General features: G+C 44.8%; 27 protein-coding genes (1 of these 27 only partly in view). 6 read left to right on the top strand and 21 right to left on the bottom strand.

What is annotated here, in order from left to right; translation table 11 throughout:
• Positions 1 to 1,132, top strand: partial view of a type VI secretion system membrane subunit TssM gene (gene tssM / locus R7070_RS02035; RefSeq protein WP_167416124.1) — the end only. 2,258 nt of this gene lie to the left of the window's left edge; the window shows 1,132 of its 3,390 coding nt (coding positions 2,259-3,390); the start codon falls outside the window, past its left edge; the stop codon is at positions 1,130 to 1,132.
• Positions 1,133 to 1,163: 31 nt separating this feature from the next.
• Positions 1,164 to 1,616 carry an Lrp/AsnC family transcriptional regulator gene (locus R7070_RS02030; protein WP_005373369.1) on the top strand — a complete coding sequence of 151 codons (453 nt, stop codon included), beginning with the start codon at positions 1,164 to 1,166 and terminating at the stop codon, positions 1,614 to 1,616.
• Positions 1,617 to 1,670: 54 nt separating this feature from the next.
• Here the strand turns inward: R7070_RS02030 and tssG are convergent, their stop codons facing one another.
• From tssG to R7070_RS01965, 13 genes are all read right to left on the bottom strand, one after another.
• Entirely contained in the window at positions 1,671 to 2,669 is a 999-nt protein-coding gene (tssG, locus tag R7070_RS02025) for a type VI secretion system baseplate subunit TssG (protein ID WP_213897872.1), read from the bottom strand.
• Positions 2,666 to 4,414 (bottom strand): type VI secretion system baseplate subunit TssF, encoded by a 1,749-nt coding sequence (tssF, locus tag R7070_RS02020; RefSeq protein WP_042523535.1) that lies wholly within the window; start codon positions 4,412 to 4,414, stop codon positions 2,666 to 2,668. Before tssF ends, tssG begins: the two co-directional genes overlap by 4 nt.
• A gap of 10 nt (positions 4,415 to 4,424) precedes the next feature.
• Positions 4,425 to 4,835, bottom strand: coding sequence for a type VI secretion system baseplate subunit TssE (tssE, locus tag R7070_RS02015; protein WP_033906409.1), 411 nt, complete (start codon positions 4,833 to 4,835; stop codon positions 4,425 to 4,427).
• A 61-nt stretch (positions 4,836 to 4,896) separates the two neighbouring features.
• The gene (tssC, locus tag R7070_RS02010; RefSeq protein ID WP_005373378.1) at positions 4,897 to 6,372 is read right to left on the bottom strand and encodes a type VI secretion system contractile sheath large subunit; all 1,476 of its coding nucleotides are present in this window, start codon (positions 6,370 to 6,372) and stop codon (positions 4,897 to 4,899) included.
• Between the two features lie 8 nt (positions 6,373 to 6,380).
• Positions 6,381 to 6,887, bottom strand: coding sequence for a type VI secretion system contractile sheath small subunit (gene tssB, locus R7070_RS02005; protein WP_005373381.1), 507 nt, complete (start codon positions 6,885 to 6,887; stop codon positions 6,381 to 6,383).
• A 26-nt stretch (positions 6,888 to 6,913) separates the two neighbouring features.
• A complete protein-coding gene (tssA, locus tag R7070_RS02000; protein ID WP_182015866.1) occupies positions 6,914 to 8,488 on the bottom strand; it encodes a type VI secretion system protein TssA in 1,575 nt (524 codons plus the stop codon).
• Complete coding sequence (locus R7070_RS01995) at positions 8,475 to 10,475, bottom strand: serine/threonine protein kinase (protein ID WP_182015864.1); 2,001 nt, start codon at positions 10,473 to 10,475, stop codon at positions 8,475 to 8,477. Before R7070_RS01995 ends, tssA begins: the two co-directional genes overlap by 14 nt.
• Positions 10,476 to 10,712: 237 nt before the next feature.
• Positions 10,713 to 11,657 (bottom strand): hypothetical protein, encoded by a 945-nt coding sequence (locus tag R7070_RS01990; protein WP_170896926.1) that lies wholly within the window; start codon positions 11,655 to 11,657, stop codon positions 10,713 to 10,715.
• A complete protein-coding gene (locus R7070_RS01985) occupies positions 11,650 to 12,642 on the bottom strand; it encodes a DUF2169 domain-containing protein (RefSeq protein ID WP_256900096.1) in 993 nt (330 codons plus the stop codon). The genes R7070_RS01990 and R7070_RS01985 overlap by 8 nt, the downstream gene beginning before the upstream one ends.
• Entirely contained in the window at positions 12,623 to 13,948 is a 1,326-nt protein-coding gene (locus R7070_RS01980; RefSeq protein WP_256900097.1) for a hypothetical protein, read from the bottom strand. Before R7070_RS01980 ends, R7070_RS01985 begins: the two co-directional genes overlap by 20 nt.
• Before the next feature lie 94 nt (positions 13,949 to 14,042).
• Positions 14,043 to 14,525, bottom strand: coding sequence for a hypothetical protein (locus R7070_RS01975; protein WP_064376245.1), 483 nt, complete (start codon positions 14,523 to 14,525; stop codon positions 14,043 to 14,045).
• A 2-nt stretch (positions 14,526 to 14,527) separates the two neighbouring features.
• The gene (gene tssI / locus R7070_RS01970) at positions 14,528 to 16,606 is read right to left on the bottom strand and encodes a type VI secretion system tip protein VgrG (protein WP_256900098.1); all 2,079 of its coding nucleotides are present in this window, start codon (positions 16,604 to 16,606) and stop codon (positions 14,528 to 14,530) included.
• 72 nt (positions 16,607 to 16,678) lie between these two features.
• Positions 16,679 to 17,197 carry an Hcp family type VI secretion system effector gene (locus R7070_RS01965; protein WP_005373415.1) on the bottom strand — a complete coding sequence of 173 codons (519 nt, stop codon included), beginning with the start codon at positions 17,195 to 17,197 and terminating at the stop codon, positions 16,679 to 16,681.
• A 456-nt stretch (positions 17,198 to 17,653) separates the two neighbouring features.
• Here R7070_RS01965 and tssH point away from each other — a divergent pair, with 456 nt between their 5' ends.
• A complete protein-coding gene (tssH, locus tag R7070_RS01960) occupies positions 17,654 to 20,332 on the top strand; it encodes a type VI secretion system ATPase TssH (protein WP_213960691.1) in 2,679 nt (892 codons plus the stop codon).
• Positions 20,319 to 21,950, top strand: coding sequence for a sigma-54-dependent Fis family transcriptional regulator (locus R7070_RS01955; protein ID WP_137282741.1), 1,632 nt, complete (start codon positions 20,319 to 20,321; stop codon positions 21,948 to 21,950). Before tssH ends, R7070_RS01955 begins: the two co-directional genes overlap by 14 nt.
• A 119-nt stretch (positions 21,951 to 22,069) precedes the next feature.
• Here the strand turns inward: R7070_RS01955 and R7070_RS01950 are convergent, their stop codons facing one another.
• The 4 genes from R7070_RS01950 to R7070_RS01935 form a co-directional block, all read right to left on the bottom strand.
• A complete protein-coding gene (locus R7070_RS01950; RefSeq protein ID WP_132937166.1) occupies positions 22,070 to 26,812 on the bottom strand; it encodes an OmpA family protein in 4,743 nt (1,580 codons plus the stop codon).
• The gene (locus R7070_RS01945; protein ID WP_085569129.1) at positions 26,812 to 27,891 is read right to left on the bottom strand and encodes a hypothetical protein; all 1,080 of its coding nucleotides are present in this window, start codon (positions 27,889 to 27,891) and stop codon (positions 26,812 to 26,814) included. The genes R7070_RS01950 and R7070_RS01945 overlap by 1 nt, the downstream gene beginning before the upstream one ends.
• Positions 27,892 to 27,894: 3 nt before the next feature.
• Complete coding sequence (locus R7070_RS01940; RefSeq protein WP_256900099.1) at positions 27,895 to 29,607, bottom strand: hypothetical protein; 1,713 nt, start codon at positions 29,605 to 29,607, stop codon at positions 27,895 to 27,897.
• 767 nt (positions 29,608 to 30,374) lie between these two features.
• A complete protein-coding gene (locus R7070_RS01935) occupies positions 30,375 to 41,495 on the bottom strand; it encodes a tandem large repeat (protein ID WP_318141079.1) in 11,121 nt (3,706 codons plus the stop codon).
• 253 nt (positions 41,496 to 41,748) lie between these two features.
• On the opposite strand from R7070_RS01935, the gene R7070_RS01930 reads away from it, so the two are divergent.
• Complete coding sequence (locus R7070_RS01930; protein WP_256900101.1) at positions 41,749 to 42,723, top strand: peptidoglycan DD-metalloendopeptidase family protein; 975 nt, start codon at positions 41,749 to 41,751, stop codon at positions 42,721 to 42,723.
• Between the two features lie 335 nt (positions 42,724 to 43,058).
• Here the strand turns inward: R7070_RS01930 and R7070_RS01925 are convergent, their stop codons facing one another.
• Positions 43,059 to 43,703, bottom strand: coding sequence for a CatB-related O-acetyltransferase (locus R7070_RS01925; RefSeq protein WP_085569132.1), 645 nt, complete (start codon positions 43,701 to 43,703; stop codon positions 43,059 to 43,061).
• Between the two features lie 94 nt (positions 43,704 to 43,797).
• The gene (gene ampC, locus R7070_RS01920) at positions 43,798 to 44,949 is read right to left on the bottom strand and encodes a class C beta-lactamase (protein ID WP_005373435.1); all 1,152 of its coding nucleotides are present in this window, start codon (positions 44,947 to 44,949) and stop codon (positions 43,798 to 43,800) included.
• A gap of 360 nt (positions 44,950 to 45,309) precedes the next feature.
• Here ampC and R7070_RS01915 point away from each other — a divergent pair, with 360 nt between their 5' ends.
• Positions 45,310 to 46,713, top strand: coding sequence for a PLP-dependent aminotransferase family protein (locus tag R7070_RS01915; RefSeq protein WP_054574689.1), 1,404 nt, complete (start codon positions 45,310 to 45,312; stop codon positions 46,711 to 46,713).
• Positions 46,714 to 47,227: 514 nt separating this feature from the next.
• Here R7070_RS01915 and R7070_RS01910 read toward each other — a convergent pair.
• A complete protein-coding gene (locus R7070_RS01910) occupies positions 47,228 to 56,665 on the bottom strand; it encodes an Ig-like domain-containing protein (protein WP_411912985.1) in 9,438 nt (3,145 codons plus the stop codon).
• 315 nt (positions 56,666 to 56,980) lie between these two features.
• A complete protein-coding gene (locus R7070_RS01905; protein WP_005373442.1) occupies positions 56,981 to 57,595 on the bottom strand; it encodes a phage tail protein in 615 nt (204 codons plus the stop codon).
• Between the last annotated feature and the right edge of the window lie 76 nt (positions 57,596 to 57,671).

Below are 57,671 nucleotides of genomic sequence, written 5' to 3'. Positions count from 1 at the left end.
CACACAATTTTCACCCGTTGGTGAAAAAAATGCTCTGATTTCTAAGCTAGACCCGAAACTCGTGGCAGCGGCAGACTCCGCATCAGACGCAGTAGAGGAAGTAGTTAAGCCTGATTACTTGTTGATGAAACGTGTTGAACAAGCTTTTCACTTATTAAACCAACTTCAGGTCAGTGAAACACCAAACTCCCCTACTCCTTGGGATGAGACCGTAGCTGCGTTAAGCCGTGTTCGCACGTATATGAAAGACATCGCTGATGCACCTGACCCGCAAATGGCGGCGCTAGCGGCAGCTCAGCATCGAATGAACAGCAGTGAAGCTGACCCATTAATCAAACTTAAACAGATTGCCCAAAAATCACCGGAACCCGTTCGTAGCTGGTTGTTAGATGTGGTTCAACAAAGCTGGTCAGTCATGATTAAAGAGTCCGCTAAAGGCATTCAAACCCAATGGTACAGCGAGATTTACACCAAGTTTAAAGAGATAGGGCTGGGACGATACCCATTTGATCTAACAGCGACCGAGGAAATCTCAATTGAAGATTTTGAATTACTGTTTGCTTCAGGTGGCTTGTTAGACACATTTATTCAGAAAAATTTTGCACCGTTCTACGATACCAATTTGTGGACGCCAAAACAGGTGGATGGCGAGACGATGCCAATCTCTCCGGCTCTGTTAGTGCAACTGCGTAACTATAACGTTATTCGAGACACATTAATTAATAAAAGCACTAACCGCGTTCATATTCCGTTTAGTGCAAGAGTACTCGATCTTGATTCTAGTGCGATTAGAGCGAGCTTAAAAATTGCAGATACCAATATAAGTTACTACCACGGTCCAAGCCGCATTCGTGAAATGGCATGGCCACCGCAAAATGGTGACTTCAATATTAGTATCACACTCCAGGATGTAACCGATGAAGGCAGACAGCACGTTTTAAATAAGAGTGGTCAATGGGCGATATACAGATTGCTAGGTGACTCGACCTTGACAAACACTCATAACGGCAGCTTTGTCAGTGACATAAAAGTGTCAGGGAGGGACTTGAGCTTACGCATCACTCCGTTGACACAGAAAAACCCATTCACTCTTGCTGAGCTGTATAACTTTACGCTCCCTGAGTCGATTTAATAACAATATAAAAACAAAATAGGCAGAACACATGATTTCAAACATGACTTTACAAGGTTTAGATAAATTAGATCGAAAAATACTTTCAAGTCTATTGTCGAATGGGCGAGAGTCGATTGCAAATCTATCCCGAAACATTGGTTTGTCTCGAACAGCAGTAGCAGAAAGAATTAATCGTTTAGAAAAGACCGGTATTATCAAAGGCTATACCGCACAGATTCGTGTAGAAAATGAAGGGCGAAAAGCCGCTAGTTATCTACTGATCTCTTGTGAAAAGGGTAAGAAGAATGATGTAACGAATGCACTTAAAGAAATCCCTGAGGTTCGCTTAACGAGCGTTGTTGGTGGCAACTTTGATATTATTGCCCTAATTGAAGCGCCCGACCTGCAGTCTATTCATCATCTTTGTAATGAAATTGAATCATTTAACGGCATTCAAAGGCTTGACACTACCGTTGTACTGCATCAGCCGATCAGTCGTTAAGCTTTTCTGACCTCTTTGAGGAAAACATAAAGGGCCGCTCGTTGAGCGGCTTTCTTATATGCTTCCGATAAGTCGAATTTTGGCGTCTTTATCACCTGGGTTTCCTAGCCAGAACGTTTGACCTAGTTGGTTCCCTTCTCCATTACCCAGTTTGTTTTCTGGAATACTGTCTAGGTTAACTGTCAACTTTAGGTCCCACGACATTGGGTCACGCAGAATAAAGCGCATCAAGCCCACCAGCGTCTTATGTAACTCACCATCGTAGGAAAACTGCTTAAACGTTTCAAAATCAATGTTGTCGATACACAAGTTAAACTTGCCGTTCAAATCCGCAATGCTTTGTCCCAAGTGTAAGCTTTGCCCCAATACACAATTGGAGCGGTTGAGTTTGTTACGCTGGCTTTCAGCGATTTCTACGCGTCTATAAACCCATTCTTCGATTCGCACATTCGGCAGTGAAAAGTAGTGCGAAACAATACCGGAAATAAGCTTAGGTGAACGTGTACGCGTAGATAACTGGTTCACGTAAGACAGAACCTTCGCTCGATCTAACTCCGCGACTTCGCAATCTTGCATAACGCTAGAAAGACCAGCCAAATGCAGTATGCGCCCAGAAAACGCATCGCTTGCCCCGCTTTTGTACTGCACGTGATATCGGTATTTCTTCCAAACACGATACAGTAAGCTTGTATAGCGGTTGTGGAAAAAGTCGAAGAAGTCCTTCACTGGGTTATCATCGGGATCACGACCGACGAGTTTCTCAGTGTAAGACGCAGGTAGGGGCGAGCTTGAACCATGCAAGCCAAGAAAGTTCGTCTCAATACGTGAATATTGCTGTCCGTTTCTTTCCATATGAGTAATAAAGTCCATATCACTCTTTGGAAAGCACAGGTTTGGCGACACGCTGAACTCAATTCGCTCTTTGTGAAAGTATTTGTTCTCGCCCACGGCAACAAAATTTGAGTTTGGCTCCAGCTGGTAGTGTTTCTCTAACAGCAACACCGCTTGGTAGAAACTAAACTCATTCGACTTATCAGAAAGTGTGTTAATCATAGTATCGTCTGCTGCCCGATTAGGCTTGCCCAGTTGTAAACCTCGCCCGTCGCTTCATCGAACACCTCTAGTTCGGTAAAGGAGTTCACACTCGAATACAAACGGATAAATTCATTCAATACCGTGGCCATAAGGAACATATCGCCTTCATTTACGAAGAACTTAGAGTCCGTCACGAGCTTGAACTGGTTACCACGCACAGAAACGCCACGGAACACGCGGTCAATTGGTTTCATCTCTGAAGAAATAATGCCATCAAGTCGATGAATCGACGCGCGGTGGGCTTGTCTATCGACTCGAGAGTGGAAGTCGTAAGTCGAGAGCAACACTTTCAACACATCGATATTGGCCAAAGACAAGTAGTTGAGCGACATGTTGGCAATCAACTGCCATTGAAGTTCACCATTAACCTGAGGACTTACTGACTGTGTTGGCTTAGTAATGTTTTTAAACGTCGCATACGTTGGTGACTTGTGGGTCGCGTAAGTGATGTCACCCACTGAAAGACGTTCTGCCAAATCCGCGTTGCTGCATTGCAGTTTCATCAATACGGTTTCAGTCCCTAAATCCGCGATGTCGCCATTGTGAGTATGGAATGAGATATAGCGCTCTAACCCTCTTCCGCTTACTCGCTCGCCCACTTTGGATTTGTAGAATTCTCTCTTATCACGCTGGTTGATTTGGTGCTCAAACGATTCAAATTCAATCAGTGGTTTTCGGCGACGCTCGTCTTTACTCCAGCTCTCCACTTGCTCAATGGAATAAACCTCGTAATGCTCTTGAGTGTTACTTTGTGGACGCACCTTGTACTCGTTTCGTCGATGCTCTAAACGGATTGGATCGCCGTCTTTTTCAAACAAGTTAACGGCAGGTGTGCAGTGCAACCTTAAGTGTTTATCTTTAAGCACCACCTCTGAAGGCAAAGCACGCTTAAAGTGGAATTTGATTTTGACCGTACTGCGCTGTGGAATGCCTTTTAGCCACTCTAAGCCTTTAATGTCGAAGAACATGAACTTATCTGGCAAAGAGAAGAATTCTTGCAGCAAACGGTAGCCTGCAAAGGAATTTTTGCTGTAAGGCAACAGCGCCTCGTCCTCTTCATGCCCGACTGGCTTAACGTATTCTGGCCCTAAACGATGTTTGTAGCCGCCACCAACATCCAACTCGACGTAATCTAGATAACGGAACAGCCATAAGAAGACAGTGCGAGTAATATGAATCTCACCATGCAGGTGCAAACGCAACGTATCTAAACCGATACGAGACAGTTCCAGGCCATGCTCCGTCGATAACGTCACATCAATCATCGAACTGGTACGGCTGTTAGTTTGTTCGATGTTAGTAATCGTAACTGGGTATAGATTGACGTCATAACAAGTACGGAACAAACACTGCGTGCCTTCTACCTGTTCGCTGGCCATTTCCGCACCACGTTTCACCACGGTTTTCTCAGTAACACTTCCGGTATGCGGTTTTAGTTCGCTAATACACAAAGACGGAATCGAACGCATGTAATGTGGCCACAGCAAAGTCATCAGAGATTGCGTTAGCTCAGGAAGTTCATCGTCAATCTTTTCGCGGATGCGTCCGGTCAAAAAAGCAAAACCTTCCAGCAGTCGTTCGACATCTGGATCAAAAGTTCCTTCAGAGAGAAAGTGAGTTAACTTCGGATGATATTTGGCAAACTCACTACCCGACTCGCGTAAATACGTGAGTTCATCTTGAAAGTATTTACTGTTACTCAAGTGGCACCTACTAAACGTTAAATTGGCCGTCGGTTCCCATGTAGACATCGATCGACATTGGGACTTTACCGCCGTTATGGGAAACTTCGCCGCGAATACCAAAGCCGAGTTGTAATGGATTATGGTGGTCTTCACGGTAATGAACCTCGACATTAAACAGTCGGGGCTCAAAGCGTTCTATGGTTGACGTGATGTTTTTTTGAATATGGCGAACGAGGTTTGTGTTGTTAGAAAGTACGTCGTTAAAATCTGGCAGACCATACTCATTGTCGATCATTGCGTTGCCGGAGTGCGTATTCAACAAGTCAGCGAGATGCGAGTGAATGGATTCAATCAAATGCTTATGAGACACCACTTTCTCGTAGCAGTTTTTTGGTTCTCCTAGCTCGATCCGCTCTAAAAGACGGTAACCTTTTTCCATATGCGGTCCTACGAAAAAAGCAGCCAGTCTTCACTGGCTGCTTGATGGTTTCAGTAATGGGTTATTGGTCTAGCTTACCAACTAGAGACAAGTCGAAGCTTGCGCCCATGTACTTGAAGTGAGGACGTACAGACATCGATACTTTGTACCAGCCTGGATCGCCTTCTACGTCTGATACTTCAACCTTCGCAGCACGAAGCGGACGGCGACCACGAACTTCCGCTGGCGGGTTCTCTTGGTCAGAAACGTATTGACGAATCCACTTGTTCAATTCGATTTCTAGGTCAGAACGCTCTTTCCAAGAACCAATTTGCTCACGCTGTAGCACTTTGATGTAGTGCGCTAAACGGTTGATAATGAACATGTAAGGAAGCTGAGTACCTAGCTTGTAGTTCATCTCTGCTTGTTTGCCTTCCGGCGTATTCGCAAACACTTTCGGCTTTTGAACAGAGTTTGCAGAGAAGAACGCCGCGTTGTCAGAACCTTTACGCATGGTTAGCGCAATGAAGCCTTCTTCTGCTAGCTCATACTCACGACGGTCAGAAACCAGGATCTCGGTTGGGATCTTAGTCTCGATTTGACCCATAGCTTCAAAGTTGTAAACCGGTAGATCTTGTACAGTACCACCGCTTTGAGGACCAATAATGTTCGGACACCAACGGTACTTAGCAAATGATTCACTGATCTTAGACGCCATCGCGTACGCTGAGTTGCCCCATAGGTAGTTATCATGGCTGTCTGTCACTTGCTCATCGTAGTCAAACGCCTTAATTGGGTTATCTTCTACAGAGTAAGGCGTACGTAACATAAAGCGAGACGTACATAGACCTAAATAACGTGCATCTTCGTGCTCACGCAGACCACGCCATTTCGCGTACTGTGGACCTTCGAATACAGACTTCAGATCTTTTAGGTTTGGCAGCTCTTCATAGCTGTCTAGGCCAAAGAATTTAGCCGATGCCGACGTGATGAATGGTGCGTGAGACATTGCGCCTACGTTCGCCATGTATTCCATCAGTTTGATGTCAGGCGAAGAGGCAGACATAGCGTAATCACAAATGACGGCGCCAACAGGTTTACCACCGAACTGGCCGTATTCACGTGTGTAGATTTGCTTGTACAGGCCAGACTTCACCACCTCTGGAGCGTCTTCGAAGTCATCAAGAACTTCGTCTTTCTTCGCAGAGATCAGTTCAATTTGAATGTTCTCGCGGAAGTCAGTGTGATCAACCAGGTACTTAAGGCCACGCCACGTTGATTCAATCGCTTGAACTTCTTCGTTGTGAAGAATTGCATCAACTTGCTTAGACAATTTTTGGTCGATTTCAGAGATCATCAGATCAACCAGAGATTGGTCGACTTTCTCTGTGTTCGAACTGCTTAGTAGCTCACTGATGAATGCTTCTACGCCGCGTTTTGCAACGTCAAAACCTTCATCACTTGGCTTTAAACGTGTTTCGTTAAGAATGCTATCCAGAAGTGAGCCTGATTCAACTAAGGCTGCTTCTTGTTCTGGCGCTTGTGCTTCTGCAGACATGATATCCCTTACTCTTCTTTCGCGTCTTGGTCGTTGCCAATGCTTAGTTCATCCAACAGTTTCTTTCTCGCTTCTTCATCTTGAAGAACCGATGCGATCTTCTTACGGAACGCAGGCACGTTTCCTAGAGGACCTTTAAGTGCAACCAAGGCTTCGCGAAGCTCAAGTAGGCTGTTTAGTTCAGGTACACTTTTCGCGATCGCTTCAGGAGAGAAGTCCTTCATGTTTTGGAAGGTCAGATCAACACCAATCTGGCCGCCTTCTTCATCAGAAAGACGGTTTTCAACGTTGACTTTAACGTTTGGAGACATGCCCTCTAGCACTTCGTTAAAGTTGTCTTTGTCGATGTTAATTGGAGTACGTTCTTCAATTGGTGTCTCATCTGCACGCGCAGTAAAGTCGCCAACTACCATCATGCTTAGCGGCAGCTCTACGTCTTCTTGCGTATCGCCAGTTGCTGGAACATAACGGATATTAATTCGCTCTTTAGGAGCCACCGAGCCGTCACGTGACATAATTCGTTCCTTATCTAACTCTTTAATTAGTCGTAAATTGCTTTCCACTCTTCATACTTCTCAGGTAGAAGATCCTTGCTTCCAAATAACCGATGGAGTGTTTTTCGAATTAGGTCTTCTAACTGTGACGATAAGTGGGGTTCCCAGCTCGCGAGATTAAACGCTTTTTGTACTTCCCACCCCTTCTCAAGATACGGCAAACACAACGGGTATAATCCAACAGACTGGTAAGCTGCTATCAATTGTAAATACAGCATGAACTGCCCACGTCCCGAGCTATCCAGCTCAAGTTTGCGGGCAAGCTCTGCGGCACATTCCCCTAGATTTTCTAGAGTGATATCCTCCACTGGCAGCGAGTCTTCCTGCGAAATCACAACCGTTTGAACAACGGGTTGAGAAGTCGAAGAAGTAGTATCTTGAGTCGATAACCAGCTCAAGGTCGCTTCATCTGCAAATGGTATAGAATTCTTAAATGAGAGGTGCTCGATGCCCTCTAGTGATTCAACAAAACGCGTCACTTCTTGTTTCACAGCAAGCGCTGCATCATCAAAGCCCAAGTTATTAAGCATCGAATACACGAAGTAATGGCCCGTCAGCCAAAACGGCGCATCCGTTAATGTGCGCTCCAAACGCTTAATGGTGTCGATGTCGCTTTCTTGTTCAGCTTTATCTCGGTATTCCGCTTGTTGATCGGACGACACTGCCAAGCTCAAAGGCGTTTGATTATTTTGGTGGTCGGGTAGACCATCAATGTCATCCCAAGTCAGATGACGATAAATCCGGTAAGCCAGCGGATCACTTGGGTTCGCATGAAGCATGACTTCCGCAACCTTCTTCAAGGTGCGCTTAGAAGCCGTCGGCGAAGAGAAGTCCGTATCGACATCGACTTCTTTTGCTACCGCTTTCTTAACTGGCGCAGGTTTAGGGGCCGGCGGAACCGCCTTCACCGGTGCGGTTTGCACTTCACTCTGCGCTGGCGTTTCTGCGGCGGCAGGCTGCGTAGCTGGTGCAGGCGCCGCTTGTTCGACGTTAACGACTGCTTCATCGCTCTGCTCATCAGCCGCCGCTTGTTGAGATAAAACATTGAGTTGAGTGCGAATCTCAAAGAAATCCGCTTCTGAGTCTTGGTAAACCTCGTCGTACTGGCGCTGCACTTCTTCAATAATCGAAATGCAGTTTGATACCAAATCCCATGACTGAGCACTTTCCGCTAACTTGCTGCTGACCAGTTTAAACTGATGGTTCAACCATTCGACCGCGCCATCTCGCCCCCGCTTTCGGGAAGGATACAATTCAACGCCAAAGCGACTTAACGCCTCACTAAGCAGCTTTAGACCTTGTTCAAAGCCTTGCAGACCAAACTCTTCTGTTAGCGCGCGAACGAGGTAACAAATGGCTTTTAAGTCTTTGCTGTGGTGTTCTAGAACTTCGGTCGCGTGCGTTTTTACCACGCTCCAATCTACTGTTTCGCCAAACAAGGAACCGAATTTCTTCACTTCGGACTCCATCATTTCATAGCAAAACTCGTAACGGGCATCGTTTCCCACTGGAGATTCATCAGAAATAGGATTAAGCAGACGATCGATATCAATGTTGGACAAAATTCACGTCTCCTTCAGTCAAGTAATCTCTCAACGCACGCGCTACCGCAATTGCGCCATTTGCTGGCTTAGATAATCGATGGCTCTGCTCTATCGCATCCGACGCCATGCTATCTAGAATTTTCGTGATTTCTGTAAATTTACTTGGTGCATTCCGTTCTAAATCGGCAAGGGATTCATGTAGCTTTTGTTTGTCGTAAACGGATTGCTCCATCACGGTGCTAAACAAAATAAATTCGCTTCTTGCGACGATTAAATCCTTTATTTTTTTGTCTAGTTCTGGCGTATTACCGAAGTAGGCTTTGGCTAATTCAGCTTCTTCAATTGCTTTGGTGTAAAAGTGCGCCTCTGCATGTTTATCGATGGAGTCATTAATATTTTCCATCACAGCCTTTGGTAAGACTTGGTTGTAGAAATAGGCTTGTGACTGGTTTAATAACCATGCCTCTTTCATTTCATTTTCTGCGAGCTTAGCTTCACCATCTAAAATTAAGCGAGCAATCTGCTTATCTCGACTGCCAGCTATGGCAGATACTTTCATGGAATCGATAGACGCGACATTTAACCCAGACATCACTTTAGTCAACGCCTCATCCGCATATGGAAACAGAGCACCGTCACGAACAAGGGTTTCTCGCAAGGTGACAAGCTCCTTACGTAATTCGACTAATGCCATTGGTAAGCCATCCGCTAACGATTGATACGACGTTAACTGAGCCTGTTTTTCTTCATATAAATTCGAGAGGCTTAACTGCTGAGCTTGATATGCTGTTCGATAAGCTTCTGTCATATCAATACTCTGAGTAGCTTGAGACAATTCTTCTTTGATTTTCCATGGAGGCTGAGCCAAAAAAGAAGCCGTTTCAGAGGGCGTAATAACGTGAGTTACAGTAGTGACACCTCGGGAAAAAATGGCATCCAATTGATCTTTATTCTGTTGATACAAATAACTTCCTGCTGTTGCCAGCACACTCAACACTAAGCTCGCCTCTAATATTTTAAAGCGACCATACGCCGTTTTATCATTTGGCTTACAGTGTGTAAGCAGCAAGTCCGCGTTACGCAAGCTACTGAAAATTGGTGCGTTAGAATTTGAGCTAATTGATTGCGTATCGATTCGCGCTAACTGTTGAGCAAAAGAAATAGCGGTATAGCCATGCCCTCTTGGTTTGTTGATGACTTCTTTCAGCAATTTCCAAATATGAGCCGGGATCAAAGCCGGACGCTTTCGGTCTTTTAACTGCTTATTCCAAGCATCACCAAATATTGAGCCTAAAAATAGATGTCCAGCGAGCAAAGCGAGAGAGTAAACATCATCTTGCGGTTCCGCGATGCCAGTTTCTATATAAAGAGGGGAAGCGTAGCTCAAGCTTGCTTCTGCGTAAGGTTCTGTCTCTCCAATGTAACGAGCAGCGCCGAAATCAATGAGCTTAACGTAATCGCCTTCACTCACTAATACGTTAGATGGTTTAATATCAAGATGGCAGATACCTCTTGTATGCATAAACTCTAGAGCGCCAGCGAGTTGATACACCAACCAAGCGATGTGGTCGTGGCGGAAGCCTTTAGAAGAATGACGCTCCATTTTTTCTGCCAGTGATTCACCTTGGATCCACTCGTACATCAAATATGGGCGTTCGAATTCGTTGCCGATTTTTACAAAGTTAGCCACGCTAGGGTGTTGAGAAAGCTCCAGCCTGCTCGCTTCGTTAATCAACATTTTGCTCGCAAATTCTGGCGAGTCATCATTGATAACTTTGCAACAGATTTGCTTCTCTGGCTGCCCTTTTTTTGCAAGATGGTAAACCGTTGTCTTACCATTTTTAGAAGGAAGCTTGTCTAATACATCAAACTGTGAAAAAAGCACGTACTCAAGCTTCGGCTTATTTTTTTCTGCTAGCCTTTGCTCATTCAGTTTCTTTTTCTCAATAGCTTTAACAACCAACTGATCGATATATCCTTTGGCTGTACTCTGATTATTAGACACTTAGTACTCTTTCATAGAATAAATATTATTAGAGTTGAATAATATTTTCTTGAACGTACTTGTATCAAGGTTGGTATTTAAAACAAACAGTAAGCCTATTATTTTAGTTATTATTACTAACTTATTAGACCTTTTTACTTACGCTTTCACTGCATGAGTTATACGCTTTTTCGTGTTACAAACTTCAACCTAATAATATGAGTATATTTTCATTGCCATTTGATCGATGAGTGCCCACTAACATTGCAGTAATTGGAGAACTCCTTTGTCACCATGAAAGTCGAACATTAACAATGTAGTTGGTTGCTTAAAGTGGTGCTCTCTGACCGCAAAGGCAATTAAAGCGAGAGAAGAACAACTACCCATTGTGCCCCACAACTCATTGATAAGCTGCGGTTGTTCTGGGTTCGTGAATCGTTCTGCTTTCGCCCCCAGAGCAAAGCCGTAATCTTCCGAATGCATGCGCAGGTTCGTCATATCGGAATACACTTCACCAAATGAATCGAGCTTTTTACTCGCACGTTGAACAAGTCGAAACATGCCTCTTCGGTCTGAAGTGTTTAATTCCGTATCAATGTAGCCAAGCTGCGCTTGAGGCTTAAGTTTCAATGTTTCTACGGTATTTCTTCGACAAAGAATTAAACCCGCCCCACCCTCACTCGGAATAACGCCCCATGGATTATTGGTACTCATTACCATCGCATCGTCGATGAGTGCTTGCATCGAACTCACCAAGGAATCGACACTGATACACATCATAGCATCATATTTATCCAATGATTTCATGGCCTGGAGAACGAAACTAGGCCCACTGGCATGAACAGCATTCACCACAGAGAGAAATTCAGCATAGTTACTTTCACCAAGCCATTCTTGCACCTTTACTCGTGAAACAGACGCAGGCACCGCTATAAGCAAAGGTATTGGTCTCAATGAACGTGGTAACTGTGCTAACAATGAATCAAGCAAGTGGGTGATTAACTCACACGTTTTCTCAAACTGCTCACTTTCTTTGGTGTATTCGATTTTGGCGTAAGTAAAACGCTCGATATCATCATCCCCTACACATTGGTCGAATCTTCCTAAGTCAGCATACGAAACTGCACTAGCAATATCTAAATTCATACCGGTTGGCGTCATCACTTCCATCCCTAGCACGTAACGGCCTGTTGAATTATGCATGCTCGCTTACCTCTTCCAACTTAGTGATGGATGTCGACACCAACAAATGTTCCTTGCCCTGACAAGGAAACGCAGCGGTGTAACTGATTGATATAGTTTTCTTTTCCGTATCAACGAATAAGGTGTACATCGCCATATCAGCTTGATAACTTTGATCTTTGAACGTCGCGATCGCACGGTATTTTTCTTTAGGAATTCGAAATGAAAGCGTGTCATCATGACAAAAGCCACTCATCATCAAACGCTCCTCCCCACGAAGGAAGCCTTTGCACTGTTGATCAATAGGTGCGCTTTGGAAGAACCGCTTATCAAAATCGAGTGGCAACATTGGCTTGCGATTCTCAATCCAATCGTCATCGAACGTGCCGGCCAGCTTCTGGCGCGACTCAAAGAACGGAGGCACTGGCCCGAACCCCGCAACGCGTAGTTTTTTCGCGGCGGCACTCCAGTCCTCTCGGGGATAAAAAATCGAGGGCACTTTCTGTTCAAGCAATTCTTTGTTGGAGTCGGCAACCCCACCACCTATTCGGTTACGTAAATCACCGCCTACCGCGCAAGTGTAATCAATGTCTTTTTCAATAAATGGGACTGGATTGCTCAGCGTGATACTGCCAGCATGCTCAACCCATACGCGATCCCCGTGAATAGCGAGAGTCTTATCGATATGACCATCAATCAACACACGACACTCTTGGTATGTCACTGGCTTTTTCGCGTAGCTGCGCGCTTTGCCGTAAACAAGCACATCTGTGTTGTCTTTGGTATACGCAAACTCGTGGTCAACTTTCATCGCAGAGAAACCTTCTTCGCCCAAATATTGGGGATCATCAAAGATTTCACTTTCACCTAATTCGTGCCAAACCACACCATCGAATTGCCAAGTACGTTTAGCGACCACAACCCACACTTCATCGCCGTTTTCGTCACGTTGAAAACGACCTTTAAGTGATAGCTCAGGGTGCGCCTCAATATCCCATAACTGCATTGCTATTCCTTAAGTTGAATCGTTCGCTCGCAGAAGGTGCGGCCTTTAAATTGTTAAAGTTCCAGTCTTGTTGATGAATCGGCATTGCCATATCCCAAGGCACGTAGGCTCTGGATTGAATACAGATTTGGCGCCATAGCCAGTCGCGGAACAGCACATCAACGTTAGAATCTTGCATCGCAGCTAACGTAGACTCGAAGCTCAATGCGTAACCCAAGCGGCTTGGTAGATTTTGGATATATTTTTCATCTTCCACCCACTCATTGAGCAGATCGACGATCTCTTCCCATTCATACTCGACACCAACATCTTGCGGAGTCAGAGGAAGAAGCTTTCCGTAGACGACATACAAGGCTTGAAGCCAAATTTCACCCTCAGCTTCAGCTTCCTCCAGGCTTTCCAAGTGCTCGATGATTTGGGGCACCAGTTTCCAATCACCACTCAGCGCAAAATCAACAGGTGCTAATGAAGAAGAGATATCAAACGCCTCAAACTCTTTTAACTCAAGCAACTTGGCGTAAGTGAGCACTTGCGCTGATGGTAATCTATTTGGTTCGATGCCAAAGCACTGACGGAACCAAGTGCCTCTGTCACGTTTGGTAATCAAACGTTCAAATAGATATTGTTCGCTGCCTGCATTGTCATTGAGCCAATCAATCCCCTCTTTCACGTCTTGTAAAGCGAGCAGTGGCAAAGCAACATGAGAGCTAATGATACTGGCTTTGTTCCAACGCTTGATGAGAGAAACACTTAATGTTTGACGTACACGTAAGCATTCAAAGTAAAACGCACCGGATGTCGCATTACCCTCAATAAGCTCCGAAAGCGTGCTATCCATAGATTCAACCGGAGATTGTACGGCGATGACCATTGCGGTTTTAACGTCAATATCTTCGAGTAAACTCAAGCCGCACAAAAGGTTATCCAACTCTAAGCCCAACTCGCCTTGTAGCATCAGCCAGCTGTAGATTTCTGGCTCTTTGCTTCTTAATTGATGAATCAACCCCGGTGCTAAGCGATAAAACGACAAGTACACCTGCTTCAGTTCTTCAATTTGGCGTTCAATCAGCTTGAGATACGCCAACTCACGACTTGGATACCCCCTTTTGTGAATTTGAACTCGCTGCCTGATTAAAAAACCGATACTTTCAGAAGCAATGGACAGCTTTGCATTACAGAAATCCAGCCATGTTACTGGCAATTGGGAAAGGTCGTTCACAGCACGCTCAGCTTTTGCTAACGCGCCTTCGACTTCTTGGTTGGTTATGGGTGCCTTTAGGTGCTCGACACCGATTCTTTGTCGCATCTAGTTATCCGTTATTAGCGTGCCATAACGCGATTGCAATTAGTTAATACAAAGTAATTAGCTAACTCGACGTAAATTAGCTAACGCGAGGTAATTAGTTAATTGCGATCGTTCCGCCTTGAATTTTTTGTGCTTTTTCTGCTTGAGAAGTGACGTACTTTGCTTTAGTGGTAATTCGTCCATCGCGCCCGCTATAGCGAGTTTCTGTCTCACCACTTTTGACTACCAACTCTTGTTCTGTCTCGATAACCATCTTCTTCGCTCGCAATACAAACTCGTCAGAGTCATCCAGAATGGAGAAGAAAATGTCCGTCACAAGAGGCAAGCTTAAGTCGTCGTTCAAAAACTCAACTCGACAACTTAATCGATTATCGATAGCCATTTGCAGTTCAGAACGACGAAAGCCACGTCCCAGTCTCGCAGTGAGTGGCTGCTTAAATGGGTTACCATCAAAATCAACTCGCACACTGCCCGTAGACTCATTGATAGCCACTATTATTCCAAAACGCGAAAAGCAAGCCGTTGATTCGGCTTGCTGCTCTGATATTACTTCTGTTGTAAGAGGTTGTTTTTCCATTGTTAGTTAACCACTACGTTGCCACCTTTCACGACGACTTTGTCACTGCCTTCGATCGTAATAGCCGAGCCTGATAACTTTATTGAACCATCACTGTTCATCACTAAAGAGGAACCACCCGTTTTCAATACAATCTTGTCGCCACTGATAATTTGCGTTGCACCATCGGCTTTATAAGCGGTGTTCCCTTTCACTGATACCGTTAAGTTGCCACCAATCGTCTGGTTATCATCCGCACCAATATCTGAACTCTTAGACGCACCGATAGTAAGGTTACTGTTTTCGCCAATATCTAAGTCATCATTTTTACCGATCTTAGTCGTACGGTTATCACCAATTTCTAAGTCAGAATTGTTTTTCACATACTGGGCTTCGCTCGCGTTGTATGTGACGGTAACGTCTTGCTCGACTGTCTCGGTAAACGTACTGTTTACTTGTGTCGTTTTATGTCCATGAATGGTTTCTTTATGGTCACCATGAACTTCATTCGTTTGGTGACGTGCAACCTTCAAGAATTCATCTTGACCGATATCACGGTAACGGTTGTTGAGCACCTTGGTCGACATGTCTTTTTGAGCGTGAATATAGACTTCTTCTTGGTTCGCTTCGTCTTCAAAACTCAACTCGTTGTAACCTGTTCCTTTGTGCGTTTGCGTACGGAACGTGGTACGAGTTTTGTTTTCTGGCAAAGAGTACGGTGGGAAATGCAAACCGTTGTAAACTGCGCCCGTAACTAACGGACGATCTGGATCCCCCTCAAGGAAAGTCACTACGACTTCATGGCCAATACGCGGCAAATAAACTGCGCCCCATGTTGGCGCCGCCATGGATTGGCTTACACGAATCCAACAGCTTGAATGTTCGTTGTTATCACCGTAGCGATCCCAATGGAACTGTACTTTCACTCGACCAAGCTTGTCGGTGTAAATCTCTTCACCTTCTGGTCCTACAACAACCGCCGTTTGAGGGCCATCAACCACTGGTGCTGCTAGTTTAGGCGCTTTAAACACCACATCACGTGGAATACATGAGAACTGGTTGTAGTAAGTGGTTGGCATACCACTCGCTTCATCTTCATGCACTTGCGGATCTTGACCTGAGTGCATTACAGACAACATAAGGTAATCGCGGTTAATCTCAGAACGCGGGTGGTCACTGACGTTAAAGCTGTAACCAGATGCTAAGCGCATTACGTCACTCGTTGCTTCCACTTGTTGATTATCGACTATGTGTTCCGACATCCACTCCGTGGTTCTCACCTGACCCATCAGCGGGTCAACGTATCGTCCAGGATAATCAAACTGCTTGAGATCTTGGTCTAGCTCGCCAGCCTGTGTCATCTCTTGTGGAATTTTAGGGTGTTCGTAGTTGTAATCTGTGTACGTAACCTGTCCCGTTCTAACGCGGTTAACTAACTCGAGATCAGAGATATGTTCGCGATCGGCAACACCGCCACCATCGGCATGATAAACAATCGGCCCAATGTATGAAGCATTTAGTGGCGAGCTTATCAAAGGTGCAATCGCGTCATTACTGTCGACAATGACCATCGTATGATTTGAATCGCTATGGTCAAAGTAATACCACATACCGTGTTCAGCCATCATACGCTGCACGAAGTGCAAGTCAGACTCACGGTATTGCAGAACGTATTCTTTTGGAGGATAAGTACCCGACACTTCAAATCGGTAATCGGTGACTGCCCCATCATCGAGTACTTCTGTGATGATGTCTTGCGCTGACTTTTGCTGGAAAATACGACAATCTTGGCGCTGAGATAAGAACCAAGCTTGAGGAACCAAGACTAATTGATAACGAGAAAAACGACGCCCAGTCCCTAAGTAACGAACTTCATTCACCACTCCGTTGAACACACGCGCAGCCCCAACACCTTGTCCGTAAAGTGTCAATGTTCCTGCTTTACGTATTAACTCATCGAACGAGATATCTGGATCAAGTGAAAGTAATGAGAGATTGATGTGGAAAGGCTTAGATAACTCTTCATGAACATGAAAGCTCTCAACCCGAAATTCATGCCCACATCCAGGCACTTCAAATTTAAATTCTACGTCATTCACCATATCTTTTACCTGATACAAATAATCGAATTAGGGCCAACAATCGTTGGCCCTGAATCTTTACGCGACGAGCAATTAAGCTTCGCGTGGAGCACGCCAGTCGTCGTTACCCGCAGTACCACAGTTTTCGTGAGTTACTTCGATCGCACGGTAAGTGAACTTAAGCACTTCTTCTGTCACGCGGTCAGCTGTTGCTGCGTCTTGACAGTGGTTCATACGAGTTTGGATATCGACAAGTAGCGCATCAATCAATTTGATTGAGTAGTAGTGCTCTTGTTTACCTTGAACTGAAGTGCGGTAGAAGCGGATCACACACTCAGGAAGTTTTTCGCCAGATACTAGTGCGTTGAATAGTAGTGGAGATGAGCGATCTTGAACTTTAGTTACAACAAGTGGACGGTGTACACGTTGACCAGTTGGCTGACCACTTTGTGGATCACGTGGAACAGTTAGCACGTGATCAAGTTCTTGTACTAGGAACTCATCAACGTGAGCTTCTTGCCATGTGTTACCTACTGAATCTGCAGAGTAAGTATCTTTAGTAATATGGCCTTGAGTCTCACCTTGGATAGACATATATGCTGGAGTTGGCATCGCTATTTCCTTTTCTAAAATCTGTTTTGTTTAAATCACCAAATCGCTTATCACCGCGACTAGTTGGTATAATCAAAGTCCGTGCCAACTTTAAAAATACAATAAAAACAACAACTTAAATAAATTAAGACATTATTCACTAATATCTTGAGTACAATTTATTGGATAAAAAACCAAAAAGTTGGATTAAGATAATAATAAATTGTTCTAACTTTAAAAAGTGAAAATAACCATATAAAACCGTGTAAATAAAGTCATTAAAACTAATAAATCCGTCACTTTTACTATCAATTAATTTAGAATAACAACGCCATTAAAATAACCACAAACATTAATGTCACAATAATCATTAAAAATAACCAACAAACGATAGTCAAAATATCTTGATAAAAAAAGAACGCAATCACTTTTAGTATAATAGCCGCTACCTCTTTTCCTCTAAAGAATAAAATGGCTATGATAAATATAAACCTTTCTTCATTAATTCAGCGTCTACACCCGATTGCAAAAGTAGCATTAGAAGACGCCGCTGCACTTGCAGTCTCTGAAAAAGCAAACGAAGTTCAAATTGAGCATTATTTACTGAGTCTATTAGAAAGGCCAAATAGTGATTTTGACGTCTTATTAAGTCATTTTGATTGTTCTGAGAACTTATTAAGACAATCGGTTCGATCCACACTCGACACCAACGCCAAAGGAAATGGCAGCAAACCTGTTTTTTCTGCTTTATTAATCGAATGGTTGCAAGAAAGTTGGCTGGTTTCTTCTTTAGATCTATCCGAAACACAAATCCGCTCTGGTGCCCTACTCCTTACTCTTGTTAGCAACCCTCTCCGTTACGGCCAACATGGTTACGCCTCTATCCTTGAAGCGGTAAACCCTGACAGCCTTAAGCGTAACTTTGCAGAGCTAACAAGCCAATCTATTGAGGCGCAAGTTGCTACTTCAGAGAAAACACAAGCTCGTGAGGATGGCTCAGCACTGAGCAAGTTCACAACAGACTTCACTGGTAAAGCACGCAAAGGCGAAATCGATCCTGTTTTCTGCCGCGACCAAGAAATCCGCCAAATCGTGGACATTCTTGCTCGTCGCCGTAAAAACAACCCTATTGCTGTTGGTGAACCGGGCGTTGGTAAAACCGCAGTAGTAGAAGGTTTGGCACTTAAGATTGTACAAGGTGACGTACCAGACAACCTCAAAGGTGTTGAGCTTTACGGGCTAGATATGGGTCTTCTGCAAGCTGGTGCAAGCGTAAAAGGTGAATTCGAAAAACGCCTAAACGCGGTATTGGATGAAGTGAAAAACTCGCCAACCCCTATCATTCTTTTCATCGATGAAGCACACACCCTTGTTGGCGGTGGTAACCAAGCGGGCGGCAGCGACGCGGCAAACTTGCTAAAACCAGCCCTAGCGCGTGGTGAAGTGAAAACCATCGCTGCGACAACATGGTCGGAATACAAGAAGTACTTCGAGAAAGATCCTGCTCTTGCGCGTCGTTTCCAATTGGTGAAACTCGACGAACCGTCTCCTGAGCAAGCAGCATTGATCATTCGTGGTCTGCGCCCAGCATACGAGAAGTCACATAACGTTTACGTGCGTGACGATGCTATCACTGCTGCGGCAGCACTTTCTGCTCGTTACATCTCTGGTCGTCAACTGCCAGACAAAGCGATCGATGTACTAGATACGGCGTGTGCACGAGTGAACATCAGCCTTAATGCCATTCCTGCTTCTGTTGAGACTCTGCAACAAGAACTTGCAGCTCAACAGCGCGAGCTTGAAGCACTTGAGCGTGATGCTCTGCAGCAAACTGGCGACAAGCACAGCCTTGCTAACATTCCAGACCTAAAACTGGCAATGGAAACAACGAAAGAAGAGCTAGCAGAACAAGAAGCGCAATGGCACAAAGAAAAAGAGCAGATCCAAGAGATGATTGCTCTACGCTCTCGCTTACATGAACTGGTCTTTGGAGAAACAAATGAAGAAGAGCTTGTTGCAGACGAAGATTCAGAACAAGAGCAAGACGTTTCTCCATATGCAGAAATGGATGAAGAAGCCGTTCGCATTGCCATTTCGGCCTGCCAAGAACAGCTAGATGTAATCCGCAATGGCAACCCACTGGTTCACTTTGAAGTGGGCCCAGATGAAGTTAGCCACGTCATCTCGGACTGGACTGGTATTCCAATGGGTAAGATGCTTCAAGACGAAGCAGAAACCACGCTAAAACTGAAAGAAAGCCTAACACAAAGCATCAAAGGCCAAGAATACGCTATCGATGCACTGTCTGAAGGCATTCAAACTGCGAAAGCTGGTCTAGGTAACCCAGACGCACCAACAGGCGTATTCCTGCTGGTTGGCCCAAGTGGCGTGGGTAAAACCGAAACGGCTCGTGCGATCGCTGATCAAATGTTTGGTGGTGAGCGCTTTATGACGACCATTAACATGTCTGAGTTCCAAGAGAAGCACACGGTATCTCGCCTAATCGGTTCACCTCCGGGTTACGTAGGTTACGGTGAAGGCGGCATGCTGACAGAAGCGGTTCGTCAACGTCCATATTCTGTTGTTCTTCTTGATGAAGTGGAAAAAGCCGACCCTGAAGTGTTGAACCTGTTCTACCAAGTGTTCGACAAAGGCACGCTGAACGACGGCGAAGGCCGCACAATCGACTTCAAGAACACGCTGATCATCATGACCAGTAACCTTGCGACGCATGAGATCGAATCTTTGGTTCATCAATCCAAAGACATCGATGCGAACATCATCGCAGAAGCTATTCGCCCTACTTTGAACCAACACTTCAAACCGGCGCTGTTGGCACGTATGTCGGTACTGCCATTTGTTCCACTGTCTGATGAAGCAATGACTGAAATAATTCACCACAAGCTAAACAAAGTTTCTCAGCGTCTACAGAGCCATCACAAATTGTCTCTGAGCTACGAAGAAAGTTTGGTTGAGTTCGTACTAGGTAACTGTCGCCTTGCTGAAACAGGCGCGCGTAATATCGACGCGGTCATCAACCGTCAGTTGCTGCCGCAACTATCGACTCAGCTATTGGTGCATGACAAGGATGATTCACATACGCAAATCGAAGTGTCTGTCGATGAGCAAGGAACACTAACCTATGCGTTCAGCTAACCATAGCGAACTTAGTAACGCCCTACTTGCGATCAGTCAGTCTTTGGCTGATCGCAGCCAGCTTACCCAAACGTTGGATGCTGTGTTGACCGCTGCGAGACAAATGACCCTCGCAAAGCACGGCATCATTTACGTTTTGGACCAGACTGGGCAGGCGTTGATTCCAAGTACCGCTCACCATAACGATAAAACTATCGTTTCCCACCCTTGGGAAGCATTACAGTTAGACTCAGCCAGTGAGAACGATCCATTCAACTTTGCCATTCGTAATGGTGAAGTGGTGTTGATTAACGAGTTGTATAAGTACAACGGCTATGACTGCGAAAGCATCTATCAAACTGAGCAGACACTGGGATTAAAAAGCGAGAACTTATTGGCTTGGCCTTTGATTGATAGCGAAAGCAAAACCATTGGACTGTTAGTCTTACTCGATTTAAGTGTTATCGACAATGAAGCTGCATTGACTGAGTTTTGTCGTATGGCCGCGAGTAATATTCGCCAAGCTGTGTGGTTAGAGCAATACGGGCAAGTGATTAAAAATCTCAATGCCGACAATCACGCCCTAATGCGTGAGAACACTCAACTCAAAAAGCGTACCCAAAAAACCTATCAAGGTCCTATTGCAGAGAGCGAAGAAATGCTCAATGTCTTGAATCGTCTTGATAAGGTGTTATCTCTCCCTGTCGACGTTCTATTGCGTGGTGAAACGGGCGCTGGTAAAGAGGTGATCGCGAAATACATTCACGAAAACTCTAACCGTTCAGAACAGCCTTTGATCGTACAGAACTGTGCCGCAATCCCAGAGCAGTTATTAGAGTCGGAACTCTTTGGCCATAAGAAAGGCTCATTCACTGGCGCGGACAAAGACAAAGTCGGTTTGTTTGAAGCAGCCAACGGCGGCACGCTTTTCCTAGATGAAATTGGCGATATGCCAATGCTACTGCAGGCAAAGTTACTGCGTGTACTACAAGAACGCAAAGTTCGCCCTATCGGTACCAGCAAAGAGATTGAGGTGGACGTTCGCGTTATCGCCGCAACCCACTGTAATCTTATGCAGCAAATCAAAGATGGCGGATTCCGTGCCGATTTGTTCTATCGTTTGAATGTGTTCCCTATTACATTACCACCATTGAGAGCTCGCAAGTCAGACATTATTCCCCTTGCTGAACATTTCGTGCAACACACAACCAACACGCTAGGTTTGCCGCAAGCGCCAGGGTTAAGTGCCAACGTACGTAAACAGCTCCTTGCCTACCAATACCCAGGGAACGTGCGTGAGCTTAAGAACATCATCGAGCGCTCGGTGCTACTGTCCGATTTTGAAACCATTACTCACATTGAGTTTGGCGAACAAATCCCAGAAGATGTACCAAGTATCGACATGAAAGCAGCTTCACCTACCCCAGAGCAACCTGCTTACGAGCAGCAAGCACAAGCGGATTTAGAAGACGTTTCAAAGAGCCTTAAGGACGTTGTCAGCCAATACGAGCGCACAGTGATCATCGATTGCTTAAATGCTTGCAATTGGCACACAAAGAAAGCAGCTGAGCAATTGGCACTTCCAATGAGCACACTCAACCATAAAATGAAGAAATACGATATTTCTGCAGCTGGTTAAGCGAGAAGCGAGAAGCGAGAAGCGAGAAGCGAGAAGCGAGAAGCGAGAAGCGAGAAAATCTTACTTCGGTTTGCATTGATAAGAAAAGAAAAACCGCCCGAAGGCGGTTTTTTTATTTGTTATTTTGCCTGTAAAAGAGCGATTTCCGGAGCATTAAGAGAAGACGCTTGTTTCTTTATCCAGTTCTCAACATATCGTTTCTGCTCGTTCTGTACCTCTAGGTTTTTCCAGTGCAAATGATTCGCCTCACTTGTCGGCTTTTCCTTTTCAACCGTTTCTATCCATGGCTTACCCGTCATGAAGTCTTTCACCGCAGGAACTCGAAGCTCAAACTTCGGTAGTTCATAACCTTCACTCGTATCCATTTGTTCAAATGAAGCCAACTCGAGTCTGATAGGTTTTAGATCATTACCATCTAAAACATCACCAAAAGGTCTTAAACCATTAACTAATTTGCCTGTAGGCGACACATAAGAGTAATCAAAACGAACGATATAAAGGTGTTTTTTCTCGCTTGAAGTTAATAAACCGGAGAAATTAGCGTCATTCTGATCAATAAATTGAACGGCGCTTTGCTCCAGACCTGTAAGCTTAGTAGCGTCGCTATCGTCAAGGTCTAGATCAAAAACGGTTCTTGTTTCTATTCCGTGATACCCAGTATTTGACTTCTCGGTAACAAGACGAGAACGAATGTTGACCACTCCAGCATAATGCATCACGTCATGTTTAACTGGACCATCTTTGATCTGCAGTTTCACCCCACATTCAATGGCATTGAGTAACATTGTATCGTAATCGTCACTCGCACGATCATCCCCTAACACCGCAAAACAAAGTGAGAACCGTTGCTCTTTCGACCAATCAAACTTGTTGCTTATCAGTTTATTCGCATTGCTTTCACCCCAAGCAAGGTCACCGTCAATTTCAACACCAGGCAAAATAATAAGGTTGCCATCGATCACCTTCGGTGTAGTGTCTCGGGATGATGCAGACTCACTCATGACAAACTCTTCGATTAAAAAGTCAGTGTCTGTGAGTTTCGTCTTTTCCAATGTTCGACCGTTAAAGTTTTTCGCTTCTTGTGCAGGGCTTTGACCATCGATACCAAAGTTAACTTCAGTAATATCTAGAGTGTAATTTTTATATGTACCCAAGCCCTCTAACTTACCCGCTAGCAAATCATGTCCTCCTAGTGAGAAGACATATTTCATCTGTTCAAAAGCACCAGAGTCTCGAACATATTCAAATACGCTTTGACCTGTAAAGAAGGCTTTCACCTCATCTATGACTTTAACATTTGGACATAACGGCTTGATGCCATGGATTAAAAACTCACCAAATTCATATGTTGGTTCAAATTCAAGACCATGCAATTCCTCAACACGCTTACTCTTAAAGTGTTCTTTAATCGCTTCATCAGGGTCTTCGAATTGAGAAGCATCCATTTTTGTAAACAACACATCAAAGGTTGGCCCATGAGAGTCCAAACCAACAACAGCGGCGCGATAAGCGACCTCCTGTAAAAACAGTGTCTTAGACGAGAAACCATCTTTTAAAACCACCTGTAGTTTCACACGCGTTTGTGGGCGTAGCTTTCGTCCATTCTTCTCAAATATCCATTTGATGTATGGTTCCCATATCCCATCCTCTTGGACCAGCAAGCGACTGAACTCTATATCATCACGCCCAAGTTCTTCTTTGGCTAAATTGAAGTCGTGACAAAATGCCTTTAGACCTTCTCGGATAGAAGCACTTTCTTGCAAGGACTCATCTGATTTTCGGTCCAAAAATAGACGTGTTTGTACAGGGAATCCCGTATTAAATGCACCACCTATCTTTTCACCGTAATTCCATTGTAGCGAGCTATTGATGCCAGAGTTAGAGAACAAACCAGATTTGTTAAAACGGTTTACCCAGTTCAGGGCAAGCGTATTGCCATCATTGACTGGAATTTCCCAGTTATCACTCATGACATACAGCTGAATAAACTCGTCAACTCGATAATCCTCAATGAAATCATCAAAGTCACCCGTAAGGCTCCACTTAGCGCGGAGAAGCGTTAGTAACTCAATCAAAGAATTCAAAGCATAGGAGCGCAACAAAAAGCGCTTCAACAACTCATCATGATTCGCCTGTTTTTTAAGAAAGTCGGCTAAGCCAACGGCATCAATGATCTGAGGTTGAAGATCTTGACTGATCCCCTTATACAATGAGACAAGTTCTTTATTGATACTGCTGAGCGTTTTTAGCATGCTTTTGTTATTGTACTGAGCTTTGATCTCCTTAAACGTCGCATCACCAAAAAGATCACCATAGAAATCAGTTGCAGCGCCCAAAAGATCTGCCCCCACTTTACCGGCAAAATAATAGGCAGCCACTGGTGCGGCAGGCGTCCAGATTGCGACGCTTGCCATTGCGTCAACGGCGGCAAGAATCATCTTATCTTCAGCTTCCTTTGCCGCAAGCTGATGCCCTTCCCAAATTTGATGCGCGCGATTTAATGCCATCGTTCCAGATCGGCTCGGTGGTAGAGAAACCGCGAAGTCAGGGATGATCAACCTTACCTCTACACGTCGGTTCACAGCGATATCCGCATTATCTGATCGGTCGTTAACGTCGGCATAACCGTCGATATCATCGATCAGTTGTGACTTACCCTTAAATTCAATCCACAACCTTGATTCTAGGTTCGCTCGTTCTTCTCCGCTTGTTTTGGCGAGGATGGCCTCTTTAACTACATCCGCACGCATTTTTGATATCTTTAAGTTATTTTCATGCGTTCCTATTGGCCCTGCATGGCCAATAATGGCAACTTGGTAATCAGGGTTTTGGGATAAAAGCTGGCATAATTTTTCACATACTTCTATATAGTCGATATGCAGTACTTGAACTTCGTTCTCAAACTCAGCAGAGTTAAACTTGAAGTTCATTCGAACAACGACCCCTTGACCATCAGCAAAGATCTGAGCATTCCCTTCTTTACCAAGTGCTTCCTGCACCGTTTCTGCTTTTTTTTGCCAATGTTCTGGATTATCAAAGCGACGAACAAACGTTAAAGAAGAAAGATAGTTTTCAGCGTATTTACTTAAAGTTTCTTGCGCTTCTTTCGCATTTTTAATTTGTTCAGAGAACGCCGAATATTGATCGAACGCTTCCTTGCCACTTGCGATAACTCCAATTGCTGGTAGTGCGCGATTTGTTCCGCTCAAAAAATCACTGCTTAATCGTCCAACGCCACGCATGATTTTTGACTCTGGGCCTGCCGTTTTAAAAGCACGCTTGATATAAGGAATATCAATGACATGCTTTCTAAACACTAACGCTTGTGCTTGTTTCAGCGTTAGCTCTTTACGCGCAAAAACTTTTGCAAGGCTGACACTCTTTTTAATACCACTAGTGGCGGCAAGTGCCGAATGTAACGCGATACCACTCATCAGAAATGGAGGTAAGGCCCCCGACTCACTGTTTTCCCATAGCGCCTGCCCGATGGTTTTCGCCATTTCTGCAGGTGGGCCATATAGCTTTGCGCCCTCAATAGAGAGAAAGTCACTGCTCAACGATTCGTAGGTTTTGTTGATCGCTGCATGCAAAGATAACGGTGCAACGCCCGGTTTTTGCTTAGTTTGATAGGTTAACCCCTTCGTCGCGTAGTCTGAATAAGATGGCAACTGATTAGGGAATTGTTGGATGAGCGCTTCCTCTAAGGTGATCATGTCACCACACACGCACGCCATTTTGCCAATGCCCGCTGTATCGATAAACGTCAGTTTTTCATGCAGTTCATAAGTATATACATTCTGCTCCACATCAGTTTGAGGGTGTTTCATGAACTGCTTTGTGACATTGGCCTTCAGTACACTTTCGGGTAACACCTTACGTGTTTCATCGAATGCTAACCATTCATCTTCCCAAAATTGGATGCGCAACAAATAAAAACCATCTTCAACTTGGCTTGGATCGAGGTTAAACAATGCACTTGGTAAAACGTTTCGATCACCAATTTCATTCGCCCATTCTGCAACATGCGTATCGACAACCTTTACATCAATCACTTCTTCTGCGGCGCTCTCTAAATCACCCGCTTTGAGGTGTTTCACTGGTCTAACAAGCGAGACCTCAGCGCCGCTATAAAGCATGTCTGTAAAAAGTACCGCGCAACTGTGCATTCTTGGCACAACGAAACCTTTCAGGGGCTTGTTTCTTTTTTTCTGACGCTCCAACCAATCATTGTAACTTTGTTGCTCTGGCGTAAGATCGCCCCCAACATACTCAGGGGCAAGTTGACCAAGGGCAATTTCTGTAAGTTGGAACTTCACCCCAGTTTGCTTTGTTTTGTTAGTCCCATCATCAATATACTGGGCGAAATGCTTAATGTTTTCTGCAAGACTTGCCAGATCTTTTGCGCCTCCAGTACTTTCTGGTTCATTCTGCGGCGCAATCATCTGCGCTAACAAACGCAATGGTGGAAAGCTTAATTCATAGCTTTTCCCTTTGCTGATCCCTTCCGGTCGGTTGCCCAACTTGAGTAATTCATAATTGTCGACATCGCTTGGTGCAGAAGTTTCAGAATCGACTTTTTCTCCCGATAAAGGTTGTTTACCCGTTGCTTGTGATGGCTCGCCTAAACCTAACTCGACCAATTTTCCCTCTTTGGTGGTTCCCCACAGTGCGGGTTCGCCTCCTGACAAGGCATTGACCATCACGGGAGTCAAAGGAATGGGACGAATCTTACCCGCTAGCTCATTTACTTGGGTGAGATCTGGCTGGGTATGCCAGTCAGGGAATATATATTCACGGCCTAAGAACTTGCCCTCAAACAAAGCACCGAACAGATAGACTTCATTATCAAATGTGAAGGCCATTAGTTCACCTCCTTAAACCAGTTACCTTGATTTGCGGAGAGGTTATACACAATGGCGGGGTCTAACGTTCGGCTGTAACCCAACGGAGACCAACTCCACGCTTGTTTTGTCTGGTTGTTCTGTACTGACATCAGCATCGCATTATAATTCGTCAAAGAAAAACGATTATTTAGACCGATGGCATATTGCATTGCGCCATCACGGTCAATTTGTTTACCTTTTGCTAGGTCGACGACAAATACATTGTGATAGTTGCGATTAGCCGCCCAAACAATGTCCCCTTCTGGACTGATCGCCGTAAAATGCGCTTTTGCTTTCTTAACAGGTAACTTTTTCCCCCATTGAACGACCTTTGTCGTTTCATAAGTTTTTTCATCTTCTATAAGCGCAGCACCATTAGTCACACTGTAAATTAATCCATCGCGAATAAAGCCTGTCCCGGATATATGCAGATCCGTCTTTTCCGCTTCACCTTTAGCAATATCCCACTTATAAACCACACGACCAACCATACCAGTGCGGTAATAAACGTAGCTACTGTCTTCCGCCCACAAAAAGCCTTTCGGCCCTTCAATGTCATGTGGCAGCTCAATCATCTTCTGGGTTTTGATATCAAAAAGGTAGTTAGTCAAACCAAAACCGACTGCCACATAGCGATTATTTGGCGAGCGACTGGTTTTATCAACACCAGATCCATTCATACCTAACCAAGCCAAATCGGTCACCAAGCGTAGATCCGTGCCATCGGTCTTCATACTCCAGATTTTGGTTCGTCCTTCGTACTCGTTGTACATTGGATCCGGCTCATAGCCTGGAACACTTGATAAGTTTGCCCAGGTAAATTGAACGCGTGGCAAATCGTAAGAGCTCGCGTCATTTAAATCTTCCCTTGGCCATTCCTTAGCGCGGTGAATAAAGTAACGAGGAAAGTCACGTTGTTGATAAGTCGCAGAGTCAGATTTACGGACCTTGCTCTGCTCCATGGTGTAGTAGTTATGTTCACCCACGTAAGTGCGGCCGTCATCTTTACAACCCGCTATCGATAAAGCAGTAAGTAACAGTAATATTATTTTTTTCATGGTTTAACCTACCAATTCTGAAATGGGTACATTTTCTTCTACAACGACAAGACGTTGGCTACCGGTGGAGAGGCTCGAATGAACACCTCGAACAATATCGACGTTCTTGACCTCTGCCGGCGGGAATGCAAAACGCAGCGTCATATAACCATCGTCGTCTTTCATCGCTGAACGAAAGTACGATTTGTGAATCCAATCGTGTTCTATGTTACGAAGCCCAAAGAAATCGTCCGGCTGATCTGTCAAAGGCTCGTGAAGGTAACGTATAGAAGGCAAAGCGACTCTTGGAGCCAATTTAAGCCCCGCAACATTGCTCTCTTTGTGTTCGTTGATGACTCCACTGCCGATGCCTGTCGATGCGGTACCGGAAACTGGAATAATATTCTCGCCCGCATTATTAAAGCTTTGGGATGAGGAGTATATTTGCAACTCTGAAAGAGACTTAGCAATTGAAGCAGGATCACTCTCTAGCTCAGACAGTTCCGTGTTTGTCAAAGCCAACTCGGAGTAATGGATATAACATTCTTGTGCTTTTCCCGCGACTTTATATGGCACCCAAATATGCGGTAGAGGAACGCCTTGCGCAATACGCAAACCATCTTTGCCAGCTTTATAAGGGCTTAGCACCGTTTTAACAGTGATAGGATCAATATCTAATTCTGGAAAAACAACATCTACTTCCTCATCTACAAAGCGGAATACCCTAGCACCTTGATCAAGGCTTAGATGTCCCGAATACACTTTCTGACCGGATTGATAAATCTCAAATGCTTCTTCGCCAATATAGTAGTCTGGTACAAGGTTGGCCCCATCAATGTTGACATGTCGTGTTTTCATCGAGGATTCAGGATCATTATTTCTGTAGTACTCTAAATCGACATCAGCAAAGTAGCCTTTTGGTGTAACTTCAACCTCTCGCCAAACTTTGTTATTCCAGATTACATAGAAATAACCTTCTGCAACCAACTCATGTCCATTTGGGCCCTCTAGCATAGGTAGTACAGGCACCAACACGTTGTCCCACTCATCCATCTGAGTTTCTTTATCAACGGGTTGCAGGTCTTCGGCGAGTTTAAGCAAGATTGGCTGAGGCTGGTCGGAGCAAGGAATTTTGATATAAAGCGTTTTACCTTCAGCATCGAGATCTTTAAACGTCGCGAGGCTGCGGTGTTTGTTTTCTGTATCAGCCTTGCCTACAGTCACTTTTTCTTTTTGAGCTTCGGTTTTTCCCAACATCAAACATGCCGCGTTGCTAGACCACTGCCCTGCAAACTCGACAACGATTTTTTGATCTGGGCTTGGCTCAGAGGGGACATGCGTGTAACTACGAACTAAAGCAACATCGTCGGTAACCTGCTTGTATCCTGCTTTAAAAGCTTTGCTTTCATTCGAAGCTGATACAAAGTCAACGAGTGATTTAAGTCTAGGGAAGCTTTGCAGCTGAGAGTCCGTCAATGGCGACCGACGAGCAACGGTAGATAATGACACCCAATTGCCTTTTCCCAATTCGATTCTTATAGCAGCTAGCAATGCGCTGGTCGTTTTTTTGGCAGAGATGGAAATCTTTTGCGCCAATTCTTTAGGGAGGTTTCTGAGGATGTCATCTGAATTTCGCAAACGCGAAAGCTGTCCTATACACTCGTCCGGTGTAAGAACATAAGATAGCTCGTTGGAGGATAGCTTCGAGCTAGGTATAAATTTGCAAACTAAATGCATTTGAATTCTCCACAACCAACATCGTAAATATGGCTGCGGTGACAATTAAGCTGATAAGGCTTACAAGTACGATTTGGTCTGCGTATCCTACTTACTTAGCCATTTATTTTCAACGAGATAGAAAAATCGCCCGAAATCAAAAACACCAAAAAAATGGTGATTTTTACTATTAAAACATGCGATTCGACCACAATAAAAGCCAGTAACATCACCCACTCTGTCAAAATGGTAAAATCTTACTATCTAAAAAAATTTAATTTATGGACTGAAGTTAACAAAAATCGTAGTAACGTGTGCTTCAGGTAAGCACGAGGAAATTCAGAAGTTTATGAGGTGCCCTCCTCAGCAACAAACAACAAATTGACTGTTACTGAGGAAGTTTAAATAAAAAGGTGAGCGCATTACGCACTCACAAAAGTAACTGCTCTGAAGCTTGCTAGGATTAAATTTGCTTCATCGCGAGTTAAAGAGGTGAGGTATTACCCATCGACCTCATGCAGAACACTATACTCAGAGTATAGAAACGAGCGTAAATATATAATATTTAAAAAGATTTTCAACGCGACACATTCACCACAGCTCCTGCCGAGCGACCATCACAATCACGTCATACACACCTAAAAGCAACATTGGCCTAGTTATTATAGTTATTCAGCCTTGTATTAAGACGATTCATTAATTCGAGTAACTTATCAATAAAGGCAATTATTTTGATAAATATCACAAAAAGTCCCAAAGAAATAAAGCGAGCTAAACGCTCGCTTTATTTATGCCGCATTTTTTAAAGTTTTGTCATCACTAAAATATCGGTTGTAAACAGCACCTAAGGAGGCTGTACTTGCGAAACGATCATAGTTAAATGTTGCTTGAGCCTCTTCGGCAGAGGCGGAAAGCTTGTTGGTACCATTTACATAAATCGTCACTACCCCCTCCTTCAGTCCTGAAAGATCTAAATCAGTTGTCCATGAGTCTGAAAGCACGGTTGCCATGCCTGTGGCTTCTGTACCATCAGCGTCGACTGCTTTGATATCTATGAACTCACCATCTTCAAATCGTTCACTGCTACCACTTACTGTCACGCTTTCCACTCCAGTAACATCGTTGATAACGTCTAGGTGTATTGTCGGTGTAATTGGCATGGAGTAAGCCGTGTTCTGACTACCGGTATTTCCTGATAAGTCTTGGTAGTCACGAACAAGCAACGCCACATTGAGCTCTGACGTGCTTGGTACCACCACATCACCAGTCCAAACACTTGGGTCCGCGGTTGCCACTAATGAAGTGATCGTCGTGCCACCTAACTCCGCCGCAGCACCTTGCAATGCTTTATCGAATTCCAGCGTTACCGTCACGCTTTGGCCGATGGCTTGGTGCTCAGGCGTAAACGTCACGTTAGTCAGCGTTGGCAGAGACTGCGCCAGTGTAAAGCTCTGGCTTTCACTCACTTCAATGCCGGCTGAGTTCGTCCCTGTCACAATCACGGTATAAGTGCCGTTGGTTTGGTGACTCATATCAATCGCGTCACTGGTCCAAGTGCCACCGGCTTGTACCGTTGCGCTGCTGCTTTTTAGTACCGTCGCGCTGCCTTGGGCTTTCACTTCAAGACGCAGGGACTGACCGTCAAAGCGTGTCGACGTACCTTCAAATTGTAGCGTGGCGGCATGCGCTTCATCCACATTACCCACTGGCGTAATAGCTAAGGTTGGTGTGATCGGCATGGAGTAAGCCGTGTTCTGACTACCGGTATTCCCTGATAAGTCTTGGTAGTCACGAACAAGCAACCCCACATTGAGCTCCGACGTGCTTGGTACCACCACATCACCAGTCCAAACACTTGGGTCCGCGGTTGCCACTAATGAAGTGATCGTCGTGCCACCTAACTCCGCCGCAGCACCTTGCAATGCTTTATCGAATTCCAGCGTTACCGTCACGCTTTGGCCGATGGCTTGGTGCTCAGGCGTAAACGTCACGTTAGTCAGCGTTGGCAGAGACTGCGCCAGTGTAAAGCTCTGGCTTTCACTCACTTCAATGCCCGCTGAGTTCGTCCCCGTCACCATCACAGTATAAGTGCCATTGGTTTGGTGACTCATATCCATTGCGTCACTGACCCAAGTGCCACCAGCTTGTACCGTTGCACTGCTGCTTTTTAGTACCGTCGCGCTGCCTTGGGCTTTCACTTCAAGACGCAGGGACTGACCGTCAAAACGTGTCGACGTGCCTTCGAATTGTAGTGTGGCGGCATGCGTTTCATCCACATTGCCCACTGGCGTAATAGCTAAGGTCGGCGTGATCGGCATGGAGTAAGCCGTGCTCTGACTTCCGGTATTCCCTGAGAAGTCTTGGTAGTCACGAACAAGCAACCCCAATTTGAGCTCCGACGTGCTTGGTACCATCACATCACCAGTCCAAACGCTTGGGTCCGCGGTTGCCACTAATGAAGTGATCGTGGTACCACCTAACTCCGCTGCGGCGGATTGCAGATCTTTATCGAATTCCAGCGTCACCGTCACGCTTTGGCCGATGGCTTGGTGCTCAGGCGTAAACGTCACGTTAGTCAGCGTTGGCAGAGACTGCGCCAGTGTAAAGCTCTGGCTTTCACTCACTTCAATGCCAGCTGAGTTCGTCCCTGTCACAATCACGGTATAAGTGCCATTGGTTTGGTGACTCATATCCATTGCGTCACTGATCCAAGTGCCACCGGCTTGTACCGTTGCACTGCTGCTTTTTAGTACCGTCTCGCTGCCTTGGGCTTTCACTTCAAGACGCAGGGACTGACCGTCAAAACGTGTCGACGTACCTTCGAATTGTAGCGTGGTGGCATGCGTTTCATCCACACTGCCCACTGGCGTAATAGCTAAGGTTGGTGTGATCGGCATGGAGTAAGCCGTGTTCTGGCTACCGGTATTCCCTGAGAAGTCTTGGTAGTCACGAACAAGCAACGCCACACTCAGCTCTGACGTGCTTGGTACCACCACATCACCAGTCCAAACACTTGGGTCCGCGGTTGCCACTAATGAAGTGATCGTCGTGCCACCTAACTCCGCCGCAGCACCTTGCAATGCTTTATCGAATTCCAGCGTTACCGTCACGCTTTGGCCGATGGCTTGGTGCTCAGGCGTAAACGTCACGTTAGTCAGCGTTGGCAAAGACTGCGCCAGTGTAAAGCTCTGACTTTCACTCACTTCAATGCCCGCTGAGTTCGTCCCCGTCACCATCACGATGTAAGTGCCATTGGTTTGATGACTCATATCAATCGCGTCACTGGTCCAAGTGCCACCGGCTTGTACCGTTGCGCTGCTGCTTTTCAATACCGTCGCGCCGCCTTGGGCTTTCACTTCAAGACGCAGGGACTGACCATCAAAACGTGTCGACGTACCTTCAAATTGTAGCGTGGCGGCATGCGCTTCATCCACATTACCCACTGGCGTGATGGCTAAGGTCGGCGTGATCGGCATGGAGTAAGCCGTGTTCTGGCTACCGGTATTCCCTGAGAAGTCTTGGTAGTCACGAACAAGCAACGCCACACTCAGCTCTGACGTGCTTGGTACCACCACATCACCAGTCCAAACACTTGGGTCCGCGGTTGCCACTAATGAAGTGATCGTCGCACCACCTAACTCCGCTGCGGCGGATTGCAGATCTTTATCGAATTCCAGCGTCACCGTCACGCGTTGGCCGATGGCTTGGTGCTCAGGCTTAAACGTCGCGTTAGTCAGCGTTGGCAGAGACTGCGCGAGTGTAAAGCTCTGGCTTTCACTCACTTCAATCCCCGCCGAGTTCATCCCCGTCACCATCACAGTATAAGTGCCATTGGTTTGATGACTCATATCAATCGCGTCACTGGTCCAAGTGCCACCGGCTTGTACTGTCGCGCTGCTGCTTTTTAGTACCGTCGCGCTGCCTTGGGCTTCCACTTCAAGACGCAGGGACTGGCCGTCAAAACGTGTCGACGTACCTTCGAATTGTAGCGTGGCGGCATGCGTTTCATCCACACTGCCCACTGGCGTAATAGCTAAGGTTGGCGTGATTGGCAATTCGTGAGCGGTGTTATCCTCACCTATGTTGCCAGTCAAATCTTTAAACTGACTAACAACCAAGTCGACACTTAACAGCGCGGTGCTCGGAACTTGTACATCACCAACCCAGACCTTTTTATCTGCCGTTGCTGACAGAGAACTAATGCGATTGCCGCCAAGCGTAGCGGTCGCCTCTTGGATCTCTTTGTCAAACTCAAGCGATACATTCACGCTTTGACCCGCACTCTGATGCTCGGGGTTAAATGTCACATTGGTTAGTTTTGGTAAGGTTCCTTCAACCGCGATACTTAAGCTGCTTCCTTTTCCAGGAATGGTGTTGGTACTTTGGTAGCTATCGTCCTCTACCTGTATTGTTATGTTTTTATCTTGCTTTTCTGGACTGATGTAATTAACCGTCCACGTAACGTTGTCTGAAGTGGACCACGTATCTTGCTTTAACGTTCCTGTTGCGCCGTTATCACTAGCGACAAGATGGACATCTGAGATATCAAAGTTCGTAACTTCTTCTGTAAAGTTAAACGCAAGCGTAATCTCTTCGCCTCCAAAAAGAGGGGCGCTTGAGGCGGTAGAGATACTTAGCCCGGGAACGGTTGCCGCTTCCACATGCGCGTCAATAGAACTTTCACTCTTGTTATCCACCTTGTCTGTTGCTGCCACCGTGATCGTATGATCGCCTTTCGGTAACAAATAGCTTATGACATAAGGCCCCGCTTCGGTTGTCGGCTCAGTAATCGCTTGAGGAGCCACTGTGCTACCACCACTCACCGCTTTTGACGTGACGAGATTTAAATTTTTATCTGTAATGTATGCACTAATTTCTAGTTGATACTTATCGTTTGTCGGCACCTTAGAGGTTTGATTAGCACTTAAGCCCGAAATACTTGGAGCGTCATAATCAACAATAGACTCGATCACTTGTCCATCATAACTTTTGCCTAGTAATTCAAAGCTTGTATTCTCTCTTCCAACTGAGTCCGTCACCGTCACCTTAAGGGTATATGCCCCTTGGTTATCGACGGCAAAGTTCATCATTCCATTACCACTAGATGAGATAACATCACCTGAGTAACGCAAGGAATCACCGAGGCTTGGAATAAGCTCCACAGAATATTGTGAAGCTTTCACTCTTTCTCCTTCCACCGTAGATACCGTAAACGGCTGGCTCGCCTTGGTTAAAAACAGTTTCCCACCCTGCAAACTCGTAATTCCATCGAAATCAACTGTGACTTTAGGAACACTAATATCAATGACTTTTCTGATATCAGAATACAGTCCGACGCTATCTGTCGCTTTGATATCAACCGTGATTGAACCACGCCCCTCTAGCTGAGATTTTGATAGTTCAAAGTACGTAGATGAACCGTTCCCATCCTCTACTCTTTCTTCTTGATAGCTTGGGTTTAAAACCGAATAGTTTACTTTTGCCAGGCTGCTACCAGTGTCCGTTATGTCGAAACGAAAACGAACGTTATCTGGATTTGTTGGCGATTCAGTTACGATAATCTCATCGCCAACACTTGGAGGTGTGTTGTCAACTTTAATATCAACGGTCGCTTCACCGACTCTCGACCACACATCCGTTGCGATAATCGTTGTCCTGATCGTTTTTCCATCCGCATCGCTAGGAAGTTCACTCGTAAATGTTGAACACTTGTAGGTTGGGTCATCTGCACACACCTCTAATTGTGCAAACTTCTCCGGGTTATCTTTATAGTTGTAGGATTCCGTTCCAAATCTGGCCATCACATTGTCTAGTCTAGAGTTTTCATACAGCTTAATTCTGAATTTGGCGACAAGCTGCTGACCATTAATGGTTGTGTTTCCAACCGGATCAGTAATTTCGACGACTACCGAACCTTTAGGTAATTCAAGCAGTAGATCGTGCTCTGGCGTCAAGTTTCCTGCTAAATCAGATAAGTTCTTGATTTTGTATTCTTGAGTTGTACTCAGGCCATCAATAATATCGGCATAGGGTTCAGAATACGTACACTTGATATTTCCAACACCTTTGGCACAAGTCGTTGGTGTATAAGCTTTGTTGCCAAGATTACGAACCAACTTTGGATATTCATCTGAACTTTCGGTATTCACGCCTGATAAAGCATCATTAAAAGAGAGCTCAAATGTGAGCATCTTCTTCTTCAAAGCTTCATCAAACCAAACATCACTTCCTTTAAAACTGTATGAGTTACCATCCACGACTGTCGGTGCATCAATATCCACCATCGAGAAATTGAACTTGTTGATCGTTTCACGCCCATTTGTACCCAAGGTTTTAGTGATCAAAGTAACAGGTGCTTTGGTCATGTTTTGCCCAACATTGACACTACAACTGTAAGGTTCTTGCGATACGTTGATAACGCCAGAAGTTGGTTGCTCATTAGTTGGTGGCGCATCTAGAGAGTTGTATTCTTCACGAACCCAACACTCTAACGTTTTGGCTTTGACCGCACTCAATGTAGTAAAGGTGACATCAAGAACACCATCAGATAAGTAATTTTGGAAGTCCAGCGGGCTTTCAACTGTTAGAACCACGCCTTCACGCTGTACGCTAAAGGTTTGGTTTACTTTTCCAACCTTTCGGTCTTTTTCATCAAGGTAACGAACTTTGTTATGAACCTTGATATCAAGTTCATAATTACCATCTTTGGCAATTTGTGTAGAAAGCAACGTTGCGGTCCAAGTGCCATCTGCGGTTTCTGAGAACGTAAAGTTAGTCCCGTTTTGCTCACCAGAAAATCTATACGTTGAGTCAATTCGATCAACGCCACTATCATCAACAATATCAAGCGTAAGTACGATATTCCCATCTTGATAGATGGTGTTGTTTGTAATTGGCGTTCCATCCGTGTAACTCATCGCCAGCGTCACCTGCGGGATTGAGTTGTACACTTTGACGGTAAAATCTTGCTCATCACTGGTTAAGGTTGTGTTGCCACGAACATCAGACCCTTTTAAACGAATCTTGTGGGTACCCGAACCTAAATCACCAAGGCTCACTTTGAGATCCTCATTGATTTTTGTACCGGGAGAGCCAGGTAATGGCTCCAGATCGCTAAACGTCCAATACTCTAGGCTTTCTCGATTGACACCATTAATTGAAACATCACCGTTTGCATTTAGGTCTAGAGCCGTTAGGTCAAAGACATAGTTACCTAAGTAGTAGTCATTCGCATTGAAACCACTTAATCCTAATGTTGGTCCATCACGATCAAGAATAACCTTGTGCGCGTTAGAACTAGACTCAAAACCATAAATATCGGTTGCTTTTACATACAATGACGTTGTTTTTTCATCTTCAGAAATGTCTATTTTATCTGTGTCACTCTTGATCAGAGACATGACAAACTCTTTAGATGAATCCGTTGGCACAATTGTCTTAATTGGCGAATCTTTACCACTTTGATACAGCGAGACTTGCTCAAGGTCTGAATCATCTATTACGGATTTAAACCGCACGTTGAACTCACGCCCTATGACATAGTTCTCTTTGGACAATGTGTCTTCAACCCAAGGTGTATTTAGGATGATTTCAGGGCCTTTGTTATCGACTTGGAATGTGAATTTCCCTGTTGTACTGACATTGGCAGGGTAAGCGTTGTCCGTCGCAGTGACGTAAAACTCATTCCATTCATCGTAATCAAATGCTTTTGAAACCAGTTGGACTTTGACGTCAGGCTGTTCACCAACTAGGTATGGTACGTCACACGCCTCTGTTAGAGGGTCACAGCTTTCTAATGTCAGAGCCTGACCAGATCCGCGGCGCAAATCTATTTTTACGTTATTGCCAGAGCTTAACGTCCCCCAATCAATGACAGGTGCCCATTGGTTATTACCACCTAAACGGCTTTGAACCTGCTCACTTTTTACAATAGGGGCTTCAGAGTCGATACGAATATTGAATCTCGGAGCGGTGCTAGTTAACTCTGAAACGGAGTTACCTAAGTTGTCCTCTGCTGCTGCAACAACTAACCAATCTCCATCACCAGGATAAATCGTAGAGCCTTGATTTGAACAAATCTCGCCCGTACATAGTTTGACTTTAAACGCGTCTTTCGAGTTACTTGCAAAGTTTTCTGGTGTGTATGTTACTTTTTCACCGGTTTGCTGGTAGAAAACAAGGCCCCTCGAGGCAAGCTTATCACCAACAATATCCTCAACCTTGAAGGTTAATTCATGAGTATTGTTCGCATTTAAATAAATACCGTTTTCTACAGGTTTACCATCGACATCATTCGGTGGAAGGTAACTGGCCTTAGGGAAGTCGTTATCAATAAACACCGATTCTATAAACGGAGATTTACCATTGTAACCATACGCATTGCCATGTGGGTCCATAGCACTGGTCTCCACGGCAAACTCTATAATATCTTTTAGTTCACTAGACTGGGAGTTAAGGGTGAAGAAGTACTCTTTTCGATAAGCATTGCTGCTGTCTGAGTTTTCTACGATGTTGATGTCCAGTGGTATTTCAATATTTGGCTCATTGGCTTGATACCACATCGTGCTAAACTTCGGGCCGTGAGCGTCGGTTCCTACAATACCAGAAGGATCGTCTAGGACAATTTTAGAAACAACCTCGCCAGCGATATAAAGCCTATTACCAACCATCGTCTCTCTACCGCTTTCAATGGTTAATTTTGGCTGCGGCGGCAAGGTATCGATACTGCTACCCTCTGTATCAAAAATGTTCTTACCATTTAAGTCAGGATTAGCCATCGAAACATCATCAGCATAGAGCTGCGCGATATTGGTCTCAATACCGTATTTGCTCGCCATGATTTCATAATAGGATTGCGCCAGATCTTTTCGGTAAGTTTCAGCGCCAAACGTGTAAGAATCGAGCGTAACTTGACTTCCTCCTGCCCCTACACCATTTGCTTTTCCATCGTAGCTAAAATCATCGTAAATAGCAGATGCAAAATCTAATGAGTTATTTCTTGGCATTCTCTCGGCAATACTATCAATTGCTTCAACAAGGAATCGGTGTAGATAGTCATTTGATGGCTTGTCTGGAATCGCTTTAGTTGTAAGCATTTCATTGGTTGCATAAGACACAACCGTTGGGTCAAACCCAAAGAATGAGTTGTTATTCGTACCTGATAACGCGTAGCGCACATCATCAAGAATTTGACTCGCACGTTCTGAAGTTTTCTCTCCCGCTGTCACTTGATCCCACTGGAAATCAAACAAACCAGTCTGATATGTCGATAGTTCAGTAATATAGTAAGTTTGAGAACCTTTGAGCTTAAAATACACACCAATATTGGCCTTGTTTAAGTCAACCGTTACTTTCTTGGTCCCTGGATCTCTTTTCCATTGGTAATAATATGGCTCACTGCCTTCGATACCAATTAAACGAACACGCATGAAATCATAATTCACTACGTCAGTTGTGGTTTCACAGCTCGCTACGTCAAGAGCCATGGACTGGTCACTTTCCAGTTGCTGGATAGTGGTACAACTTGCAAGTGAAGTGAATTCACCACTTGGGCTCAACCCTTCAAGTTGAGCTCGCGCACCAATAAATGGTGTCACCACTTTTATGGTTGGTAGGTCAAAGCTACTTCTAAAATATACTTCTCTTGGAGTGCTTTCGTTATCAGACTCATCGACGGTTTGAATGACTAACTTTTGACTACTGTTTTCTGATACCGATTTAAAGCTGTCACCAAAAATATCTCTTACAAAAGGAATGTAATAGATGACATCCTCTACTCGCCCATTGCTATCTAACAGCGTTTCGTGCGGAATTTTTGCGATGTAATCGTCATCTGATGCGGTTGTGTCAATAACTTGCTGAAGTGAGTAGTTGTTATCGTTGTTTTGGCTTACGAAGTACTTGACGACGAGCTTAAGCTTATTAGCGTTGGAGCCTAAAACCGTATCGGTGTTTACGTCTGAAACTTTCACACGAACATAAGGGATTTTATTCTCTTTCAATAAATTAGCGTTGAAGTTACTAAAATCTATCCCTTTTAATGAGTTCTGAATCCCTAAACTTGCGTACGCATAATCAATCTTCAGGAAATCGCGGCTTGCTTGAACATTGTCTGGGGTGTACGTATCTTGAGAGTAGATACCATCGTAAGTGGTTCGTTCACCATCTAAACCCACATTTACGTACGTCATTGACGTACCTTCAGGATAGGTTATCGTCTGTGCTGGCGCTTGATCGTCACGACTTACTGCATGCTGCGCAGAGCCCGTATTGCCTTTGCTATCCTTCGCTCGAACCTCAAAGACCGTCGTAGATAGGAATTCATCAGTTGGGTAAGCCTTACTAAACTCACAAGCATTTCCAGACTCTACAGTGACAGGAGAACATGTGACGCCCTCATGTAAGCCATCTTTAAATGAAATACTGACCGAACTAATCTCTTGCGAGCTTTCTTTTACAACCCCTTTCAGAACGTATTCTTTAAGTTGGTTATTAATTGCACTCGCCGATGTAATATCGATAACAGGCGCATCGTTATCCCATTCAAAGTTGATATGAAGACCCGAATGGCTGCCTGGAATTAACTCATTACCCAGTACATCCGCTGTATACAAGACTAACCGTGCTGCTGTTACGTTTGAGAGCCCTGTGGCAGGGTTCATATCTACACTATCGATCTCTTTGGTATTAATGTTAACTTTAACGTTGGTCTCTCGAAGGCCAACTTCAAAATCATCAAATTCAACCGAACAGAATGTGCTTCCAAAATCTTGTATGTCGTTACATTGAAATTCACCAGACCAAGAGCCATTAATCTGATACTGAATAAAGGCGGATACGTCTTCTACACCGATATCATCAACAATTTTTAGGTCAACTTTATCGGTGCCTGCAAGTACATCACGGTCAATGCGTGTCACGATAGGCGCTGTGGTATCAATCTCCGTCCCATCTCGCGGTGGAATGACGCCATCTGTACTGCCATATGTACCTAAGTCATTAAGCTTCTTACTAAAGTCGACATAGTCGGCAGCATCAGTACCAGAAATATTGATACTTGGGTCGTTTACCACGATCAAAACGTGCTGAGATAAGTCACGTGTGTAAACGTCGCTGTTTATCTTTTTCTGTCCAAAGCTGAGGGGAGTCACTGCTCCTGAAGTCTGGCTCACTTCAAGACCATCAAGAACACCATCTGCAATAACATCCCGATATTGGATGTCAGCGAAATGCATTGAAGTGTAGACGTTATCGCTGTTGCCGTATTTTTTTATAAGATCGTAAGAGTAAGACGAGTATGCTGTTAATAAAGCGCCGTATTGATGCCCAGTACTAGCAAAACTGCTTTGCCCACCTTTGGTAATATCAATAGGTTTGGTCTCATTTACGTCAAAACCATACATGCTATTGATACTATCCAAAGCAGTTGAAAAGGCACTCTCATCTGTGGCCCCCTGGGAAATTTTGTACTTTGCCAAGCCTGCTGCCAAGTTCGACAGCGGAGTAAGCATTAACTTTTGCTCACTCCCCTCTTTAAAGTTCACAACACCTTCAAATTTAAGTGTCTTCGCATTGCTCACAGATACCGTTTCATTTGTAAACGGATCGGTATAACTCCCCTCTTTTGCAACAACAAAAAGAGGCATTGACGACGATTCAAACTCTAGCAGATAGTTTCCGAAGGCATCAGACGTCGTGTTAGCCAACTTCCGACCTAAGTTTCCATTTTTGAACTCGAAAACCTCAATCTTGGCGCCATTGACTGGGGCGTCAAACACCATACCGGAAATGCTTCCTTTGCTTCTAGCTGGAGGTGTGTTGTCTCCTCCATCACCACCACCACATGCACTCAATAAAAGAGATGTAAGCGTAAGACCTAATGTTAATTTCAGCGTATTTTTAGCGAACATAGTAATTTGGCAAAATATATTTTCCCGAGATTATATTATTGAAAAATATTTTCTCAACGTGACATTAACACCAACAAAATAGGCATAAACACCAAGCCAACCGTCACTTTGACTGAATTATTAAAATTATTTTTACATCCTATAATCATTAACTTAGTTAAAACAGAGGAATTACTCATGCTTTAATGCTAGTTTTTATTTAAAATATTATACTCTACGCACAACTGTCAGTATTGATAAACCAACAAAACTAATGACTATTTTAATAATAAAAAGGAGTGTGCAAGCTCCTACCGTAGCCCTTATCACTACTGCGTTAATCATATTGATTAGCGTATCGCTTTCTCACTACTTCCTCACTCCTGTGGATAGGCTACCTACCATCAAGCCTTTAGAATTCGAAAGTGAGAATGTGCAGCCATCAATTAAAAAGAAGACTCGTAGGCAAAAAATCACTATCGGTGTTGTTGAATACTCTTTTGTCGCTTCATTATTAAAATCAGGAGTGAGTCAAAAAGAGATCAACTTGCTATTAGCACTTATCAAAAGCAAGTTTAATATTATTGACTCTATTAAAAGAGGTGATAACTTTATCTTAAGAACTAAATTAAATAGTAAAAATGAAACTTACATTAGTTCTTTTTACTATTCAGGCAGTAAAACTGATTTATTTATTATCAATGATGGTCACGGTAACGTATTTGATGAGCATGGTGTGTCGATAAATAATCAGTTCATGTTTTCTTCACCCTTTGATAAAAACTACAGAGTGAGCTCTGACTATGACTTAAAGCGAACACATCCAGTGACCAATATAACGACTCCGCACTTAGGCACTGATTATGCCACACCTGTAGGTACACCGATTCGTAGTATTGCTGATGGCGTCGTTTTAAAGTCCCGCTACAACCGTTTTGCCGGCAACTACATTAATATCCGCCACACAAATGGCTCTGTATCACGCTACCTACACTTATCTCAGCGCAACGTCCATGTTGGTGAGAAGATCAGCCGAGGACAAGTGATAGGGAAAACGGGTAACACAGGAAGAACAACAGGGCCGCATTTACATCTTGAACTGCACATCAATGCTGTTCCGGTTGATTACGAGCGATACATTCAAAGGCACCCAAACGCTGACGTAAATATAGAAATGCTGATTGCAGCGAGAAAAGAAAAAGCAGAGTTAACAGCGGAATGGCAACGGTATGAGCAGTCAAATAGGTAACAACATCCACTTCGATTCGCTCTTTCTTCATTTATCTGAAGCGAGTCCTCGTAACCCTCTGAGCGCTTCGTAGTCTGTCGCCACTAACCAATTTCAGGATCAAAAAGAGCCGCTACATGCGGCTCTTAATAATTATAGTTTCCCGATATTCCATCGGTTTCCCCTTTACCAAGCACGTTGTCCTCTTGTTCTTGAACGCAAGTGGTACGCGCCGTTATCATATTCACATAAAAAATCAATAAAAGAATAAAATGATTACTCATTGTATTGGCTAGATATTTAATACAAAGAGGCCCAACAATGGCCTCTTTCTGACCTTTTAAATGGTGACGTTGTCATGATGCTGAATGGTTTCTATCATATTCAGCGCTTGCCTTTCTCAGCCCTTCTAAATCGTCTGAACATAAAAATCTCTTCAGGCTGTCGATTTTCTTATCAGGCCAATCATATATCCTAAGAGCAAGCAGTTCGTCTATCGTCTCTCGAGAAAAGCGATATTTGACATGCTTAGCTGGTGACCCCGCAACCATGCTGTAAGGCTCAACATCTTTCGTCACCACACTGTTTGCCGCAACGATTGCTCCTTCTCCGATAGTCACACCCGGCATTATCATGGATCGCATACCGAGCCAGGCGCCATCGCCAATATGAGTATCTCCTTTCCCGACGTACGCTTCTTCAATAAAGTCCATAAATGGGTACAAGGAGAACCAATCAGCTCTATGTGTACTGTTTCCCCCCATAACAATCACAACTTCCGCTGCAATACAGACAAAGTCACCTATATGTAACTTATCAATCTTCCATTTTGGTTCCCAATCTCGGCTGAACTCATCGCCTTGTAGATATCTTACAACAGACTCCTCAAAACCGGCGTCCCAACAATCACTGTAATAACTATGTTTACCTTTAATCGTTATATTTGGGTTCGTAACAGCTTCATGTAGCAAAGTCACCTTAGACCAATGCTTAGTTTTCATGAATACTCCTATAAATACTATCGAATAAAACACTGCAGATAGTATGTATCTAAATAAGCTCTAATAATTACGTAGTGCCTATTACCACTAAAATTTACTTCACCACTGAGCTAATAATATGGTAAGCAGCCTCTACTCTTTCTGCATTAGGGTAGTTTTTATTCGCCAGAATCACTATGCCTATTTTTTCAGAGGGTACATACGCGACATATGCCCCAAAGCCACCTGTTGAGCCCGTTTTGTTATACCAAACGTCACGACCGAGAGTACCAGATACACTTGCTTGAACCGGTTTAGCTTTGAGAATTACATCGCTGGAGTTACCCTTCAATAATTGCGAAAGTGAAACGGGGTAATCATAACCCTCCCATCCTACGGCTTGTGTAAACGTGTCGGTATCAAAATACTTAGTATGAGTTCTCTCTAGCGCATTTTCTATATCAGTATTAAGTTGCGCTTGACCCATATTTGCTTCGATATATTGAAGCATATCTAAGCTTGTTGATTTAATACCATAGGCTTGTGCATCAAGAATACCTGGATTAACTCTAACGGGTTTTCCCTCAGAACTATAACCAAAAGCATAGTTGTTAAGCTTATCCTTTGGTACATCGACAAAGGTATTGGTCATACCGAGCTCAGGCAGGATGACGGTTTCCATCATTTCCGTATAGTCTGACTTCATACTCAAGGCACCGATGTAGCCAAATAGACCAATACTAGGGTTTGAGTACTTCCTCTTAGTACCGGCTTCGTACTCCGGTTTCCACGTTTTGTAGTACTGCATCATTTCAGCGTCGTTCGTTACTTCGCTAGGGAATTGCAATGGTAGACCACCTGCAGTGTAGGTGGCGACATTAACTAGCTTGGTATTACCCAGAGCACTATTCTCTAATTCTGGAATATAATCTTTGACCTTGTCATCCATGTCTAGCTTACCTTTTTCTTGGGCGTACCCAGTCAAAGTAGCAGCAAAAGTTTTACTGATAGAGCCGAGTTCAAAAATTGTGTCGTTGGTGACTAAACTCCCCTTACTTACGTCAGCCAAACCGTAATTATAAAAATAACGTTTACCATCAATCGTTACTGCAACAGCCAACCCCGGAATGTCGTATTCGTTGATTAATCCTTTAGCGCATTCATCAACTACGCTCTTTAATTGACTGCTAACCGTTAACTCCGTTTTCGCAAACGTGACGAAAGAAGTGAGCGATAAAATGGCCAGCAAGGCATTGTTTAACTTCATTGAACCCTCAATTTTTTAATTTTAACTTATAATTAATTTCTAGTTTATTCCAAGGCTTTTAACTTTTTATATAAAAGTAATCCTGACTTGAAGAACTCCAATCGTTAACCCTCGATGAATAACACTGTGTCTTCAAATTTTTAGTGCGATATAAACAGGTCTAAACCTGATCACCGTTGATAGGTAGGCCGGTTAGATACGAATGTAAGTAACATCCGTTTCCAAAATGGGGAAATAGTGTACTCAATTACGCTTTCTCCATATCACGATAACGGTATACTAGGTAGATATACTTGGTATATACAGATCCACATCCTCACAACGCTTTAGAACCACTTTTCAACGTCTACAGAGAAAACGATGCCATTTTCACTACACTTCGAAACTGGAAAAGTCACCAGCCAACAACTTTACTCCGAGATATACCAAGGGATATTAGAAGGCAGATTACGATCAAATGAGAGATTACCATCAACTCGCATGCTGTCGAAAAAGTTAGGCATAGCAAGAAACACTGTCATTTCGGTGTATGAGCGACTTCAGTTCGAGGGGTGGATAGTAAAAAAGGCAGGGTCTGGCACGTACGTAAGTAATGCTCTAGAACAAACGGTGAATCAAGATAAGAGACCAATAAAACACTACCAACTAGGGGTGTTTGGCACTAACGCAGCGAAGAAGCCAGAGATCATCGCACCAAAGAATCTAGACTATGACTTCACTTTAGGCGTTCCTGATCATCAGAGAATAGCAAAGCATATTTGGCGACACTCAAGACTGAGTAGGCTCAATGCATTAACTCCAGAGTTTGCACATGGCGGTGATTTGCAAGGGTTAGCTTGTTTACGAGAGTCTATCTGCGAGTATGTGAGACACTCGAGAGGCGTAATCTGTGACCCTGAAGACATCATCATTACTCAAGGGTGCCAGCAGGCAATAATGACGACTCTCCTTACATTACTCTCTCCCGGGGATCTCGTGTCGACGGAAGATCCAGGATATCCTGTTTTTCGAAATCAAGCTCGATTACTTGGCGCGCAAATAGGCTCCGTGCCGATGGACGACCAAGGTGTTGTCGTTGAATCAATCCCTTCTAATGCCAAAATTATTTATACAACGCCTAGTCATCAGTTCCCTTTAGGCTTTAGCTACTCAGCTGACAGGAAGTTAGAACTGCTGAGATGGGCAGAAGTTAATAACGCAATCATTATCGAAGATGATTATGATTCGGAATATCACTATCTCAATACCAGTAAGAAAGCTCTCAAGTCACAAGACAAAAATGACTGCGTCGTTATGATAGGCAGTTTCTCTAAAATACTATTTCCCGGCATACGCATTGGCTATATGATTCCGCCAAAGTCTTTAATAGAGCCAATTTCAAATATGTTATGGCACTTGGGAAGAAGTACATCTGTAGTGTCTCAAATCCTACTTGACGAATTCATGCGTGACGGTCATTTCTCTCACCATTTACTCAATATGAATAAAATCTACAGCGAAAGGTATAATAAGCTAACTCAATTAATTGACAACATAGATTGCTTACAACGTATTCCAAGCCAAGGTGGATTGCATATAGCAGCTGAAGTATCGGGATGCGCGACACAAATGATGAATAAATTTGCTTCATCAAATGTAGCGGTTTACCCATCATCGCATTTTTCTATCAACAATCATTCTAATGCCCTCTTATTTGGATTTGGCATTATTCCTACCCAAAAAATAGAAAAAGCATTTGATATTATTCAATCAATATTGGATTAAAACAGATATAAAATTATCGTTTTGCTCGGTATCAATTTATCGTCGCAGTTATCAGCATCAGGGCGACAGCCAGCGTGGAACGCTTTTCAACCCAATAAGGGTTCAATACGAACTGTGTCGCTCTGACACGCTTGGTTTGGCTTCAGCCCCAACACTATATTTCTTCGACTGTAAACGTACTAGGTTCAAAGTAAAGCGACGTATCACGCTGACATTTGCAGCACTACCAACAACCCTATTGCGTAAATCATCTTCTTTTAAGTTAAGTTCACATCGAGCATTCAATGAACCTTATTTTTCTAATATCGAACCGTAAGTTCTGTTTAACACTCTATCAAAACACTATCTTTCGCTAGATGTTAAAGAAGAAAAGACTTCAAGGTAATTAAGGATTTGTTATAGACTATTGACCTACATAATAAAGAGCACAATCACGACATTAATCTCCAGTGATTTACCATACCGCTTCATGAGCAATTGGGATATAAATTATCGAAAAATACCAAACCATAAGTTAATACGCTGCTAACGGCTCAAAAAAATAACGAAGTTGTAGCGCAATTATATCAACATCATTTTCATGTAAAAAATAACGAGCGCCTTGGACACCGATCTCCCAATTATCTGAGAGGTTGTAGCCAACTTCTGCACCAATATATCCATCAAAACCATCCACTTCCGTCGTTATCTTGCTGCCTTGATACGTACTTTCAATATCGGTTTCCCAGAACAAGCCCCCCAAACTCAGTTTTGCGGACCATGAATTGTATTGCCAGAACTTATAACCGATGTCGAAGCCCATGCCCTTAACAAGGAGTGGTGCTATCGATGCGACATTGGCGTGATAGTCTTCTGGTGAAGTAGTAGCACTACGCAATGTAGCACTACCTTCACCCATATCAATATAACGAATAGTTCCAGACCATTGCTCAGAAAAAGTATATCCAAACCCGACAGAGCGATAGAGCCCGGTGTTGTCAGTAGAGATTACGTTATCACCTTTAACAGCATCACGCTCATCTGCATGGCTTGACCCCATTTGAACATCAACATACCAACCCGCTTGACTACTAAAACTAAACACAGCAATTAGTGCTAAAGCACTGTTTCTTCCATAACGTTGCATGGCTCCTAACAAAATCAAAAGCATCAACACTATGCCACCCAATGATCCTGCTGAAGTATTTTCAACCTTTACATCTCTTACCAACTTAACGGTCACTATAACTTTCCCCGCGTCTTGCAGGCCTTGGCTATCCTGAATGATATATGTCAACACATCATTGCCTTCAAACCCTGAGGTAGGGGTATAGGTCACGCTCTGATCTGCATTCATGACCGACTGCCCATACTGCGCTTGGACTGAAACCAACTTCAATGTGTCGTTATCCGGATCGGTATCGTTAGCAAGGACATAAACCGTGACAGGGGTACGATCATCGGTGGTAATATTATCGTCCACCGCATTCGGATTCTGACTGTTTACCACATTTACCGTCACCTTCGCCGATCCCGTTCCACCATTACCATCCGTTACGCTATAAGTGATCAAAGCCTCCCCGTAGTACTGTGGTTGAGTGACATAACTTAGTTTGTTATCAACCACACTAACACTACCAATATCTACAGAAGCGCGACTTACCTTCAGCCCATCACCATCAGCATCGGTATCATTGCTCAATACATCGATCGTCACCGTACCATTGAGACTAACAAACGCATTGTCGTCAATCGCTTGAGGGAGTGTATTATTGCTTACACGAGCGGCAACGACGCCAGGGTCAACGACACTGCCATTAGCCAATCCGTCATCATCGTTCGGGCCACCGTCTTCAATGGTAAGTTGTACACACCAGTCACCTTCAGTCAGACCCTGTGACCATGAACTGTGCCCTGGTGGCGGACAATAACCAGCCTCGCCAGCACTAGAAGAAACTGTGTTTTGAGCATCCTCAATAAAGTCTACCCACCCCTGTTCAGCATTATACTTTCGGTACACTGCATTTGCTGGAACAGGTAAACGCTGAGGCATAACTAATTGATAGCTTTGACCGGGAAGCGGCAAATTAGTTACTACAAAATCAAAGATTCCCCCTATGCTCTTCATATTGATATCTTTAGGAAGCTCCTCATCCAGCAATAAAGCTCCTCCTGTTGCGTTAGTCAGAATGGTTATTCCTTTGCGTAAACAGACACCTGGCTGCCCCTCAATGAGGAAGCGATCTTTTTCTGACACAACCTGTTGAATTACGTTACAGTCAGAAATTGCATCAAGATAATCAGGGATACCATCACCATCACTATCATTATGACCTTCTTGATCATCCGGGATTAAGTCGCCATCACTGTCTTCACTCCCGAGCTCCGCCAATGTTTGTACCACTTCTAAATAGACATTCCGTGTCACTGATAATGGTGGAGTGCCATTGTCAGTAACTGTCAATTGCAAATTGTAAATCGCTGAACTCAGTAATTGCGGAGAGAAAGTCAATGTTTCGCTGTACATCTGCCCCGCAATCGCTTGGTTAAGTACATCGCTATCACTACTCCATCTGAAACTGTGTATATCGGACATATTGGCATCACTAACACTGCTCGTGATTGTGACCGGTTCAACACCATTTTCAATTTGTCTCCGCTGCTCCCCCGCCTGAGATACACTTACCGTGACCTTCGGAGCCACATTCTCTTCAAAGATTGTCAAGGTGTAACGACGCTTACTACCTAGATTAAGGGTGCTGTCCAGATCAATCACTAAGGTTTCAACGCCCTCATTTTGTCCATCATTAAGTAGTTCGAACGAAAGTTTGCCTTCGGTACCACTAGGTATCACCACTTCACCAGAGGTGAGCGTGTGGTCATCACTGTCCGTGCTTCCTGAAACCGTATAAGGTATGATTACTGGGTAGCTCGGCGAAGGACCGTTAAGGTGTATCGATACGCTATGATTGGTGCCTTCCGTGGTTTGCGCATCTTTGGAGATACTTATCAGTGGATACACTGTTACCGTTTGACTAGCTTCAGCGACGTTTCCATCAGAGTCTTGAGTGCGCCAATAGACCGTATTAGTTCCAGGTCGGAAAAAGGTCGTGCTGTCGACCAATGAAACAGGTAATAGCTTGCCTGTACTATCTCGTGCCACAGCAGAGCCTAATGCAACTTTAGTAAAGAGCGAAGTTGCGTTCACTTCGATATCTGAAGGTGCGGCTATTGTTGGTGCGTCCAATTTCGCACTTTTAATTGTCACGATTGCTTTCGCGGTGGCCTTTCCACCGTTACCATCTTTCACACTGTATTGCACTGCCACTGTACCAATTGAGGTCGTTACCAATTGGATTTGACTGCCCACAATCGTTGCCGTTCCAGATGTAGGTTTAACCCATTCCAGTTGTAATGTATCTAGATCAACATCGCTGTCGTTGCTGAGTACATCCAATAAGTAGCTACCATCGTTACTCTCGGTAAAGACATAGGTATCATTAACCGCCACTGGCTCATCATTAACGTTGATTACCGTGATGCTAAACGCTGCTAAAGATGTGCTTAGCTCACCGTCTGAGACACTAATAACAATATTATTGGTGCTGCCAACATGCTCATTTTCCGGCGTACCACTTAGCAACCCAGTTGCTCTATCAAAGGTTGCCCATGATGGTTTATTGCGGATTGAAAAGCTCAAGCTACTACTATCAACATCCGATGCCTGCAGTGCAAAGCGATACGTACTGCCTTCGTTGACGGTAAGAGCAGGAGTGCCACTGATCATCGGCGCGTCATTGACATTGTTAACCACAATACTGAATCTATTGAGCATTGTTGTCGTGAGACCATCAGAAACCGAGATAACAATGCCCTGATATTTGCCAACATCACCATTATCTGGAGTACCACTGAGCGTGCCTGTTGATGCATCAAAGCTAGCCCAAGATGGCTTGTTCACGATACTGAAGGTGAAGGCTTGGCTGTCAACATCTGACACTTGTGGCGTGAACAAATAGGTGCTGTCTTCATTCACTTGTGTTGCTGGTGAGCCAGAGATAACGGGTGCATCGTTAACGTTATTCACAGTAATCGAAAACGCTGACAATGAGGAAGAAATAGTGCCATCGGATACGCTAATCACGATATCTGGATAAGTCCCCACATAACGGTTACTTGGCGTGCCAGAAAGCGCTCCTGTTGTATTGTCAAATGTAGCCCAAGGTGGCTTGTTAGCTATCAAGTAGGTCAGAGTATCCGCTGGGTCATTATCCAATGCGGCGGGCACAAACTGATACACACTATCTTCATCCACTTGCGCCGATGGAGTACCCGTAATCACTGGCGAGTCATTAACGTTATTCACTGTGATGGTCACTAACGCCACTACAGAGGTAAGCTCTCCGTCACTTACGCTGTAAGTGAAACTGTCCTGACCAAAGAAGTTACTGTTACCCGTATAAACCGCGTGATTGCCTGTGACGGTAACATTACCGTTGACTGGCGATTTTACAATTTGATAGCTCAAAGATGAGCCTTCTGCATCGTTACCATTTAAAGTAATGGTCAGCGGTATTTCTTCCTCTCCCGTAGCACTGACACTGGTCGCGGTTGGTGTATCGTTGACTGCATTAACCGTCAAATCGACACGAACCTCTGTCGAGTCGAGATCACCGTCGTTGACCTTGAACAAGAAGAAGTCGGAGCCATTGAAGTCCGCTTCTGGTGTATAGCGCCAACTATTATTGGTCAACTGCTCTAGCACGCCATGACTGACTTGCTCAGTGATAAGATACTGCAGAGTGTCATCATCGTTATCAATATCTGAACCAACCAGCGTGATCACCAAACTATTGTCTTCATCAAGCGTTTGTGACTGTGCTTGCGCCATTGGTGCGTCGTTGACTGGTGTTACTGTCATGGTCACTGTTGCGGCGTTAGATACAGCACCTGCTAAGTCTGCCACCGTATAGGTGAAGCTATCTTCACCGAAGTAGTTCTCATTGGGGTTGTAAACAATCGCTCCTGACGCCGTCACGTTCACACTGCCATGTGCTGGCGTATCGACGACTGTGACACTAGTGAGTTCAAAACTGTCTCCAACATCGGCATCACTATCATTGCCTAATACATTGACCTCGAAGGAGCCTCCCTCTAGTAGTTGTGCACTGTTATCAACAGCAACGGGGGCATCATTCACTGGCGTAATATTGAGCGTGACGGTTGCGGGCATTGAGGCTGCTTGACCACTATCGGTTAGCATGTAGGTAAAGCTATGTTGACCATTAACGTTCGCTGTTGGCACAATCTTTAAGGTCCCATCGACATTGACACTGACCGTGGCAAAACTGTATACCCCCTCTCCTTGACCAAGATCTTGCAGGGTAATACTACTCGGGGTGAATGACCCATCTTCAATATCACTGTCGTTACTTAAAATATCGAGTGTCGATGTGATATCTTCATCAAAAGTAAAACTGTCTTCCTCCGCTACTGGTGAGTCATTGACGGAACCGATATTGACGCTGACCGTGGCCGCAAGAGAAACGCCGCCTTCACTGTCTGCGATCGTGTAAGTAAAGCTATCGCTACCATTTTCATTCGGATTCGGCGTATATACAAAAGTGCCTACAGTTTGATCAATGGCTACTTGTCCTTTTTGAGGCAAACTAACTAACGATAAATCACCCGTTGGGATGCCATCTTCAACATCCTCCGCTTGACTACGCGCGCTGACTGCTGCGCTTGCGGTATCTTCGTCGGTGTTGATGGTCAGCGCTTTAGCGACTGGCGCATCATTTATAGCCATGATAGTGACGGTCACTGTCGCCTCTTGCGACTCCTGCAGCAGGGCATCTTTCACGGTATAGGTAAAGCTATCTGTGCCTGTCTCATTATTATTTGGCGTATAGGTAACAACGCCGTTGCTGATCGACACCTGACCTTTAATTGGTTGCGTTTTAATCGTTGTAGAAGAAGCGACCATGTCATCATTAACATCGGAATCGTTGGCTAACAGATTAAATTGTTTCGCCGTATCTTCCTCAGTCGAGAAGCTATCATCAACTACCGTTGGCGCGACATCGTAGCGTTTGGTCACAGTATCCGTCACTGCATCAGATGCGTTGCCTGCGGCATCGGTTACCACCACGCTTACTGTCAACGTCCCCTCTTGCAAAATAGTGACGTCAATGCCCGTTACTTGCATGGTCTCCGAAGAAATTGTTTGACTAGCGCCGTCAATGGTCGTGGTACCGTCGGTCACGCTATAAGTGAACATCGCGTTCACTTCAGCTGCTGCGAAGGTAAAGCTCATCGCCTGTTCGTTGGTTTTGTTAATGCTCTCCTGATCAATGCTGATGCTATGTCCAGTCGGGATCCCCGTATCCACTGAGATCAACAACTGAGTCGCTGCTGTATTGAGGTTGCCAGCTGCGTCGCTAAATTTCTCGGCTGCAACATCAATAGTTGCATCCTCAGTGCTTTCTTCTGCAGGTGTAAAGGTAGCCGTGTAACTGGCGCTACTGCCCGCAAAGTTAGAAAGAGTTCCTCCAGCCACGGTCACATCGGCTTCGGAAAAATCAGTTGCGGCTTCACTCAAGGTAAACGTGAGTGTTGCCGTTTCACCCGCTTTCAACGCAGCGCTGGAGCTAGTGATACTAACGGTTGGAAGCACAGTATCGACGCTGATGGAAAGTGGTGTAGCTGCACTATTGGTGTTACCAGAGGCATCGGTAAATGTGCCTGTGGCAACTTCAATAGTACCGCTCGTCGCACTCTCTTCCGTTGGTGTAAAGGTCGCAGTGTAGCTGCTACCACTGCCAGCAAAACCAGACAAAGTACCGCCACTAACCGTGATATCCGCCTCGGTAAAATCGCTCGACGCTTCACTTAAGGTAAAGGTAATGGTCGCCGTTTCGTCCGCTTTCAGCGCCAATTTATCACTGGAGATAGTCACACTCGGCACTAAACTATCAACGGTTATAGACAGTTGAGGCGCAGCAGTGTTGCTATTCCCGGCAGCATCAGTAAAGAAATCTGCCGCCACGTTAATCGTCGCTGTACTTGTACTGTCTCTATCCGGCGTAAAGGTGGCCGTGTAATTGTCACCGCTGCCCGCAAAGTTAGACAAACTGCCGCCAGTGACGGTGACATCTGACTCAGTAAAGTCACTTGAGGACTCACTTAAGGTGAACGTGATACTCGCCGTTTCGCCAGAGATCAAATCAAGGTCTGAGCTGCTCAAAGAAACAGTTGGCCTCACGTTATCTAACGTAATTGTTGTGCTATCTATACTGGAGGTGTTGCCCGCCGCATCGCTCTGGCTCGCCGCGACCGTCAGGGTGCCGTTGTTAAACGCACTTACATCAAACTCACTGCCAATAGTCGTCCAAGCCCCGGTATTGTCGGCCGTCACCGTACGACTGACTGAGTTGTTATTGTCCGTGATGGTCACGGTCACACTATTGCCAGCCTCCGCGCCGGAGCCAGCAATCAGCACATCATTGTCTTCTGCCGCATTGACGATACCGTCGATTGCAATCGGCGTGGAAATGGTAACAGCGGATGGCGCTGCGTTATCTAGGGTTACGCTCTGGGTGGCTACGGTGGAGATATTACCTGCTATATCAGCTTGGGTTGCAGACACAGTCAGGGTGCCATTGCTCAAGCCACTGATATCCAGCTCGCTGCCGCTCAACGTCCAGTTGCCTGAGTTGTCGGTCGTCACCGTACGACTGACAGAGCTGTTGTTATCCGTGATAGTCACGGTCACGCTGTTGCCTGCTTCCGCGCCGGAGCCAGCAATCAACACATCGTTATCTTCCACTGCATTAACAATACCATCGGTTTCAATCGGTGTAGTGATGGTCACAGCTGATGGTGCGGCGTTATCTAAGGTAATGCTCTGGGTGGTCACTCTGGAGGTATTACCCGCCGTATCCGATTGCGTCACAGCAACTATGAGTGTGCCGTTGTTCAGGCCACTGACATCAAGCTCACTGCCGCTCAACGTCCAGCTGCCTGAGTTGTCGGCCGTCACCGTACGGCTGACAGAGCTGTTATTGTCCGTGATAGTCACGGTCACGCTATTGCCTGCTTCCGCACTGAAGCCAGCGATCAGTACGTCGTTGTCTTCTGCCGCATTGACGATCCCATCAGTTTCAATCGGCGTATTGATGATTACAGCAGATGGGTCTGCATTGTCCAGAGTAATACTCTGGGTGGCTGCGGTAGAAGTATTACCTGCTATATCTGCTTGGGTTGCAGACACCGTCAGGGTACCGTTGTTAAACGCACCTACATCAAGCTCACTGCCGCTCAACGTCCAGTTGCCTGAGTTATCGGCCGTCACCGTACGGCTGACAGAACTGTTATTGTCCGTGATAGTCACGGTCACGCTGTTGCCTACTTCCGCGCCGGAGCCAGCAATCAGTACGTCGTTGTCTTCTGCCGCATTGACAATACCATCGGTTTCAATCGGCGTGGTGATGGTCACTGCTGATGGGGCTGCATTGTCTAGGGTAACACTCTGGCTAGCTGCGGTGGAGATATTACCTGCTATATCTGCTTGGGTTGCAGACACCGTCAGGGTGCCATTGTTCAGGCCACTGACATCCAGCTCGCTGCCGCTCAGCGTCCAGTTGCCTGAGTTGTCGGCCGTCACCGTACGACTGACAGAGCTGTTATTGTCTGTGATAGTCACGGTCACGCTGTTGCCTGCTTCCGCGCCGGAGCCAGCGATCAACACATCGTTGTCTTCTGCAGCGTTGACGATACTGTCAGCCTCAATCGGCGTAGTAATGCTCACTGCGGATGGTGCTATTGTATCAATGGTGACACTTAACGCGTTGGATGCCGAGCTAACATTATCATCGCTATCAGACGCTTTAGCACTTATTGCATGTGTAATGCCAGACGCCAACTCATTGGTTGTTATCTGCCAGTTTCCTCCAGTAGCAGTGCCTGTGCCAATAACCGTTGCACCTCCACCGACTTGATCACTGTATAAAGTAACGATCGATCCACTCTCGGAAATCCCACTAAACGTTGGAGTAGTGTCACTGGTAATATTATCAGTATTTAATGATCCGGTATCCGAACTAGCATCTAAATCGGGTGTAGATGGCGCATTTGGCGTGGTATCGACCGTAGTAAAGTTAAATGTGGCATCATCGCTGATCCCAGCGAAGCTATTATTTGCGCTGTCAGCCACGGCACTGGATTCAATATGAATGGCGTAGGTCCGGTTCCCTGCCAGATCACTGGTTGGGTTTAAGTAAACTTTATTGTTGGTAACACTGATGCGACCAGCGCCTGGTGATGTTGTTGTGCCATCGCTTTCGGTGGCAACATTAAATACTTCAAAGTCGCGACTGTCGGTAACATTACGAATGGTAATATTGCCGCTCTTCAGCTCAATATTTTCATCGAAGGCAATCTCGATGTTGTTGCTAACAGAAACATTGGTTGCATCATCAGTGGGAGTTGAGCTCGCACTGACAAAAGTAGGCGCGGTAGAGTCTGAAACCGCAGCGTCATCAATCTTGATACTTCTGATAAGATAACGAGAGTCAGCACCCGGACTTCGGGTAAACGCCATAGTCACTGTATCAACGTCCTGCCATGCCGAATCATTAAAATCTGTACCACGGGTCAGGGTAAACAAGTCCTGTAACCCTGAGTTTGCTTCACCACCTTTTGGCAAGGTGACAGTTTCGGTCACTGTTTGAATATCATTAGAGAAGCCAGTTAACACAAGTTGATACGTTTTATCTGAGTCTCGGGCCGACCCCTGCATATAGGTAATTTCGTCGAAACTGAAATTAGTACTTGATTTCTCAAAAAAGCGGAAGCCACGATTGTTGAACTCATTAATCATGGTATTTGAGTAAAGAACACCAGCTACAAATCCGAGGTCATTTAGGCCAGTAAACGGAGTGCCATCCGAGCTAGTGCCCGCATCTAATACCATAGATACAGTACCTGCATTGGTAAGAGTGACTGAGGGCATACCCCCTGTGACGCCGGTCTCCACCTCACTAAAATTGGAACCTGAACCATTAGAGTAGTTAATCGTTTGCTGTGCAGCCCAGGCTCCACCGGAAAAAAACGCTGAGAACACCCATGCTGTTGTAATTGCGATCGCAACCTGACGATGTAATCTCATTTTCCTCTCCTGAAGATGACGGCCTTATCAACATGGCCGGGTTATCATAATCAACTTAAATATTTAATTTTTTTATAGGAAAGGATTAGCTAAAGATTCAGCCAATTCTTTCTTGGTTGATTAGCTGTGCGGTGGGTATACTCCCGCAGTGGCAATTAACCAATTAATCGGCAATACCGGGCTCAGAATATTAAGTGGCATTGAACCGCCTGTTTCAGTCACAGTTACAGTACCTCCGCCCGAGCCACTACCAGACACACTTAAGCCTTCGATCTCGGTCAAATCTGGTTGCTGAAACGTCGGTTTATAGAACCCGGGGGTAGAGTTTTGCGCTATATACGAATTACTATCGGGTACCTGTGTATTTGCAGCATTGGTAGCAACCTGCATCCTGCCTGTTACAGGTGCAGAAGTGCCAAGAGGGGTAAAAATTGCCGTATGTAAGTGTGCTGGCATTTGAGTTATATCAATAGTTACCAGTTCAGTACCCAATCTTTCTCCCTGATGATAATCCATCCCCCCAGGTCGTGTGCCTACACCAACTGGACTGCGGCCACGCAAATCAGGTAAACCAAAGGTAGTTCGGGCGTCACCTCCGTATAGAGTGCTAACTAGAGAGAAGAGCGCTGGATTATCTTCAATTGCCTGCATTTGCCCCGAGCACATTGCCCAATTTCTAATTGCAAAATTGCCACCAAATGCGGTTAGTGTCCCAAGATACGGTTCTGTAGCCATACTGTTCTTCCTTTCAACGTATACACTTAAGTTAAAACCAGCCCATAACGAAATTGGTGTGGTTGGTTAAAACTTT

Origin of the sequence: Vibrio sp. 1557, from assembly GCF_033340175.1 — a bacterium.
GTDB classification, from domain to species: Bacteria; Pseudomonadota; Gammaproteobacteria; order Enterobacterales; family Vibrionaceae; genus Vibrio; species Vibrio alginolyticus.
This window is presented reverse-complemented; position numbering and strand designations above follow the sequence as displayed.

Bases quoted from the DNA above. Each gene is read 5' to 3' on its own strand.
- R7070_RS02030 (WP_005373369.1), top strand. From the start codon at position 1,164: ATGATTTCAAACATGACTTTACAAGGTTTAGATAAATTAGATCGAAAA.
- tssG (WP_213897872.1), bottom strand. From the start codon at position 2,669: ATGATTAACACACTTTCTGATAAGTCGAATGAGTTTAGTTTCTACCAA.
- tssE (WP_033906409.1), bottom strand. From the start codon at position 4,835: ATGGAAAAAGGTTACCGTCTTTTAGAGCGGATCGAGCTAGGAGAACCA.
- tssC (WP_005373378.1), bottom strand. From the start codon at position 6,372: ATGTCTGCAGAAGCACAAGCGCCAGAACAAGAAGCAGCCTTAGTTGAA.
- tssB (WP_005373381.1), bottom strand. From the start codon at position 6,887: ATGTCACGTGACGGCTCGGTGGCTCCTAAAGAGCGAATTAATATCCGT.
- R7070_RS01990 (WP_170896926.1), bottom strand. From the start codon at position 11,657: ATGCATAATTCAACAGGCCGTTACGTGCTAGGGATGGAAGTGATGACG.
- R7070_RS01985 (WP_256900096.1), bottom strand. From the start codon at position 12,642: ATGCAGTTATGGGATATTGAGGCGCACCCTGAGCTATCACTTAAAGGT.
- R7070_RS01980 (WP_256900097.1), bottom strand. From the start codon at position 13,948: ATGCGACAAAGAATCGGTGTCGAGCACCTAAAGGCACCCATAACCAAC.
- R7070_RS01975 (WP_064376245.1), bottom strand. From the start codon at position 14,525: ATGGAAAAACAACCTCTTACAACAGAAGTAATATCAGAGCAGCAAGCC.
- tssI (WP_256900098.1), bottom strand. From the start codon at position 16,606: ATGGTGAATGACGTAGAATTTAAATTTGAAGTGCCTGGATGTGGGCAT.
- R7070_RS01965 (WP_005373415.1), bottom strand. From the start codon at position 17,197: ATGCCAACTCCAGCATATATGTCTATCCAAGGTGAGACTCAAGGCCAT.
- tssH (WP_213960691.1), top strand. From the start codon at position 17,654: ATGATAAATATAAACCTTTCTTCATTAATTCAGCGTCTACACCCGATT.
- R7070_RS01955 (WP_137282741.1), top strand. From the start codon at position 20,319: ATGCGTTCAGCTAACCATAGCGAACTTAGTAACGCCCTACTTGCGATC.
- R7070_RS01950 (WP_132937166.1), bottom strand. From the start codon at position 26,812: ATGGCCTTCACATTTGATAATGAAGTCTATCTGTTCGGTGCTTTGTTT.
- R7070_RS01945 (WP_085569129.1), bottom strand. From the start codon at position 27,891: ATGAAAAAAATAATATTACTGTTACTTACTGCTTTATCGATAGCGGGT.
- R7070_RS01940 (WP_256900099.1), bottom strand. From the start codon at position 29,607: ATGCATTTAGTTTGCAAATTTATACCTAGCTCGAAGCTATCCTCCAAC.
- R7070_RS01935 (WP_318141079.1), bottom strand. From the start codon at position 41,495: ATGTTCGCTAAAAATACGCTGAAATTAACATTAGGTCTTACGCTTACA.
- R7070_RS01930 (WP_256900101.1), top strand. From the start codon at position 41,749: ATGACTATTTTAATAATAAAAAGGAGTGTGCAAGCTCCTACCGTAGCC.
- R7070_RS01925 (WP_085569132.1), bottom strand. From the start codon at position 43,703: ATGAAAACTAAGCATTGGTCTAAGGTGACTTTGCTACATGAAGCTGTT.
- ampC (WP_005373435.1), bottom strand. From the start codon at position 44,949: ATGAAGTTAAACAATGCCTTGCTGGCCATTTTATCGCTCACTTCTTTC.
- R7070_RS01915 (WP_054574689.1), top strand. From the start codon at position 45,310: ATGCCATTTTCACTACACTTCGAAACTGGAAAAGTCACCAGCCAACAA.
- R7070_RS01910 (WP_411912985.1), bottom strand. From the start codon at position 56,665: ATGGTATTAGATGCGGGCACTAGCTCGGATGGCACTCCGTTTACTGGC.
- R7070_RS01905 (WP_005373442.1), bottom strand. From the start codon at position 57,595: ATGGCTACAGAACCGTATCTTGGGACACTAACCGCATTTGGTGGCAAT.